General features: G+C 42.0%; 67 protein-coding genes, 1 riboswitch and 2 other annotated features (2 of these 70 only partly in view). Of the genes, 8 read left to right on the forward strand and 59 right to left on the reverse strand.

The annotated features are described in order from the left end of the window. From rpsE to ACFQ0V_RS10540, 51 genes are all read right to left on the reverse strand, one after another. Positions 1-225, reverse strand: the start of a protein-coding gene (rpsE, locus tag ACFQ0V_RS10290; protein ID WP_194562466.1) for a 30S ribosomal protein S5. The gene continues 276 nt to the left of window position 1, outside the view; the window shows 225 of its 501 coding nt (coding positions 1-225); its start codon is at positions 223-225; the stop codon falls past the left edge of the window. Positions 226-245: 20 nt separating this feature from the next. Next, positions 246-608, reverse strand: a complete 363-nt coding sequence (rplR, locus tag ACFQ0V_RS10295; protein WP_381013062.1) for a 50S ribosomal protein L18 — start codon at positions 606-608, stop codon at positions 246-248. 34 nt (positions 609-642) lie between these two features. Beyond that, positions 643-1,182, reverse strand: a complete 540-nt coding sequence (gene rplF / locus ACFQ0V_RS10300) for a 50S ribosomal protein L6 (RefSeq protein WP_381013065.1) — start codon at positions 1,180-1,182, stop codon at positions 643-645. A 30-nt stretch (positions 1,183-1,212) separates the two neighbouring features. Continuing rightward, complete coding sequence (gene rpsH, locus ACFQ0V_RS10305; protein WP_194562463.1) at positions 1,213-1,611, reverse strand: 30S ribosomal protein S8; 399 nt, start codon at positions 1,609-1,611, stop codon at positions 1,213-1,215. 31 nt (positions 1,612-1,642) lie between these two features. Beyond that, positions 1,643-1,828: a type Z 30S ribosomal protein S14 gene (locus ACFQ0V_RS10310; protein WP_381013069.1), complete on the reverse strand. Its 186-nt coding sequence runs from the start codon at positions 1,826-1,828 to the stop codon at positions 1,643-1,645. A 20-nt stretch (positions 1,829-1,848) separates the two neighbouring features. Then, on the reverse strand, positions 1,849-2,388 hold the full coding sequence (rplE, locus tag ACFQ0V_RS10315; protein ID WP_194562461.1) for a 50S ribosomal protein L5: 540 nt from the start codon (positions 2,386-2,388) through the stop codon (positions 1,849-1,851). A 29-nt stretch (positions 2,389-2,417) separates the two neighbouring features. Further along, positions 2,418-2,729 carry a 50S ribosomal protein L24 gene (gene rplX, locus ACFQ0V_RS10320; protein WP_194562460.1) on the reverse strand — a complete coding sequence of 104 codons (312 nt, stop codon included), beginning with the start codon at positions 2,727-2,729 and terminating at the stop codon, positions 2,418-2,420. A 35-nt stretch (positions 2,730-2,764) separates the two neighbouring features. Continuing rightward, positions 2,765-3,133, reverse strand: a complete 369-nt coding sequence (gene rplN / locus ACFQ0V_RS10325) for a 50S ribosomal protein L14 (protein WP_194562459.1) — start codon at positions 3,131-3,133, stop codon at positions 2,765-2,767. A gap of 41 nt (positions 3,134-3,174) precedes the next feature. Next, entirely contained in the window at positions 3,175-3,438 is a 264-nt protein-coding gene (rpsQ, locus tag ACFQ0V_RS10330) for a 30S ribosomal protein S17 (RefSeq protein ID WP_194562458.1), read from the reverse strand. Positions 3,439-3,455: 17 nt separating this feature from the next. Beyond that, a complete protein-coding gene (gene rpmC, locus ACFQ0V_RS10335; RefSeq protein ID WP_194562457.1) occupies positions 3,456-3,656 on the reverse strand; it encodes a 50S ribosomal protein L29 in 201 nt (66 codons plus the stop codon). Beyond that, positions 3,646-4,080: a 50S ribosomal protein L16 gene (rplP, locus tag ACFQ0V_RS10340; RefSeq protein ID WP_194562456.1), complete on the reverse strand. Its 435-nt coding sequence runs from the start codon at positions 4,078-4,080 to the stop codon at positions 3,646-3,648. Before rplP ends, rpmC begins: the two co-directional genes overlap by 11 nt. A 1-nt stretch (position 4,081) precedes the next feature. Further along, positions 4,082-4,738, reverse strand: a complete 657-nt coding sequence (gene rpsC, locus ACFQ0V_RS10345) for a 30S ribosomal protein S3 (RefSeq protein WP_381013074.1) — start codon at positions 4,736-4,738, stop codon at positions 4,082-4,084. Between the two features lie 3 nt (positions 4,739-4,741). Beyond that, positions 4,742-5,086: a 50S ribosomal protein L22 gene (gene rplV / locus ACFQ0V_RS10350; protein WP_381013077.1), complete on the reverse strand. Its 345-nt coding sequence runs from the start codon at positions 5,084-5,086 to the stop codon at positions 4,742-4,744. Positions 5,087-5,105: 19 nt separating this feature from the next. After that, positions 5,106-5,381 carry a 30S ribosomal protein S19 gene (gene rpsS, locus ACFQ0V_RS10355; protein WP_194562453.1) on the reverse strand — a complete coding sequence of 92 codons (276 nt, stop codon included), beginning with the start codon at positions 5,379-5,381 and terminating at the stop codon, positions 5,106-5,108. 60 nt (positions 5,382-5,441) lie between these two features. Further along, positions 5,442-6,272, reverse strand: coding sequence for a 50S ribosomal protein L2 (gene rplB, locus ACFQ0V_RS10360; RefSeq protein WP_381013080.1), 831 nt, complete (start codon positions 6,270-6,272; stop codon positions 5,442-5,444). 39 nt (positions 6,273-6,311) lie between these two features. Next, positions 6,312-6,590: a 50S ribosomal protein L23 gene (gene rplW / locus ACFQ0V_RS10365; RefSeq protein ID WP_194562451.1), complete on the reverse strand. Its 279-nt coding sequence runs from the start codon at positions 6,588-6,590 to the stop codon at positions 6,312-6,314. Next, a complete protein-coding gene (rplD, locus tag ACFQ0V_RS10370; RefSeq protein ID WP_194562450.1) occupies positions 6,590-7,213 on the reverse strand; it encodes a 50S ribosomal protein L4 in 624 nt (207 codons plus the stop codon). Before rplD ends, rplW begins: the two co-directional genes overlap by 1 nt. Positions 7,214-7,236: 23 nt before the next feature. Continuing rightward, positions 7,237-7,866: a 50S ribosomal protein L3 gene (gene rplC / locus ACFQ0V_RS10375; protein WP_194562449.1), complete on the reverse strand. Its 630-nt coding sequence runs from the start codon at positions 7,864-7,866 to the stop codon at positions 7,237-7,239. Positions 7,867-7,900: 34 nt separating this feature from the next. Continuing rightward, entirely contained in the window at positions 7,901-8,209 is a 309-nt protein-coding gene (gene rpsJ, locus ACFQ0V_RS10380; protein WP_194562448.1) for a 30S ribosomal protein S10, read from the reverse strand. Positions 8,210-8,621: 412 nt separating this feature from the next. Continuing rightward, the gene (tuf, locus tag ACFQ0V_RS10385; RefSeq protein ID WP_381013086.1) at positions 8,622-9,809 is read right to left on the reverse strand and encodes an elongation factor Tu; all 1,188 of its coding nucleotides are present in this window, start codon (positions 9,807-9,809) and stop codon (positions 8,622-8,624) included. 140 nt (positions 9,810-9,949) lie between these two features. Continuing rightward, a complete protein-coding gene (gene fusA, locus ACFQ0V_RS10390) occupies positions 9,950-12,046 on the reverse strand; it encodes an elongation factor G (RefSeq protein WP_381013088.1) in 2,097 nt (698 codons plus the stop codon). A 54-nt stretch (positions 12,047-12,100) separates the two neighbouring features. Then, the gene (rpsG, locus tag ACFQ0V_RS10395) at positions 12,101-12,571 is read right to left on the reverse strand and encodes a 30S ribosomal protein S7 (protein WP_381013090.1); all 471 of its coding nucleotides are present in this window, start codon (positions 12,569-12,571) and stop codon (positions 12,101-12,103) included. A 57-nt stretch (positions 12,572-12,628) separates the two neighbouring features. Continuing rightward, positions 12,629-13,042: a 30S ribosomal protein S12 gene (gene rpsL, locus ACFQ0V_RS10400; protein WP_194562444.1), complete on the reverse strand. Its 414-nt coding sequence runs from the start codon at positions 13,040-13,042 to the stop codon at positions 12,629-12,631. A 94-nt stretch (positions 13,043-13,136) separates the two neighbouring features. Continuing rightward, complete coding sequence (locus tag ACFQ0V_RS10405; protein WP_381013092.1) at positions 13,137-13,385, reverse strand: ribosomal L7Ae/L30e/S12e/Gadd45 family protein; 249 nt, start codon at positions 13,383-13,385, stop codon at positions 13,137-13,139. 116 nt (positions 13,386-13,501) lie between these two features. Beyond that, complete coding sequence (gene rpoC, locus ACFQ0V_RS10410; protein ID WP_381013095.1) at positions 13,502-17,119, reverse strand: DNA-directed RNA polymerase subunit beta'; 3,618 nt, start codon at positions 17,117-17,119, stop codon at positions 13,502-13,504. A 102-nt stretch (positions 17,120-17,221) separates the two neighbouring features. After that, positions 17,222-20,752, reverse strand: coding sequence for a DNA-directed RNA polymerase subunit beta (rpoB, locus tag ACFQ0V_RS10415; RefSeq protein WP_381013098.1), 3,531 nt, complete (start codon positions 20,750-20,752; stop codon positions 17,222-17,224). Between the two features lie 280 nt (positions 20,753-21,032). Further along, the gene (gene rplL / locus ACFQ0V_RS10420; RefSeq protein ID WP_194562440.1) at positions 21,033-21,395 is read right to left on the reverse strand and encodes a 50S ribosomal protein L7/L12; all 363 of its coding nucleotides are present in this window, start codon (positions 21,393-21,395) and stop codon (positions 21,033-21,035) included. 68 nt (positions 21,396-21,463) lie between these two features. After that, positions 21,464-21,967 carry a 50S ribosomal protein L10 gene (gene rplJ, locus ACFQ0V_RS10425; RefSeq protein ID WP_381013101.1) on the reverse strand — a complete coding sequence of 168 codons (504 nt, stop codon included), beginning with the start codon at positions 21,965-21,967 and terminating at the stop codon, positions 21,464-21,466. 37 nt (positions 21,968-22,004) lie between these two features. Continuing rightward, positions 22,005-22,139 (reverse strand) — a sequence feature (ribosomal protein L10 leader region). A gap of 44 nt (positions 22,140-22,183) precedes the next feature. Next, the gene (gene rplA / locus ACFQ0V_RS10430) at positions 22,184-22,888 is read right to left on the reverse strand and encodes a 50S ribosomal protein L1 (RefSeq protein WP_381013104.1); all 705 of its coding nucleotides are present in this window, start codon (positions 22,886-22,888) and stop codon (positions 22,184-22,186) included. Positions 22,889-22,996: 108 nt separating this feature from the next. Continuing rightward, on the reverse strand, positions 22,997-23,422 hold the full coding sequence (gene rplK, locus ACFQ0V_RS10435; RefSeq protein WP_194562437.1) for a 50S ribosomal protein L11: 426 nt from the start codon (positions 23,420-23,422) through the stop codon (positions 22,997-22,999). A 134-nt stretch (positions 23,423-23,556) separates the two neighbouring features. Beyond that, a complete protein-coding gene (gene nusG, locus ACFQ0V_RS10440; RefSeq protein ID WP_381013227.1) occupies positions 23,557-24,093 on the reverse strand; it encodes a transcription termination/antitermination protein NusG in 537 nt (178 codons plus the stop codon). Positions 24,094-24,217: 124 nt separating this feature from the next. Then, complete coding sequence (gene secE, locus ACFQ0V_RS10445) at positions 24,218-24,406, reverse strand: preprotein translocase subunit SecE (RefSeq protein WP_381013107.1); 189 nt, start codon at positions 24,404-24,406, stop codon at positions 24,218-24,220. A gap of 34 nt (positions 24,407-24,440) precedes the next feature. After that, a complete protein-coding gene (gene rpmG / locus ACFQ0V_RS10450; RefSeq protein WP_194562435.1) occupies positions 24,441-24,593 on the reverse strand; it encodes a 50S ribosomal protein L33 in 153 nt (50 codons plus the stop codon). A gap of 87 nt (positions 24,594-24,680) precedes the next feature. Next, the gene (sigH, locus tag ACFQ0V_RS10455; protein ID WP_381013109.1) at positions 24,681-25,277 is read right to left on the reverse strand and encodes an RNA polymerase sporulation sigma factor SigH; all 597 of its coding nucleotides are present in this window, start codon (positions 25,275-25,277) and stop codon (positions 24,681-24,683) included. Positions 25,278-25,296: 19 nt separating this feature from the next. After that, the gene (locus tag ACFQ0V_RS10460; protein WP_381013112.1) at positions 25,297-25,833 is read right to left on the reverse strand and encodes an NYN domain-containing protein; all 537 of its coding nucleotides are present in this window, start codon (positions 25,831-25,833) and stop codon (positions 25,297-25,299) included. Then, on the reverse strand, positions 25,830-26,582 hold the full coding sequence (gene rlmB, locus ACFQ0V_RS10465) for a 23S rRNA (guanosine(2251)-2'-O)-methyltransferase RlmB (protein ID WP_381013115.1): 753 nt from the start codon (positions 26,580-26,582) through the stop codon (positions 25,830-25,832). Before rlmB ends, ACFQ0V_RS10460 begins: the two co-directional genes overlap by 4 nt. Next, the gene (locus ACFQ0V_RS10470; RefSeq protein WP_381013118.1) at positions 26,582-26,995 is read right to left on the reverse strand and encodes a Mini-ribonuclease 3; all 414 of its coding nucleotides are present in this window, start codon (positions 26,993-26,995) and stop codon (positions 26,582-26,584) included. The genes rlmB and ACFQ0V_RS10470 overlap by 1 nt, the downstream gene beginning before the upstream one ends. Before the next feature lie 8 nt (positions 26,996-27,003). Next, positions 27,004-28,404, reverse strand: a complete 1,401-nt coding sequence (gene cysS / locus ACFQ0V_RS10475; protein WP_381013120.1) for a cysteine--tRNA ligase — start codon at positions 28,402-28,404, stop codon at positions 27,004-27,006. Continuing rightward, entirely contained in the window at positions 28,405-29,124 is a 720-nt protein-coding gene (gene epsC / locus ACFQ0V_RS10480; RefSeq protein WP_381013229.1) for a serine O-acetyltransferase EpsC, read from the reverse strand. 57 nt (positions 29,125-29,181) lie between these two features. Next, positions 29,182-29,406, reverse strand: a binding site (T-box leader). Beyond that, entirely contained in the window at positions 29,402-30,862 is a 1,461-nt protein-coding gene (gene gltX, locus ACFQ0V_RS10485) for a glutamate--tRNA ligase (RefSeq protein WP_381013123.1), read from the reverse strand. (Overlaps the previous feature by 5 nt.) 71 nt (positions 30,863-30,933) lie before the next feature. Next, entirely contained in the window at positions 30,934-31,410 is a 477-nt protein-coding gene (gene ispF, locus ACFQ0V_RS10490) for a 2-C-methyl-D-erythritol 2,4-cyclodiphosphate synthase (RefSeq protein ID WP_381013126.1), read from the reverse strand. Beyond that, positions 31,407-32,102 (reverse strand): 2-C-methyl-D-erythritol 4-phosphate cytidylyltransferase, encoded by a 696-nt coding sequence (ispD, locus tag ACFQ0V_RS10495; RefSeq protein WP_381013129.1) that lies wholly within the window; start codon positions 32,100-32,102, stop codon positions 31,407-31,409. The genes ispF and ispD overlap by 4 nt, the downstream gene beginning before the upstream one ends. Before the next feature lie 18 nt (positions 32,103-32,120). Next, positions 32,121-33,215: a PIN/TRAM domain-containing protein gene (locus tag ACFQ0V_RS10500; protein ID WP_381013132.1), complete on the reverse strand. Its 1,095-nt coding sequence runs from the start codon at positions 33,213-33,215 to the stop codon at positions 32,121-32,123. Positions 33,216-33,714: 499 nt separating this feature from the next. Further along, the gene (gene radA, locus ACFQ0V_RS10505) at positions 33,715-35,085 is read right to left on the reverse strand and encodes a DNA repair protein RadA (protein ID WP_381013135.1); all 1,371 of its coding nucleotides are present in this window, start codon (positions 35,083-35,085) and stop codon (positions 33,715-33,717) included. A 122-nt stretch (positions 35,086-35,207) separates the two neighbouring features. Beyond that, the gene (locus ACFQ0V_RS10510; RefSeq protein WP_381013138.1) at positions 35,208-37,655 is read right to left on the reverse strand and encodes an ATP-dependent Clp protease ATP-binding subunit; all 2,448 of its coding nucleotides are present in this window, start codon (positions 37,653-37,655) and stop codon (positions 35,208-35,210) included. A gap of 83 nt (positions 37,656-37,738) precedes the next feature. Next, positions 37,739-38,785 (reverse strand): protein arginine kinase, encoded by a 1,047-nt coding sequence (locus ACFQ0V_RS10515; protein WP_381013141.1) that lies wholly within the window; start codon positions 38,783-38,785, stop codon positions 37,739-37,741. After that, entirely contained in the window at positions 38,775-39,317 is a 543-nt protein-coding gene (locus ACFQ0V_RS10520; RefSeq protein ID WP_381013143.1) for a UvrB/UvrC motif-containing protein, read from the reverse strand. Before ACFQ0V_RS10520 ends, ACFQ0V_RS10515 begins: the two co-directional genes overlap by 11 nt. 100 nt (positions 39,318-39,417) lie before the next feature. Continuing rightward, a complete protein-coding gene (locus ACFQ0V_RS10525) occupies positions 39,418-39,876 on the reverse strand; it encodes a CtsR family transcriptional regulator (RefSeq protein ID WP_381013146.1) in 459 nt (152 codons plus the stop codon). 138 nt (positions 39,877-40,014) lie between these two features. Further along, positions 40,015-41,712, reverse strand: a complete 1,698-nt coding sequence (locus tag ACFQ0V_RS10530) for a hypothetical protein (protein ID WP_381013148.1) — start codon at positions 41,710-41,712, stop codon at positions 40,015-40,017. A 142-nt stretch (positions 41,713-41,854) separates the two neighbouring features. Further along, positions 41,855-42,847, reverse strand: coding sequence for a biotin synthase BioB (bioB, locus tag ACFQ0V_RS10535; protein WP_381013150.1), 993 nt, complete (start codon positions 42,845-42,847; stop codon positions 41,855-41,857). Positions 42,848-42,852: 5 nt separating this feature from the next. Continuing rightward, on the reverse strand, positions 42,853-43,449 hold the full coding sequence (locus tag ACFQ0V_RS10540; RefSeq protein ID WP_381013153.1) for a biotin transporter BioY: 597 nt from the start codon (positions 43,447-43,449) through the stop codon (positions 42,853-42,855). Between the two features lie 166 nt (positions 43,450-43,615). On the opposite strand from ACFQ0V_RS10540, the gene ACFQ0V_RS10545 reads away from it, so the two are divergent. Next, a complete protein-coding gene (locus ACFQ0V_RS10545; protein ID WP_381013154.1) occupies positions 43,616-44,149 on the forward strand; it encodes a sigma-70 family RNA polymerase sigma factor in 534 nt (177 codons plus the stop codon). Then, positions 44,142-45,140 (forward strand): DUF4179 domain-containing protein, encoded by a 999-nt coding sequence (locus ACFQ0V_RS10550; protein WP_381013157.1) that lies wholly within the window; start codon positions 44,142-44,144, stop codon positions 45,138-45,140. Before ACFQ0V_RS10545 ends, ACFQ0V_RS10550 begins: the two co-directional genes overlap by 8 nt. A gap of 40 nt (positions 45,141-45,180) precedes the next feature. Here ACFQ0V_RS10550 and ACFQ0V_RS10555 read toward each other — a convergent pair whose 3' ends face one another. Further along, positions 45,181-45,369: a histidine kinase gene (locus ACFQ0V_RS10555; protein ID WP_194562417.1), complete on the reverse strand. Its 189-nt coding sequence runs from the start codon at positions 45,367-45,369 to the stop codon at positions 45,181-45,183. 114 nt (positions 45,370-45,483) lie between these two features. Here ACFQ0V_RS10555 and ACFQ0V_RS10560 point away from each other — a divergent pair, with 114 nt between their 5' ends. Then, positions 45,484-45,897: a thiol-disulfide oxidoreductase DCC family protein gene (locus tag ACFQ0V_RS10560; protein WP_381013159.1), complete on the forward strand. Its 414-nt coding sequence runs from the start codon at positions 45,484-45,486 to the stop codon at positions 45,895-45,897. Here ACFQ0V_RS10560 and ACFQ0V_RS10565 read toward each other — a convergent pair. The 5 genes from ACFQ0V_RS10565 to ACFQ0V_RS10585 all read right to left on the reverse strand — a co-directional run bounded on the left by ACFQ0V_RS10565 (position 45,894) and on the right by ACFQ0V_RS10585 (position 50,706). Next, entirely contained in the window at positions 45,894-46,508 is a 615-nt protein-coding gene (locus ACFQ0V_RS10565) for an NAD(P)-dependent oxidoreductase (protein WP_381013162.1), read from the reverse strand. The two genes, ACFQ0V_RS10560 and ACFQ0V_RS10565, sit on opposite strands and share 4 nt — an antisense overlap. Before the next feature lie 104 nt (positions 46,509-46,612). Beyond that, positions 46,613-46,789 carry a hypothetical protein gene (locus ACFQ0V_RS10570; protein WP_194562414.1) on the reverse strand — a complete coding sequence of 59 codons (177 nt, stop codon included), beginning with the start codon at positions 46,787-46,789 and terminating at the stop codon, positions 46,613-46,615. A 106-nt stretch (positions 46,790-46,895) separates the two neighbouring features. After that, entirely contained in the window at positions 46,896-47,261 is a 366-nt protein-coding gene (locus ACFQ0V_RS10575; protein ID WP_381013165.1) for a DUF779 domain-containing protein, read from the reverse strand. A gap of 15 nt (positions 47,262-47,276) precedes the next feature. Next, positions 47,277-48,809, reverse strand: a complete 1,533-nt coding sequence (adh, locus tag ACFQ0V_RS10580) for an aldehyde dehydrogenase (RefSeq protein WP_381013167.1) — start codon at positions 48,807-48,809, stop codon at positions 47,277-47,279. Between the two features lie 229 nt (positions 48,810-49,038). Continuing rightward, positions 49,039-50,706 carry an SLC13 family permease gene (locus ACFQ0V_RS10585; protein WP_381013170.1) on the reverse strand — a complete coding sequence of 556 codons (1,668 nt, stop codon included), beginning with the start codon at positions 50,704-50,706 and terminating at the stop codon, positions 49,039-49,041. A 287-nt stretch (positions 50,707-50,993) separates the two neighbouring features. Between ACFQ0V_RS10585 and ACFQ0V_RS10590 the strand changes: the two genes are divergently transcribed. Further along, positions 50,994-52,232 carry a M20 family metallo-hydrolase gene (locus ACFQ0V_RS10590; RefSeq protein WP_381013172.1) on the forward strand — a complete coding sequence of 413 codons (1,239 nt, stop codon included), beginning with the start codon at positions 50,994-50,996 and terminating at the stop codon, positions 52,230-52,232. Positions 52,233-52,272: 40 nt separating this feature from the next. Here the strand turns inward: ACFQ0V_RS10590 and wrbA are convergent, their stop codons facing one another. Continuing rightward, entirely contained in the window at positions 52,273-52,881 is a 609-nt protein-coding gene (gene wrbA / locus ACFQ0V_RS10595) for an NAD(P)H:quinone oxidoreductase (protein ID WP_381013174.1), read from the reverse strand. Between the two features lie 62 nt (positions 52,882-52,943). Beyond that, the gene (locus tag ACFQ0V_RS10600; protein WP_381013176.1) at positions 52,944-53,885 is read right to left on the reverse strand and encodes a VOC family protein; all 942 of its coding nucleotides are present in this window, start codon (positions 53,883-53,885) and stop codon (positions 52,944-52,946) included. Positions 53,886-54,010: 125 nt separating this feature from the next. After that, positions 54,011-54,099: riboswitch (TPP riboswitch) on the forward strand. Positions 54,100-54,167: 68 nt separating this feature from the next. On the opposite strand from ACFQ0V_RS10600, the gene thiM reads away from it, so the two are divergent. The 4 genes in view from thiM to thiW are tightly spaced (each overlapping or abutting the next) and all read left to right on the forward strand, a layout consistent with a single transcriptional unit that may run on beyond the window. Then, positions 54,168-54,911, forward strand: coding sequence for a hydroxyethylthiazole kinase (gene thiM / locus ACFQ0V_RS10605; RefSeq protein WP_381013177.1), 744 nt, complete (start codon positions 54,168-54,170; stop codon positions 54,909-54,911). Beyond that, entirely contained in the window at positions 54,912-55,742 is an 831-nt protein-coding gene (thiD, locus tag ACFQ0V_RS10610; protein ID WP_381013179.1) for a bifunctional hydroxymethylpyrimidine kinase/phosphomethylpyrimidine kinase, read from the forward strand. It abuts the gene before it with no gap. Then, on the forward strand, positions 55,739-56,398 hold the full coding sequence (gene thiE, locus ACFQ0V_RS10615; protein WP_381013181.1) for a thiamine phosphate synthase: 660 nt from the start codon (positions 55,739-55,741) through the stop codon (positions 56,396-56,398). The genes thiD and thiE overlap by 4 nt, the downstream gene beginning before the upstream one ends. Then, a protein-coding gene (thiW, locus tag ACFQ0V_RS10620) for an energy coupling factor transporter S component ThiW (RefSeq protein WP_381013184.1) crosses the window boundary here: on the forward strand, positions 56,388-56,790 show its 5' portion. It continues 122 nt past the right edge of the window; only the first 403 of its 525 coding nucleotides appear in the window; its start codon is at positions 56,388-56,390; its stop codon lies beyond the right edge, outside the window. The genes thiE and thiW overlap by 11 nt, the downstream gene beginning before the upstream one ends.

Consider the following 56,790-nt stretch of genomic DNA (forward strand, 5'->3'; position numbering starts at 1 on the left):
TGGTACTTCGATTAAGTTCTTCTTAGCATCTTCAATCGCTTTACGGATTGCGTCAGGAACTTCTTGTGCTTTTCCTGTACCAAATCCTACACGACCGTTTTTATCACCAACTACTACGAGAGCTGTAAAGCGGAAACGACGTCCACCTTTTACAACTTTAGCAACGCGGTTAATCGTTACTACTCGCTCTTCAAACTCAGTTCTGTTCTGATCATTTTGACGCATGAATAGTGTCCCTCCCTCTTTTAAAATTGTAAACCATTTTCACGAGCTGCGTCAGCGAGAGCTTTAACGCGACCGTGGAATAAGTATCCACCGCGATCAAAGACAACTTCAGTAACGTTCTTTTCTTTAGCGCGCTCTGCGATAAGTTGTCCAACTTTTGCTGCAGCTTCTTTATTCGTTGTGTTTTCAGCATCGAATGCTTTATCTAAAGTAGATGCACTTGCAATCGTTACACCGTTAAGGTCATCGATTAGTTGTGCATAGATGTTTTTGTTTGAGCGGAATACGTTAAGACGTGGACACTCAGGTGTTCCACTAATTTTTGTACGTACACGTGCATGACGTTTTTTACGCACAGCATTTTTGTCTAACTTCGTAATCATCGTGGTCACTCCTTCCAGATACCTTTATGCGGCATTATTTACCTGTTTTACCTTCTTTACGACGTACATATTCACCAACGTAGCGAATCCCTTTACCTTTGTATGGCTCAGGTGGGCGTACTTGTCGAATGTTTGAAGCGAGAGCACCAACGCGTTCTTTGTTGTTACCGCGTACGATCACTTTCGTGTTTTCAGGTACTTCGATTTCGATTCCATCTTCTGGTGTGAATTCAACTGGGTGTGAATATCCAACGTTTAGAACTAATTTTTTGCCTTGTAATTGAGCACGGTAACCAACACCGATTAATTCTAATGATTTTTCGAACCCTTTTGAAACTCCAACTACCATGTTATCTAATACAGAACGTGTTGTTCCGTGGATTGAACGATGTTCTTTTGATTCAGAAGGACGCACAATTGTGATCGTGTTACCTTCTTGTTCAAACTTCATCTCTTCATTAAATTGGTTTGTTAATTCACCTTTAGGGCCTTTAACTGTTACGAAGTTATTATCTCCGAACGTTACTGTTACGCCTTCAGGTACTTCGATTGGACGATTTCCAATACGTGACATATCACTGCACCTCCATTCAATTGTTGCTCATTACCAAACGTAAGCGACGACTTCTCCGCCGACTTGTTTAGCACGTGCTTCTTTATCAGTCAACATTCCTTGTGGAGTTGACACAAGTGCGATTCCTAAACCGTTAAGTACTTTAGGTACCTCGTTTGATTTCGCATATACGCGAAGACCTGGTTTAGAAATACGTTTAAGGCCTGTAATAACGCGTTCGTTTTCTTGACCGTATTTTAAGAAGATACGGATGATACCTTGTTTATCATCTTCGATAAATTCTACATCGCGGACGAAACCTTCACGCTTTAAAATTTCAGCAATTTCTCTTTTCATGTTTGAAGCAGGTACTTCAAGCTTCTCGTGACGAACCGTGTTCGCATTACGGATGCGTGTAAGCATATCTGCAATCGGATCACTCATAGTCATTCTATATTAACCTCCTTCCAAAATTAGGGGATTACCAGCTAGCTTTTTTAACGCCTGGAATTTGTCCTTTGTAAGCAAGCTCACGGAAACAAATACGGCAAAGTTTGAATTTGCGATAAACTGAATGTGGACGTCCGCAACGCTCACAACGTGTGTACTCTTGTACTTTGAATTTCGCTTTACGTTTTTGCTTTGCGATCATTGACTTTTTAGCCACGTTTTCGCCTCCCTTTTATTTTACTTTTGGAATGGCATACCCATTTGTGCTAACAACTCACGAGCTTCCTCGTCAGTGTTTGCTGTCGTTACGATAACGATATCCATTCCTCGTACTTTTGATACTTTATCATAGTCAATCTCAGGGAAAATAAGTTGTTCTTTCACACCTAATGTGTAGTTTCCACGACCATCGAATGCTTTGCTAGAAACACCACGGAAGTCACGAACACGTGGGAGTGAAACAGATACGAGTTTATCTAAGAACTCATACATGCGCTCACCGCGGAGTGTAACTTTCGTTCCGATCGGCATACCTTCACGGAGACGGAATCCTGCGATTGATTTTTTCGCTTTTGTAATAACTGGTTTTTGACCAGCGATTAACGTTAATTCTTCTACAGCTGAATCAAGTACTTTTGCGTTTTGAACTGCGTCACCAACACCCATGTTGATTACGATCTTGTCAACTTTCGGTACTTGCATAACTGAGCTATATTCAAACTTGCTCATGAGAGCAGGCGTAATTTCTTTTTGAAACTTCTCTTTTAAACGGCTCATTTTTCGATGGACCTCCTTTCAATCGTTACTTATTTGTCCAAAATTTCGCCGGACTTTTTGGCAATACGAACTTTCTTGCCATTTTCAGTAGTGTAGCCTACGCGTGTAGGTTCACCTGTTTTAGGGTCAATTACCATAACGTTAGAAACATGAATCGCAGCTTCTTGGCTCAAGATTCCACCTTGTGGATTTTCTTGATTCGGCTTCGTATGTTTTTTAACGATGTTAACACCCTCAACGATTACGCGATCTTTTTTAGGAAAAGCAGCGAGGATCACTCCTGTTTTGCCTTTATCTTTTCCTGTGATGACCATTACTTTATCACCTTTTTTAACGTGCATTATATCGCACCTCCTTGACTCGCACTGTCTGTGAATTAAAGAACTTCCGGAGCTAATGAAATAATTTTCATGAAGTTGTTGTCGCGAAGTTCACGAGCAACCGGTCCGAAAATACGTGTTCCACGTGGGCTTTTGTCGTCACGGATGATGACACATGCATTTTCGTCAAATGTGATGTATGAACCGTCTTTACGACGTACACCGCTTTTCGAACGAACGATGACCGCCTTCACTACGTCACCCTTCTTAACAACGCCACCTGGTGTTGCTTTTTTCACCGTACATACTACGATGTCTCCGATGTTTGCAACTTTACGACCTGTTCCTCCAAGCACTTTGATTGTTAAAACCTCACGTGCCCCAGAGTTGTCAGCTACTTTCATACGACTCTCTTGTTGAATCATTGAGGCTACCTCCTCTCGGTTCTAAATTCCGAATGTGTTTATTAAATGATGACCGCTTTTTCTACGATATCTACGAGGCGGAAACGTTTTGTCGCTGAAAGTGGACGAGTTTCCATGATGCGAACGATGTCGCCTTCTTTTGCCGCGTTGAGTTCATCGTGGGCCTTGTACTTCTTAGAATACTTTACACGTTTTCCGTAGAGTCCGTGTTTCTTTTGTGTTTCTACAATCACAGTAATTGTCTTATCCATTTTGTCAGATACGACACGGCCTGTGTAAACTTTGCGCTGGTTACGCTCAGTCATGGCTGCAACCTCCTTCATCAGTTATTTGCACTGATTTCTCTTTGACGTATTACAGTTTTCATGCGCGCGATCGATTTGCGTACTTGCTTGATGCGTGCAGTGTTTTCTAATTGTCCTGTCGCTAATTGGAAGCGAAGGTTAAAAAGCTCTTCTTTCAGTGATTTTACGTTTTGCTCGATTTCTGCAGTTGTTAAGTCACGGATTTCACTAGCTTTCATTAGACTCACCACCAATTTCTTCTCGTTTTACGAACTTGCTCTTGATTGGCAATTTGTGAGATGCGAGGCGTAAAGCTTCACGAGCTGTCTCTTCAGGAACACCTGCGATTTCGAACATCACACGTCCTGGTTTAACGACTGCTACCCATCCTTCAACTGCACCTTTACCTGATCCCATACGGACTTCAAGAGGCTTTTTAGTATATGGTTTATGTGGGAAAATGTTGATCCACACTTTACCACCACGCTTCATATAACGTGTCATTGCAATACGTGCCGATTCAATTTGACGGCTCGTAATCCAAGCTGGTTCTAATGCTTGAAGACCATATTCACCGAATTCAACAGTAGCGCCGCCTTTTGTTTTACCGCGCATTTTACCACGGAAAACACGACGATATTTAACGCGTTTTGGCATTAACATATTATTTGCCTCCTTCCTCAGAGTTCTTCTTCACTGGAAGGACTTCTCCACGGTAGATCCATACTTTAACGCCGAGCTTACCGTAAGTTGTGTCAGCTTCAGCATGTGCGTAATCGATGTCAGCACGTAAAGTATGAAGTGGAACAGTTCCTTCGCTGTATGATTCTGCACGTGCGATATCAGCACCGCCAAGACGTCCAGAAACTTGTGTTTTAATACCGAGTGCTCCAGCACGCATAGTGCGTTGGATTGCTTGTTTCTGTGCACGACGGAATGATACACGGTTTTCTAATTGACGTGCGATTGATTCAGCTACTAATTTCGCATCCATATCAGCACGTTTTACTTCGATAATGTTGATGTGTACACGTTTGCCAGTAAGTTCGTTCAAGTTTTTGCGCAATGCTTCAACTTCTGAACCGCCTTTACCGATCACCATACCTGGTTTCGCAGTGTGTACTGTAATGTTAATACGTTTTGCAGCACGTTCGATTTCAACTTTTGAAAGTGAAGCATCTGCAAGACGTGTTTCGATGTATTCACGGATTTTTAAGTCTTCGTGTAAAAGTGTTGCATAGTCTTTTTCAGCGTACCATTTTGACTCCCAGTCACGAATGATACCAACTCGCAATCCGTTTGGATTAATTTTCTGACCCACGAATTACCCCTCCTTTTTCTCAGATACCACTAAAGTGATGTGGCTCGTACGTTTATTAATACCGCTCGCACGACCTTGTGCGCGTGGACGGAAACGCTTCATAGTTGGACCTTCATCAACGAATACTTCGCTAACGAATAAGTCTTCAGCGTTCATTTCATAGTTATGTTCAGCGTTTGCAATCGCTGATTTTAATAATTTTTCTACAACTGGTGATGCCGCGCGTGGCGTCAATTGTAAAATTGCAATAGCTTCTCCGACTTTTTTACCTCGGATAAGATCGACTACAAGGCGAACTTTACGAGGAGCGATTCGGACTGTTTGTGCAGTAGCTTTTGCTTGTTGCATCAGGATGACCTCCTCTCAATTAGCGTGTTTTCTTATCATCGGCACCATGGCCTTTGAATGTGCGTGTTGGTACGAACTCACCAAGTTTGTGTCCTACCATATCTTCAGTGATATACACCGGAACGTGTTTGCGTCCGTCATAGACAGCGATTGTTTGCTCGATGAACACTGGGAAGATTGTTGAACGACGTGACCAAGTTTTGATCACTTGTTTCTTTTGTGAGTCTGCTTGTGCTTCGACCTTTTTCATGAGATGTTCATCAACGAAAGGTCCTTTTTTCAAACTGCGGCCCATTCTGAAACCTCCCTCCGTGATAGCATTACGGTTCGTTCATTGAACCGCATTGCAATCACATTATTTTTTACGACGACGAACGATGAATTTGTTCGATTTGTTTGAACGTTTACGAGTTTTGTAACCAAGAGTTGGTTTACCCCATGGAGTTAATGGAGATGGCATACCGATTGGAGTACGTCCTTCACCACCACCGTGTGGGTGATCGTTCGGGTTCATGACAGATCCACGTACTGCTGGGCGCTTGCCTAACCAACGTGAACGACCTGCTTTACCGATGTTGATTAATTCGTGTTGTTCGTTACCAACTTGTCCGATTGTAGCGCGGCAAGTAGAGAGGATCATACGAACTTCTCCTGATTGTAAACGAACGATAGAGTATTTCTCTTCACGACCTAATAATTGTGCGCTCGTACCAGCTGAACGGACGAGTTGTCCACCTTTACCAGGTTTTAATTCGATGTTATGGATTGTAGAACCCATTGGAATGTTTTCAAGTGGTAATGTGTTACCGACACGGATGTCAGCTTCTGGTCCACTCATAACCTCCATACCAACTTTTAAGCCTTTCGGTGCGAGAATGTAGCGTTTCTCACCGTCTGCGTAGTTGATTAATGCAATGTTTGCTGAACGGTTTGGATCGTATTCGATCGTTGCAACGCGTCCTGGAATGCCATCTTTACGACGTTGGAAGTCGATGACACGGTATTGGCGTTTATGGCCTCCACCTTGGTGACGAACAGTAGTCCTACCTTGGTTGTTACGTCCGCCTTTGCGGTTTTTTGATTCGAGTAATGATTTTTCTGGTTTGTTCGTTGTAATTTCAGCGAAGTCAGAAACTGTCATATTACGTCGACCGTTTGTAGTAGGTTTGTATTTTTTGATCACCATGTTTGTTCCCACCTTTCATAATTTTTTATATTGTTCAAATTAGAAAATTTCGATGTCGTTTGAATCTTCTGTAAGAGTTACGATCGCTTTACGACGCTTGTTCGTATAGCCAGCGTAACGACCCATACGCTTTAACTTTCCTTTGTAGTTCATAATGTTAACTTTTGCTACTTTAACGTCGAAGATTTCTTCGATCGCTTGTTTCACTAAAGTTTTGTTAGCATTTACGTCTACTTCGAAAGTGTACTTTTTGTCTTCCATAAGTTCGGCAGAGCGCTCAGTAATGACTGGACGCTTAATTACGTTACGTGCTTCCATTAACCAAGCACCTCCTCTACTTTTTCGACAGCTGATTTCGTCATCACGAGGTAGTCGTGGCTAACGATATCAAGGACATTAATGCCTGTTGCTGTAACAACTGAAACACCTGGGATGTTTCGCGCTGATAATGCAACTGTTTCATCTAAGTCTGCTGTAACGATTAAAGCTTTTTTATTTACTGATAATGCTTCTAATACTTTAACGAATTCCTTCGTTTTTGGTGCGTCGAAAGCGAATTGGTCTACTACGACTAATTCTTCTGCTTGTACTTTCGATGAAAGTGCAGATAATAATGCTAAACGACGAACTTTTTTAGGGAATTGGTAGCTATAGCTGCGTTTCGTTGGACCGAATACAACTCCACCGCCAACCCATTGTGGTGAACGGATCGAACCTTGACGTGCACGACCTGTTCCTTTTTGACGCCATGGTTTGCGGCCACCGCCTGATACTTCCCCACGACCTTTTACTTTATGGTTACCTTGACGTAAGCTAGCACGTTGTTGAATGATAGCATCGTAAAGGACAGCTTCATTCGGCTCAATACCGAATACTGCTTCGTTTAATTCTAACTCTCCAACAGCTGATCCTGTTTGGCTGAGTACAGATACTTTTGGCATTTTACTTCCTCCTTTCTGTTAAATTAGTTTCCTTTGATTGCACTGCGCACTTCGATAAGTGATTTGCGTGCTCCAGGAACGTTTCCTTTAATAAGGAGTAAATTGCGTTCTGTATCAACACGGACGATTTCGAGGTTTTGAACTGTTACAGTGTCTCCACCCATACGTCCTGGCATTGTTTGACCTTTAAATACACGTTGAGCATCTACTGAACCGATTGAACCTGGTGCACGATGGAAACGTGAACCGTGGCTCATTGGCCCGATTGCGTGTCCGTAGCGTTTAATAACACCTTGGAAACCTTTACCTTTCGATACTCCTGTTACGTCGACGATATCTCCTTCTGTGAATACGTCAACTTTGACTTCCTGACCAACTTCGTAAGCAGCGACATCTAATCCGCGTACTTCGCGAATGAAGCGCTTAGGTGCCGTTTCAGCTTTTGCTACATGTCCTTTAGCAGGTTTGTTAGCATACTGTTCACGCACGTCGTCAAATCCTAATTGGATTGCTTCGTAGCCGTCCGTTTCAGCTGTTTTCTTTTGAAGAACAACGTTTGGAGCAGCTTCGATTACTGTTACTGGAATGAGATCACCGTTTTCAGCGAAAACTTGTGTCATCCCTACTTTTTTACCTAAGATTCCTTTGGCCATTTGTCACACCTCCTGATAATTTTGTTTTCTATTATTATAATTTAATTTCAATGTCTACACCTGATGGTAAATCGAGCTTCATGAGCGCGTCTACTGTTTTTGGTGTTGGGTTAACGATATCGATTAAGCGTTTATGTGTACGCATTTCGAATTGCTCACGTGAATCTTTGTAAACGTGAACTGAACGTAAGATCGTGTATACTGAACGCTCTGTCGGTAACGGAATCGGACCTGAAACTCCTGCACCTGAACGTTTTGCTGTTTCAACAATCTTCTCAGCTGACTGATCTAAAATTCTGTGATCGTAAGCTTTTAAACGGATACGAATTTTTTGTTTTGCCATTATTTTCCCTCCTTTTCGCCTATTTACTAGACATTCTCCACGAGAATTTCCTTCACATTAGCCATGGCAAAGCGGCCGGGTGTGTCAGCAACCTCTCGCTTCATCGCAGTCAACATTCAACATTATACATGAACAAAAAGAATTCCGCAAGCTCTTTTACGAAATTCATTTCACCTGTTTGATTGACCTTTATTATTATATACACCTTATGTATAAAACACAAGTAAAGTCTGCACTTTCTATGTAAATTTTATAACGAGTCTTTTTAAGTCTAGAGAAAGATCAGTATAGTATTCTATTTTTAATTTGAACTACATTTATTTTAGCTTTCATTGGCAAGTGCAAGATCAGTTTATGAAAAAGAAAAAAAGACCCCGTACGTCTACGAGGTCTTTTTAAGAAAGAGTAAAAATTACTCTTGGATTTTAGCTACAACGCCAGCTCCAACTGTACGTCCACCTTCACGGATTGAGAATTTAGTACCTTCTTCAATCGCGATTGGTGAAATAAGTTCAACTGTCATTTCGATGTTGTCGCCAGGCATTACCATTTCAACGCCTTCTGGTAAGTGGATGATTCCAGTTACGTCAGTTGTACGGAAGTAGAACTGTGGGCGGTAGTTAGAGAAGAATGGAGTGTGACGTCCACCTTCGTCTTTTGATAATACGTAAACTTCTGAAGTGAATTTCGTGTGTGGTGTGATCGTACCTGGTTTAGCAAGTACTTGTCCACGCTCGATGTCTTCACGGCCTACACCACGAAGTAAAGCACCGATGTTGTCTCCAGCTTCAGCGTAGTCTAATAATTTACGGAACATTTCAACACCTGTTACAGTAGTTGATTTTGGTGCGTCTGAAAGACCGATGATCTCTACAGTGTCACCAACTTCAACGCGTCCACGCTCAACACGACCTGTTGCAACTGTACCACGACCAGTGATTGAGAATACGTCCTCAACTGGCATCATGAATGGTTTGTCAGTGTCACGTTCTGGTGTTGGGATGTACTCGTCTACAGCTTCCATAAGCTCAACGATTTTATCTTCCCACTCTTCTTCACCTTCAAGTGCTTTAAGAGCTGAACCTCGGATTACTGGAATGTCGTCGCCTGGGAAATCGTATTCTGATAAGAGTTCACGAATTTCCATTTCAACTAATTCTAATAATTCTTCGTCGTCTACCATGTCACATTTGTTCATGAATACGACTAAGTAAGGAACACCTACTTGACGTGATAAAAGGATGTGCTCACGTGTTTGTGGCATTGGACCATCAGCAGCAGATACTACTAAGATTCCTCCGTCCATTTGTGCAGCACCAGTGATCATGTTTTTAACGTAGTCAGCGTGACCTGGGCAGTCAACGTGTGCGTAGTGACGGTTCTCAGTTTCATACTCGATGTGTGAAGTTGAGATCGTGATTCCACGTTCTTTTTCTTCTGGAGCGTTATCTACGTCTGCGTATGATTTAGCGTCTCCACCCATTTTCTTTGCAAGTACTGTTGCGATTGCAGCAGTTAATGTTGTTTTACCATGGTCAACGTGTCCGATTGTACCAACGTTAGCGTGCTCCTTCGAGCGGTCAAATTTCTCTTTAGCCATTTTGGAAAATCCTCCCTATTTGTGTATAAAGTTTTTTTATATTTTATAAGATATGGAAGGTTAAGAGCCTCTAGAAAACTCCCAACTAACCATATCTTACAAGTTATTCATTTTAGAAACAAGTGAAGAACTGTTAAAAATTATTCACCTGTGTTTTTCTTAATTACTTCGTCAGCAATTGACTTTGGAACTTCTTCGTAATGGTCGAATACCATTGAGAATACTCCACGTCCTTGCGTGTTAGAACGAAGTGAAGTTGCGTATCCGAACATTTCAGCAAGTGGAACCATTGCACGAACTACTTGTGCGTTACCACGCGCTTCCATACCTTCTACGCGACCACGACGGCTTGTTACGTCGCCCATAATGTCACCCATGTATTCTTCTGGAATGATGATCTCAACTTTCATGATCGGCTCAAGAAGTACTGGTGAACATTTTGATGCAGCGTTTTTAAGTGCCATAGATGCAGCGATTTTGAACGCCATTTCGTTCGAGTCAACATCATGGTAAGAACCATCGTATAATTTAGCGCGGACGTTAATTAATGGATATCCTGCGATAATACCGTTGTCAAGTGAGTCACGAAGACCTGCTTCAACAGCTGGGATGTATTCACGTGGAACAACCCCACCAACGATTGCGTCTTCGAACACGAAGTTTTCGCTCTCTTCGCCTTCTGCTGGCTCTTCTTGTGGACCAAATTCGATCCAAACGTGTCCGTATTGTCCACGTCCACCCGATTGACGTACGAATTTACCTTCAACTTCCGCTGTTTGACGGAATGTTTCACGGTAAGATACTTGTGGTGCACCAACGTTTGCTTCCACTTTAAACTCACGTTTTAAGCGGTCAACGATGATGTCAAGGTGAAGTTCACCCATACCAGCGATAATAACTTCTCCAGTTTCCTGGTCAGTGTGCGCACGGAATGTAGGGTCTTCTTCTTGTAACTTAGCGAGAGCTTGACCCATTTTGTCTTGGTCAGCTTTCGTTTTCGGTTCGATCGCTACAGAGATAACTGGCTCTGGGAATTCCATAGATTCTAAGATGATTGGTGCTTTTTCGTCACATAAAGTGTCTCCAGTACCAGTATCTTTTAAACCTACAGCAGCTGCGATTTCACCTGCGTGTACTTCTGAAATCTCTTCACGAGAGTTCGCGTGCATTTGAAGGATACGTCCAACACGCTCACGCTTACCTTTTGAAGAGTTGAGTACGTATGATCCAGACTCAAGAACACCTGAGTAAATACGGAAGAATGTTAACTTACCTACGAATGGGTCAGTCATAACTTTGAACGCAAGTGCTGAGAATGGTGCTTCGTCAGACGCTTCACGAACTTCTTCTTCTTCTGTATCTGGGTTGATTCCTGACATCGCTGCGATATCAAGTGGTGATGGTAAGTAATCAACTACTGCGTTAAGCACTAATTGAACACCTTTGTTTTTGAATGCTGTACCACAAACAACTGGATAGAACTCAACAGCGAGTGTCGCACGACGGATTGCCGCTTTGATCTCTTCTACTGATAATTCTTCTCCACCGAGGTATTTTTCCATGAGTTCTTCATCGACGTCTGCAAGACCTTCAATTAATTTCTCACGGTACTCTTCAGCTTGTTCTTGGTATTCAGCTGGGATTTCAACTTCCTCGATATCAGTACCGAGGTCGTTGCCGTACATTGTAGCTTTCATTTCGATTAAGTCGATAATTCCTGTGAAATCATCTTCCGCACCGATTGGTAATTGGATTGGGTGAGCGTTCGCTTGTAAACGATCATGCAATGTGCTTACCGCATAAAGGAAGTCTGCACCTGTTTTATCCATTTTGTTAACGAAAACTAAACGTGGTACGCCGTATGTTGTCGCTTGACGCCATACAGTTTCTGTTTGTGGTTCAACACCTGATTGAGCATCAAGTACTGTAACCGCACCATCAAGTACGCGAAGTGAACGTTCAACTTCAACAGTGAAGTCTACGTGACCTGGTGTATCGATGATGTTAACACGGTGACCATCCCACTGTGCTGTAGTAGCAGCAGATGTGATTGTAATTCCGCGTTCTTGCTCTTGTTCCATCCAGTCCATTTGTGAAGCACCTTCGTGCGTTTCACCTAATTTATGGATACGACCTGTGTAAAAAAGGATACGCTCTGTTGTCGTTGTCTTACCAGCGTCAATGTGAGCCATGATACCAATGTTACGAGTTTTCTCTAGTGAGAATTCTCTAGCCATATTGTATTTCTCCTTCCATTTCCTTGTAAGGTTAAATGAATGTGATGCTTTAGATTACCAACGGTAGTGAGCGAATGCTTTGTTCGCTTCCGCCATTTTGTGTAACTCTTCACGACGCTTTACAGAAGCACCTGTGTTGTTTGATGCATCAAGAATTTCATTTGCAAGTCGTTCTTCCATCGTCTTTTCACCGCGTGTACGTGAGTAGTTTACGAGGTAACGTAATCCTAATGTTGTACGGCGATCTGGACGAACTTCAACTGGTACTTGGTAGTTAGCTCCACCTACACGGCGTGCGCGAACTTCAAGTACAGGCATAACGTTGTTTAACGCTTCTTCGAATACTTCTAATGGATCTTTACCTGAACGCTCTTGAACGAGTTCGAAAGCTGCATAAAGAATATTTTGTGAAGTACCTTTTTTACCGTCTACCATCATCTTGTTGATGAGGCGAGTAACGAGTTTAGAATTGTAAATTGGATCTGGTAATACGTCGCGTTTTGCGACAGGACCTTTACGTGGCATGTTTGTTCCTCCCTTCAAACTTTTTATTCGAATCTATATTCAAATAATTGATGTCAATTATTTTTTAGGTTTTTTAACACCGTATTGTGAACGGCTTTGTTTACGATCCGTAACACCCGCAGTATCGAGCGCTCCACGAACTACGTGGTAACGAACCCCCGGTAAGTCTTTAACACGTCCTCCACGGATAAGAACAACACTGTGCTCTTGAAGGTTGTGGCCTTCACCAGGAATGTACGCGTTCACCTCTAATGTGTTCGTTAAACGAACACGTGCATATTTACGTAAAGCCGAGTTCGGTTTTTTAGGCTTCATCGTTCCTACACGTGTACACACTCCACGTTTTTGTGGTGAGTTTACAGTAGTCATCGATTTTTTGAAGCTGTTGTACATTTTACCGAGAGCTGGTGATTTAGAACCTGCTTTTTTCGATTTACGTGGCTTGCGAACTAATTGGTTAATCGTTGGCATTTTTCGTCCTCCTCTCAAAATTTCTTAATACCACACATCCAGGTGGTTCATTTTTAGGTAAAAACAAAAGCTTTTGTGAAATTTCACAAAAACATTACTCAATCAAAGTGACTATCGATGCCGCAACTTGTATACCAGCAGCTTCACCGAGAGCTTTTTTCGATTCAACATACGTTACAGGAAGCTGTCTTTTGTTGGCCTCCTCGAGGATTGGCAACAAGAGATTCGCATCCGCGTCTTGAGCGATGACGATCTCGACTGCTTTGCCTGCTCGAATCGTTTTGAATGTTTGTTTTATACCGATGATTGTTTGATTTGCCTTAGCTACCTTTTCATAAGACATGATGCTTCCTCCAAAGTAGAGACATTAACTATCAACCTTTTGTATATTATCATTTTGATTCTATACTGTCAACACTTATCAAGAAATAATTAGGGAGAAAAATCTCCCTAATTTGATTATTGCTGTTCAGTCGTCACAAGTGCTGCTTCCGCTTTTGATAAAGCTTCTTCATCACATTGCATCTCTAATTGACGGTAGCGTTGCATACCTGTTCCAGCTGGAACGAGTTTTCCGAGAATGACGTTCTCTTTCAAGCCGAGAAGCTCGTCTGTCTTTCCTTTGATTGCTGCATCTGTAAGAACGCGTGTCGTTTCTTGGAAAGATGCTGCTGAAAGGAATGATTCTGTCTCGAGCGATGCTTTCGTAATTCCGAGAATAACTGGACGGCTCGTCGCTGGGACTTTGCCGTTCATAATTGCATCGGCATTCGCCTCTGAGAATTGGTGAATGTCCAAGAGTGATCCTGGTAACAATTCTGTATCTCCAGCTTCGATGACGCGCACTTTACGAAGCATTTGGCGAACCATTACTTCAACGTGCTTATCACCGATTTCAACACCTTGCATACGGTAAACTTTTTGTACTTCTTTCAAGAGATACTCTTGAACTGTCGCTACGTCTCGAACGACGATTAATTCTTTCGGGTCAATCGAACCTTCAGTGAGCAAGTCTCCACGGTCTACTTGATCCCCTACGTCCACTTTTAAGCGAGCGTTGTAAGGAGCTAAGTATTTGCGTGTTTCCACTTCACCTTGAATAGTGACTTCTTTTTGACCTTCACGAATCTCATCGATTTCGACAATTTCACCTTTGATTTCCGAAATGACTGCTTTACCTTTCGGGTTACGCGCTTCGAAAATCTCTTGAATACGCGGAAGACCTTGTGTGATGTCGTCTCCCGCAACCCCACCTGTATGGAATGTACGCATCGTTAACTGTGTACCTGGTTCACCGATTGATTGAGCCGCAATAATACCTACTGCTTCTCCTACTTCAACCTCTTCTCCAGTCGCTAAGTTGATACCGTAACATTTTTTACAAACACCGTGCTTCGTATTACATGTGAATGCAGAGCGAATTGTAACTTCTTCAATTCCTGCTTGCACGATTTCTTGTGCGAGGTCCGCTGTAATTAAATCGTCTTTTTCAACGATCACTTTATTTGAATCTGGGTAGTAAATAGTTTTCTTCGCATGACGTCCTTCGATACGCTCTTCTAAAGTTTCGATAATTTCCGAACCTTCGCGAAGCGCACGAATTTCGAGACCACGGTCTGTACCACAATCATCTTCACGGACGATTACGTCTTGCGCAACGTCAACGAGACGACGTGTTAAGTATCCTGAGTCAGCCGTCTTAAGCGCTGTATCCGCAAGACCTTTACGCGCACCGTGAGTTGAAATGAAGTACTCAAGAACTGTTAACCCTTCACGGAATGACGATTTGATTGGAAGTTCGATAATACGTCCAGCCGGGTTGGCCATGAGACCACGCATACCCGCGAGCTGTGTAAAGTTAGATGCGTTACCACGCGCTCCTGAGTCAGCCATCATGAAGATCGGGTTCGTATCTTCGAGTGATTCCATCAATTTGTCTTGAATGATATCTTTCGCTTCACTCCAGTAAGAAATGACGCGGTCATAACGCTCTTCTTCCGTAATTAAACCACGGCGGAATTGTTTCATGACACGATCTACTTTCAACTGTGCTTCGTCCAAAATTTCACCTTTGTTCGGAAGGACGACGATATCTGAAATACCGATCGTAATTCCTGCACGTGTTGAATACTTAAATCCAAGGTCTTTCAAACGGTCAAGCATTTTTGATGTTTCTGTAATGTGGAAACGTTTGAACACTTCTGCGATGATGCTTCCTAAAATACCTTTTTTAAATGGTGCGACAAGTTCTGCATTCGCTAAATGTTCTTTCACATTTTCTGTACCATCGATAAAGTATTTATCTGGTGTTTCAACTTGCAAGTTGCTCAATGTCGGTTCGTTAATGTAAGGGAACGATTTCGGTAAAATTTCGTTGAAGATAATTTTACCAACTGTCGTCAATAACAATTTATTGTTTTCTTCTTCAGTAAATGTCGGGTTGTTCAACGATCCTGCATGAACAGCTACACGTGAGTGTAAATGAACATGACCATTTTGATACGCAATCAATGCTTCGTTCGTATTCGCAAATACGAAACCTTCACCTGCTGCACCTTTACGCTCAAGTGTTAAGTAGTAGTTTCCTAAAACCATATCTTGAGATGGTGTAACGACAGGTTTACCATCTTTCGGGTTCAAAATGTTTTGTGCTGCTAACATGAGTAAGCGTGCTTCAGCTTGCGCTTCTGCTGATAAAGGTACGTGAACAGCCATTTGGTCACCGTCGAAGTCAGCGTTATAAGCTGTACATACGAGTGGGTGAAGCGTGATGGCACGACCTTCGACTAAAACAGGTTCGAAAGCTTGAATACCTAAACGGTGAAGTGTAGGTGCACGGTTTAAAAGTACTGGGTGTTCTTGAATAACGTCTTCAAGTACGTCCCATACTTCCGCATGTTGACGTTCGATTTTACGCTTTGCACTCTTAATGTTATGTGCGAGCTTACGTTCAACTAACTCTTTCATAACGAAAGGTTTGAACAATTCAATCGCCATTTCTTTCGGAAGCCCACATTGATACATTTTCAAGTTCGGTCCGACGACGATAACAGAACGTCCTGAGTAGTCAACACGTTTACCGAGTAAGTTTTGACGGAAACGTCCTTGCTTACCTTTCAACATATGTGAAAGTGATTTTAACGGACGGTTACCTGGTCCTGTAACAGGGCGACCACGACGACCGTTATCAACGAGCGCGTCTACTGCTTCTTGCAACATACGCTTTTCGTTTTGGACGATGATGCCAGGTGCGCCAAGGTCAAGCAAACGTTTTAAACGGTTGTTACGGTTGATCACTCGACGGTAAAGGTCGTTCAAGTCACTCGTTGCGAAACGTCCACCGTCTAATTGGACCATCGGGCGCAATTCAGGTGGGATGACAGGTAACACTTCGAGAACCATCCACTCTGGACGGTTGCCTGAGTTACGGAATGACTCGACAACTTCCAAACGACGAATGGCACGTGTACGACGCTGTCCTTGTACTGTTTTTAATTCTTCTTTTAACATTTCCGTCTCTTTATCGAGATCGATGCTTGCTAAAAGTTGTTCAATCGCTTCTGCACCCATGAGCGCAACGAATTTCGAACCGTATTTTTCACGATACATACGGTATTCTTTTTCTGAAAGCAATTGTTTTTTCTCAAGTGGCGTATCTGCTGGTTCAATTACAACGTAAGATGCGAAGTAAATAACCTCTTCCAAAGCACGTGGTGTCATATCTAAAATAAGTCCCATACGGCTCGGAATTCCTTTGAAATACCAAATGTGTGTCACTGGTGCTGCAAGTTCGATATGTCCCATGCGCTCACGACGCACTTTTTGGCGTGTTACTTCAACACCACAACGGTCACAAACGACGCCTTTATAGCGAACACGTTTATACTTTCCACAATGACATTCCCAGTCTTTCGTAGGTCCGAAAATACGCTCACAGAATAAACCGTCTTTTTCTGGTTTTAATGTTCTGTAGTTAATCGTTTCTGGCTTTTTCACTTCACCGTAAGACCATGAACGAATCTTATCTGGAGAAGCGAGACCAATCTTCATATACTCAAAGTTGTTTACATCAATCAAGGAGCCTACCTCCCTATATGTTTTAATATTTTGCGTGGCTGTTCACAAAACATCTTGTCAATTGTATAGTGATGCGGGAAGCGATTGCCTCCCGCTCTTTTCTTATGATACAGGTTGATCTTCACCGACTACGTTCAATTCATCTTGATGCATATCATCTTCTTCTGAATCACGCATCTCAATTTCTTCGAAGTCTTCTGTTAACATTTTAACGTCGAGCCCTAAGCTTTGAAGTTCTTTAATGAGAACTTTAAATGATTCAGGAACTCCTGGCTGCGGTACACTTTCACCTTTAACGATCGCTTCGTATGTTTTCACACGTCCGACGACATCGTCAGATTTTACCGTTAAGATTTCTTGTAATGTGTACGCCGCACCATAAGCTTCAAGCGCCCAAACTTCCATCTCTCCGAAACGCTGTCCACCGAACTGCGCTTTACCTCCGAGTGGTTGTTGTGTGACGAGTGAGTATGGTCCAGTTGAACGAGCGTGAAGTTTGTCATCAACCATGTGCGCAAGTTTGATCAAATACATGACCCCTACAGATACACGGCTATCGAATGGTTCGCCCGTACGACCGTCATAAAGAACAGTTTTTCCGTCGCGGTCCATTCCAGCTTCTTCCATCGTCTCCCAAACGTCTTGTTCGTTCGCACCGTCGAATACAGGTGTTGCAGTATGAATGCCTAGGTTGCGTGCTGCCATACCTAAGTGCATTTCAAGAACTTGCCCGATATTCATACGTGATGGAACACCGAGTGGGTTTAACATGACATCGATCGGCGTACCGTCCGGCATAAATGGCATATCTTCCTCAGGTAAAATACGTGAGATAACCCCTTTGTTACCGTGACGTCCGGCCATTTTGTCACCGACTGAAATTTTACGTTTTTGAACGATGTAAACACGTACGAGTTGGTTTACACCTGGTGGTAATTCGTCGCCGTCTTCACGGTTGAATACTTTCACGTCTAAAATAATACCGCCTGCTCCGTGTGGTACACGCAATGAAGTATCACGTACTTCACGTGCTTTCTCACCGAAAATCGCATGTAAAAGACGTTCTTCTGCCGTTAATTCTGTAACTCCTTTTGGTGTTACTTTACCGACTAAAATATCACCGTCTCGAACTTCAGCTCCGATTCGGATAATTCCACGGTCGTCTAAGTTGCGAAGCGCATCTTCACCGACGTTCGGAATATCGCGTGTGATCTCTTCTGGTCCGAGTTTCGTATCACGAGCTTCTGATTCATACTCTTCAATATGAATCGACGTGAAGACGTCATCTTTTACGAGACGCTCACTCATGATGATCGCATCTTCGTAGTTGTATCCGTCCCAAGTCATGAACGCTGTTAATACGTTACGTCCGAGTGCAAGTTCACCTTGCTCCATTGAAGGACCATCCGCTAAAATATCGAGTGGTTTTACACGATCTCCAACTGAAACGATTGGACGTTGGTTATAACATGTTCCTTGGTTAGAACGAATGAAATTGTCTAATTTATAAGATGTTAAGTCACCTTGTACTTCTTTGCCGTCTACTTCTTCGATACGACGAACGCGAATTTCACGCGCTTCTACGTGTTCAACGATTCCGTCATATTTCGCAAGAACTGCTGCTCCTGAGTCACGTGCTGACACGTGCTCCATTCCTGTACCGACTAACGGTGATTCAGGATTTAATAAAGGAACAGCTTGACGTTGCATGTTCGCTCCCATGAGGGCACGGTTCGAGTCATCGTTTTCAAGGAATGGAATACATGCTGTCGCTGCCGAAACAACTTGTTTTGGCGAAACATCCATGTAGTCAATTTGTTCACGTTTGAATACCGTGTTATCCCCTTGGAAACGTCCGACTACTTCTTCATTTACGAATGAACCGTCTTCTGCTAAAGGTGCGTTCGCTTGTGCGACGACATAGTTATCTTCTAAATCCGCAGTTAAATAATCAATTTGTCCTGTGACGCGACCTGTTTCAGGATCGACTTTACGATATGGTGTTTCGATAAAGCCGAATTTATTCACTTTCGCAAATGTTGAAAGTGAGTTAATGAGCCCGATGTTCGGTCCCTCAGGTGTTTCAATCGGACACATACGTCCGTAGTGAGAATAGTGAACGTCACGAACTTCCATACCAGCACGCTCACGCGTTAAACCACCAGGTCCAAGTGCAGATAAACGACGCTTATGCGTAAGTTCCGCAAGCGGGTTCGTCTGGTCCATGAACTGTGATAATTGAGAGCTTCCGAAGAACTCTTTAATTGATGCGATCACTGGACGGATATTGATTAATTGTTGTGGTACGATCGATTGCGTGTCATTGATTGACATACGCTCTTTTACGACACGTTCCATACGTGAAAGTCCGATACGGAATTGGTTTTGTAATAACTCACCAACTGAACGTAAACGGCGGTTTCCTAAATGGTCGATGTCATCTGTATTTCCAACACCGTGCAATAAGTTAAAGAAGTAACTAACCGATGAAATAATATCAGCAGGTGTGATACATTTCACTTCTTCGTCTACATTCGCGTTAGAAATAACGTTAATGATCTGACCTTCTTCACCTTTAGGTGCGTAAATTTTTACAGATTGAATGACGATCGGCTCATCGAGTGCGCCACCGACTTGTGTGATCTCTTCTGTGCAAAGACCAGCTTCAAAGTGAGGTAGTAAACGATCAAGCGTACGACGATCCATCATTTCGCCTTTTTCAATTAAAATTTCTCCTGTTTCAGGATCCACTAAAGTTTCAGCGATTTTTTGATTGAATAGACGATTTTGTAAGTGGAGCTTTTTATTCATTTTATAACGACCGACATTCGCTAAATCATAACGTTTCGGATCGAAAAAGCGTGAATAAATTAAGTTTTTCGCACTGTCTAATGTTGGTGGTTCACCAGGGCGAAGACGCTCATAAATTTCAAGCAATGCTTTCTCAGAGCTTTCTGTGTTATCCTTTTCTAAAGAATTACGTAAAAATTCATTATCACCGATCAATTCGATGATTTCTGAATCAGCAGAAAATCCGAGCGCACGTAAAAGGACGGTAATCGGTAATTTACGCGTACGATCGATACGTACATGAACAATATCTTTCGCATCTGTTTCGTATTCTAACCAAGCACCACGGTTCGGAATAACTGTCGCTCCGAATCCACGTTTACCGTTTTTATCTGTTTTATCATTGAAATAAACGCTCGGTGAACGCACGAGCTGAGATACGATAACACGCTCTGCTCCGTTAATGATAAATGTTCCATTTTCAGTCATGAGCGGGAAATCACCCATGAATACTTCTTGCTCTTTCACTTCTTCTGTTTCTTTGTTGTGCAAGCGAACTTTCACGCGAAGTGGAGCCGCAAAAGTAACATCTCGCTCTTTCGATTCATCGACTGGATATTTCGGTTCTCCTAATTTGTAGTCGACAAACTCTAACGAAAGATTGCCAGTGAAGTCTTCGATTGGAGAAATATCGCGAAACATTTCACGCAATCCTTCCTCTAAGAACCATTCGTATGAAGCTGTTTGAATTTCAATTAAGTTCGGTAAATCTAAAACCTCTTGAATTCGAGCATAACTTCTACGCTGACGGTGTTGACCGTACTGTACTAAATGACCTGTCAACTCTTTCACCCCTCAAAACAATATTAGTTCTTCCGTTTCTCAAGAAAATAGTGTATGATAACGAAAAAACAAAAAGAAAACGAGTTCTTGCAAGAGCTCATTTTCGATTTAACTACGTATACATTCAGTGACTATAAGTAAAATAGGCATAATCGTGCAATATAATTTATTTTGCATTTATCAATACTAACATAACACTTGACATTCGTCAATTATATGCAACGACTATACTTAGATTAAAAAAAGCCCGTCCATGACGGGCTTTTTGAGTTCTGAAGAATTATTTAAGTTCGATTACTGCGCCAACTTCTTCAAGTTTAGCTTTCATTTCTTCAGCTTCTTCTTTAGCAACGCCTTCTTTAACTGCTTTCGGTGCGTTGTCAACTACTTCTTTCGCTTCTTTCAAGCCGAGGCCTGTGATTTCACGAACAGCTTTGATAACTTTGATTTTTTGAGCTCCTGCTTCTGCAAGGATAACGTCGAATTCTGATTGCTCAGCTCCGCCTGCTTCTCCACCTGCTGCTGCAACTGCAACTGGTGCTGCTGCTGTTACTCCAAATTCTTCTTCGATTGCTTTAACGAGATCGTTTAACTCGAGAACTGTCATTTCTTTAATAGCGTCTAAAATTTGCTCGATAGTCATTATAATTTCCTCCTATATTTTAAGGTTTCTTTTTTTACGTTTTTAAGCTACGTTAAGCCACTTGGGAATTAAGCTCCCTCTTCTTCGCCTTTTTGATCTGCAACTGCTTTCGTAGCGAGTGCAAAGTTGCGCATTGGCGCTTGAAGTACAGATAAAAGCATAGAAAGGAGTCCTTCGCGTGATGGAAGTTCTGCCAACGCTTTGATTTCATCAACTGAAACTAAGTTTCCTTCGATGATACCTGCTTTAATTTCTAATTGTTCGTTTTCTTTCGCGAAGTTGTTTAACACTTTTGCAGGTGCGATAACATCTTCAGTTGAGAAAGCGATCGCGTTCGGTCCTGTTAAGAACTCGTTTAACGCTTCGAAGCCTAAAGATTCTGCTGCGCGACGTGACATTGTATTTTTGTAAACTGTCATGTCAACTCCTGCTTCACGTAATTGCTTACGTAATTCAGTAGCTTGTGCAACTGAAAGACCACGGTAGTCAACAACGATAAACGCTGCTGATTCTTTCATTTTGTCAGTAATTTCTTGAACTACTGCTTGTTTAGCTTGTAAAATTTTGCTCATTCGTGACACCTCCTACGTTGAAAGTTCAGTCACTCATACCGATATAGAAAAGCCCTCGATATCTATCGGAAGACACGAGGGCGCTAAAGTCGTTTTAAAAACGTCTTTGTCCTCGGTAGGATTTTTATGTGTTGGACACCCCTACTGTCTTCGGTACAAATGTTTATTCAATTAACCATGGGAAATCATACCACGTACAATTTCCCATGTCAATGATTATTTTGCTTTAGAAACAGCTGATAATGGATCGATTTTAACTGCAGGACCCATTGTCGTTGTTACGTAAACGCTCTTCATGAAAGTACCTTTCGCTGAAGCTGGTTTAGCTTTTAAGATCACGTCGAAAATTGTTTCGAAGTTTTCAGCTAATTTTTCAGCGTCGAATGATGCTTTCCCGATTGGCGCGTGAACGATACCTGCTTTGTCAGCACGGTATTCAACTTTACCCGCTTTAATTTCTTCAACAGCTTTCGCTACATCAAATGTAACTGTTCCTGTTTTAGGGTTTGGCATTAAACCTTTTGGTCCGAGTACGCGACCGATTTTACCAACTTCACCCATCATGTCTGGTGTCGCAACGATAACGTCGAAGTCGAACCATCCTTGTTGGATTTTTGTAATATATTCTGCATCGCCTACGTAATCTGCTCCAGCAGCTTCTGCTTCTTTGAGCTTTTCACCTTTAGCGAATACTAATACTTTTTGTGTTTTACCAGTTCCGTTTGGAAGCACTACTGCTCCACGGATTTGCTGATCATTTTTACGAGTGTCGATTCCTAAACGGAATGCCACTTCAACTGTAGCGTCGAAGTTTGTCGTGCTCGTTTTTTTAGCGAGTTCAATCGCTTCTTTATATTCGTAAGTTTGTGTTTTGTCCACTAACTTTTGTGCTTCTACGAATTTTTTACCTCTTTTAGCCATTTTATATCCTCCTCTATTGTGGTTTTAACGGAATTTGACCTCCCACGAATAAAGGTTGCGCGTTCATAGGAACAGCCGCAACCTCCAACAACGAAACGAGAGTCGTGATTAATCTTCGACAGTGATTCCCATACTGCGAGCAGTACCTTCAACCATTGCCATTGCTGCTTCAACTGATGCAGCGTTCAAGTCTTCCATCTTAGACTCTGCGATTTCACGTACTTGATCACGTTTAACTGTAGCAACTTTTTTCTTGTTAGGCTCACCTGAACCTTTATCAATTTTAGCTGCTTTCTTTAACAACACCGCTGCTGGTGGAGTTTTTGTAATGAACGTAAATGAACGGTCTTCAAATACAGTAATTTCTACAGGGATGATTAATCCTGCTTGTTCTGCTGTACGAGCGTTGAACTCCTTACAGAATCCCATGATGTTAACACCTGCTTGACCTAAAGCCGGTCCTACTGGTGGAGCTGGGTTTGCTTTCGCTGCAGGAATTTGTAATTTTACAATTTTGCTTACTTTTTTAGCCACGAGACACACCTCCTTAAAGTCCGTGATGTGGTAAATTGGGTTGCCCCTCCCACTCATCTTGTCGCTGTCCTCCTTGGAGAACAGTGTGACCTTTAAAATGATACCATCAATCCGGAATTAATTCAAGTTCTTTTTTATAAAACTTTTTCAATTTGTTCGTAATCGAGTTCCATATTCGTTTCTCGACCGAACATGTCGACACTTACTTTAATTTTATCTTTCTCTAAATCGATTTCTTCAATTTTACCTTGGAAGCCTGCGAACGGTCCTTCGATCACTTCTACTAACTCGCCAACCTCATAATCGATATCGACGCGACGTTCATTGACACCCATCTTCTTCAAGATGAAGTCTACTTCTTCTGGCAATAACGGTGTCGGCTTCGCTCCTCCACCTGAAGAACCGATAAATCCAGTTACTCCTGGTGTGTTACGAACGACATACCAAGAATCGTCTGTCATGATCAGTTCAACGAGCACATATCCTGGGAATGTTTTGCGCATCACTGTTTTTTTCTTGCCGTCTTTAATATCTACTTCTTCCTCTTCCGGTACGATAACGCGGAAAATTTTATCTTGCATACCCATCGTTTCGACACGTTTCTCAAGGTTCGCTTTCACTTTATTTTCATACCCTGAGTAAGTGTGTACGACATACCATTGCTTTTCAATATCCATAGTTTTGAGGACTGTTCGTCCCGCCCCTCCTTCTCGTATGTTCCATACGATTGAATTAAACTGAAAAAACCCGTTCCTTGCTCGTGACGGGATTTTTTCTCAGTTATATTTTACATTTTTATAAGCTAATATACCAATCCATTAATTTCTTAATGCCAAAATCTGTTGCTGCAAAAAATAAAGCCATAAAAATAACTGTCGTAATAACGACAATTGTATACCGGACGAGTTCTTTACGTTTCGGCCAGCTTACTTTACGCATCTCAGTACCGACGCTTCTTAAAAAGCCTTCTTTATTATTGCTCATCTTCGTGCTACCTCCGAACTTTTATCCTTGATCATTACCGATTCGTCTGTTTGTGAACCGTATGAGCATTGCATTGCTTACAATGTTTTTTTAATGTGAGGCGCTCTTCTTTCCCGTTGTTGCGTGCAGGTACAGAATAGTTGCGAGAGCCACATTCCTCACAGCACAAAACTATCTTCTTCGTCATGTCTTCACCTTACTTTAGATGAGTTAACTTACTCGCACAAGAATAACATTTGTAATTTTTCATGTCAATGTAACATATGTAAAAGTTTCACAATATCGGCGGGTTCAATTTTTTCTTAATTCTTTGTAACGCATTATCGATTGACTTTACAGGTTTTTTCAAAGCTGTCGCAATTTCGTCATACGAGCTACCTTGAATATATTGAAAATAAACTTCTCGCTCTAAAGAACTCAGCTTCGTTTCGATTTGTTTTTCAAATAATTCATATTGTTCTCGATAGAGCATCATCCATTCGGGATTATAAACATCCGTCGTACTAACTTGTTGAAATAAAGGCTCTGAATCTTCTAATTCATAGTCGAGCGATAAAGATGAATTTAAAGGTTGATGTTTTTGACGCGAAGCTGTTTTGATAGCGGTTAATATTTGGCGCGTCACGCACAGTTCAGCATAATTTCTAAACGGTACATCGCGGGTTGTATCGTACGTTTGAATCGCACGGTACAATCCAATCATTCCTTCTTGCGCTAAGTCTTCTCGCTCGCCTCCGATCAAAAAATAAGAGCGAGCTTTCATTTTGACGAAATCCTCATACTTTTTAATGAGCGTACCTGCTGCACACTCTTTCCCGCTTCGCCATTCATTCACTAATTTCAAATCGGATTGTTGTTGTTCAGAATTCATCAAAACTGTCTCCTCCGCTTCACTTCAATCCCCGTCTGATTTTCTCTAAAGCTTCCATCACATCGGGTGGATAGCGATCGTTTCTAAAAGTTGTTTCTTTCTTTTGAGGACGGTGCAATACTCCGCTAATTTCTTCTTTCGATTGACCGAGTTCTAATTGTAGCTCTCTCGCTGATTTTCGCAAGGCACCTTGTCCAAAAATAACCCATTGTTCTACCGAGTCACTTGTCGCTACATAAATTGTCGTTTGACGACGTTTCAACTCTTGTACAAGTCGCTCGATTCGCTCATCTGCCGTTTCTTTCTCTCTCGTATAAACAACTTGAATGTTCGATCCTTTATGGACAGCTTCTTTTCCTTTTTGCAAATGTGCATCGAATACGAGTATAATACGCCACTTCATGTAAGCCGCATACTCTTCTAAGCGCTCTTCTAATTCCCGGCGCGCTAATTCTAAACTCATTAATTTCAATTTTTGTAATTCTGGCCAATCGCCGATGATATTATATCCATCGACGATTAACACAGTATCTCGTTTCTTTTTTCTTCTCGTCATTTTGTCGCGAGCGGATGTCGCTTACGATACACTTCATACATTAAAATTGCCGCTGCAACTGAAGCGTTTAAAGACGTCACTTCGCCTACCATCGGCATTTGGTAGAGGAAATCACAACGTTCTTTTAAAATGCGTGACATTCCTTTCCCTTCACTTCCGATAATGACAGCAAGTGGCAATGTCGCATCCATGTGGCGATAGTCTGTCTTGTTTCCCGCGTCTGTTCCTGCAATCCAAACTCCACGCTCTTTCAATTCATCAACCGTCTGCGATAAATTGTTAACGCGTACGACAGGAATATATTCAATCGCTCCTGTTGAAGCTTTCGCTACTGTTGACGTAAGTGCGACTGAACGGCGTTTCGGTATGATAATTCCATGCGCTCCGACGGCGTCTGCTGTCCGCATGATTGACCCTAAGTTGTGCGGGTCTTCCAGTTCATCTAAAATGATGAAAAACGGATCTTGCTGTCGCTCTTCTGCAATCGCAAACAAATCTTCCAACTCAGCATATTCATACGCTGCCACCGATGCTACAATCCCTTGATGATTCGATGATATCAATTGGTCGAGCTTCTTTTTCGGGACGGTTTGGACAACAATTTTCGTCGGACGAACTAGTTTCATTAACTCGTCATACGTCTTTTTTTGCGTTCCTTCCGCTACCCATATTTTATTCAACTCTCGACCTGCTCGTAACGCTTCGAACACAGGGTTTTTTCCACCGATAATTTCTTCCTCTTTGCTCATCACGCTCTTCCTCCTTTTTCTATTGTAGTAATGGCATAGTCATACCATTCTGTTAATCGATCTTCTCGTTTCAATAAATATAAATAACCAATCACCGCTTCGAATGCCGTACTTAAATTATACGTTTGAATCGATGTATGTTTCGGTACACTATGCGATTTCGCATTGCGCCCTCTTCGAAATACTGCCGCTTCTTCCTCTGTCATAAACTGCTCTTCTTGCATCTTTTGAATGATCGATGCTTGCGCTTTTGCCGACACGTAACTCGTCGCATAATGATGCAATTTATTCGGTTTCGTCATTCCTTTATGGATGAGTCTTTCACGAATGACTCGCTCATAAACCGCATCCCCCATGTACGCTAATGTGAGGGCATTTAGCTGTTTTACTTCTCCTGCTGTTAACTCTTTCACTGAATATATTAGCCTCTTTTCCATCTCGTGCCTTGCGCTGTGTCTTCTAACACGATACCTTCTGCTTGCAATAAATCACGAATTTCATCCGCTCGTGCAAAGTCGCGGTTTTTACGTGCTTCTAATCGCTCTTCGATCAATTGATCGATGCGCTCATCTAAGCTCGCTTCTTCTTGCTGACCGAGTTCAATGCCGAGAATATTCATCAATTGCTGTAATTCTTTTTCAAGACGTTCTAGTACTGCGAGATCTGTCTGCTCTTCCAATAAATAAACGTTCGCTACTTTCGCTAATTCAAAAATAGCTGCGATTCCATTTGCTGTATTAAAGTCATCGTCCATCGCACGTGTAAAAGCATCGACTTGCTCTTGAATTTTGTCCATCCAAGGTGTCACATCATCAGCTAAGTTCGTACTATGCGCCATACGATACTTCACATTTTCATACGCTGTTTCGATACGCTCCAACCCGTTCGCCGCACTTTCTACTAATTCTTGTGAGAAGTTGATCGGATGACGGTAGTGAACGGATAACATGAAGAAACGTAACACTTTCGGATCGATTTGTTTTCGAATATCCGTCACTGTAATGAAGTTACCGAGTGACTTACTCATTTTTTCATTTTCAACGTTAATGTAGCCGTTATGCATCCAGTAGTTCGCGAACGTTTTTCCTGTCATCGCTTCCGACTGTGCTATTTCATTTTCGTGGTGCGGGAATGTTAAATCTTGTCCTCCTGCGTGAATGTCGATCGTATCTCCGAGATGTTCACGAGCCATGACAGAACATTCGATATGCCATCCTGGACGACCTTTCCCCCACGGGCTATTCCAAGCAACTTCGCCGTCCTTCGCTTTTTTCCAAAGCGCAAAGTCGAGAGCGTTATCTTTTTGTTCGTTCTTTTCGATACGCGCACCGACACGTAATTCGTCGATCGATTGGTGAGATAACTTGCCGTAACCGTCAAATTTCGTCGTTCTGAAATAAACATCGCCATTGCTTTCATAAGCATAATCTTTTTCGACTAACACTTCGATAAATTTCACGATATCTTCGATGTGATCCGTAACACGTGGATGCGCATCTGCTCGCGCGCAACCGAGTGCTTCTACGTCTTCGAAATACGCATCGATAAAGCGGTCCGTCAATTCACGCACATCTTCCCCTAATTCGTTCGCCGCACGGATAATTTTGTCATCGACATCCGTGAAATTCGAAATATATTTCACATCATACCCGCGATACTGTAAATAGCGACGTACAGTGTCGAAGGCGATAACAGGGCGAGCGTTCCCGATATGGATGTAGTTGTACACAGTCGGTCCACATACGTACATCGATACTTTTCCTTCTTCAATCGGTATAAATTCTTCTTTTTTGCGTGTCAACGTATTGTAAATTTGAATCATTTAGCGTCCCTCCATTTGATCAATTCGTTCTGTTAATTCATTCACTTGTTGTTGTAATTGCGCTATATCTTTTCGTAACAATTCATTCATCGTAAGCGCGCTGTTTTGCTTTAGTTCATCAATTTGTTGTTGAAGTTGTTTCACTGCGTCTGATACAGGGTCTGGCATGTTGCCATGGTTGAAATGTTCTTCTTTCACTCGTTTTCCATCTTGCATGACGACTTTCCCCGGAATTCCAACCACTGTGGCGTTCGGTGGAACTTCTTTCAAAACGACAGAGCCCGCTCCGATCTTACTGTTTGCGCCGATTGTAATCGATCCGAGCACCTTCGCCCCAGCAGCAATTAGCACACCGTCTTCCAATGTCGGGTGACGCTTCCCTTGTTCCTTACCCGTTCCGCCTAATGTCACTCCTTGATAAATCGTCACATCATTTCCGATTTCACAAGTTTCGCCGATGACAACTCCCATTCCGTGGTCGATAAATAGACGTCGGCCTAATTTCGCTCCAGGATGAATTTCGATCCCTGACACCCAACGACTAAACTGCGAAGTCGCACGGGCGAAAAAATAAAGGCGATGGCGGAAAAACCAATGCGCGATTCGGTGGAACCAGACAGCATGCAATCCTGAATACGTAATGATTACTTCAAAAACACTTCTCGCCGCAGGATCTTGCTCCATAATACAACGAATATCTTCTTTCATACGAGCAAACATCATATAAAACCTCCTCAACTAATCTCAAAGGAACGACAAAAACGCCTCTATCCTGACGATAGAGACGCTTTTGCGCGGTTCCACTCCACTTAAAGACGCATACTCAAATAAGCATCTTTCACTTAAACTTTGTAACGGAAGTTAACCGTTCGCCTCTACTCTCATTTCGAAACGACGCTCAAAGGGGCATTCGATGATGAAGCAATCGGACTTCTTTCACCAGTGTGAAATCCTCTCTGCAGATTGATTCAATCATGTACTCTTCCTTTTCTACGCTTTACTGTGCATATTTCGCAACGCGATCAATCGCTACTTCTTTACCGATTAACGCAATCGCATTTGGTAATTCTGGTCCACGCATTTCGCCTGTCGTCACGACACGGATTGGCATGAATAAGTTTTTACCTTTATGGCCTGTTTCTTTTTGTACTGCTTTAATTGCTGCTTTAATATTTTCAGCTGTGAATTGTTCCATCGCTTCAAACTGCGCTTTTAATGCTGTCATCACTTCTGGAACTTGTTCGCCCGCTAACACTTCTTGTGCTGCTTCATCATAGTCGATTTCTTTCGTAAAGAATTGAGTCGTTAATTCTACGATTTCTGCACCGAAGCTTAATTGTTCATGATAAAGAGCGATTAAATCACGCACCCATGCCTCTTCTTCCGCTGTCATCGTCTCGCTGACACGTCCTGCTTTTTGTAGATGTGGCAATGCGAGTGCGACAACTTCGTCTAACTCTAACTGTTTAATGTATTGGTTGTTCATCCAAGTTAACTTATCTTTGTCAAACATCGATGGCGATTTTGCCAAACGTTTTTCATCAAAGATTTCGATTAACTGTTCTTTCGTGAAGATCTCTTCTTCTCCACCTGGTGACCATCCGAGTAATGCGAAGAAGTTGAACATCGCTTCTGGTAAGTAACCTAAATCTTTATATTGTGAAACGAACTGAATAATCGATTCGTCACGTTTTGATAATTTTTTACGATCTTCGTTCACGATCAATGTCATATGACCGAATGTTGGTGATTCCCAACCGAGTGCATCAAACACCATAATTTGACGTGGTGTATTCGTTAAATGCTCTTCTCCACGGAAAATATGTGTCATTTCCATGAGGTGGTCGTCAATTACAACTGCGAAGTTATACGTTGGAATGCCGTTCGCTTTCACGATGACCCAATCACCGATATCTTCTGATTCGAACGCTACATCGCCGCGTACGAGGTCTGTGAACTTATAAGTGACATTTTTAGGTACTGCGAAACGCAATGTATATGGTTTTCCTGCTGCTTCTTGTGCTTGAATTTCTTCTTCTGATAAATGACGACATTTACCTGAATACATCGGAGCTGCGATGCCTGAAGCTTTTTGCGCTTCACGTTCTGCTTCTAACTCTTCTGTCGTACAGAAACATTTATATGCTTTACCTTCCTCTAATAATTGGTTCGCATATTTCGTATACGTATCGAGACGATCTGTTTGACGGTACGGTGCATACGGTCCGCCGATATCTACAGATTCATCATATTCTAAACCTAACCATTTTAAATTATCGAGTTGTGAACGCTCTCCACCTTCGATATTACGTTCTGTATCTGTATCTTCAATACGAACGATAAATTTCCCACCGTGGTGACGTGCGTATAAATAGTTGAATAATGCTGTACGTGCTCCTCCGATATGTAAATGTCCTGTCGGACTTGGGGCATAACGTACTCGAACTTCTTTTGTCATTGTTGTCTCTCCCAACATTTAGTTGTCTACTTCATCATTTTAGCACGTTTCGACTCGCTTTGAAAAGAAGGTCACTTTTTTGTCAGTAAAATAACAGCGAGCGAAGCAATTCCTTCTTCTCGACCGACAAAACCTAATTTTTCAGTCGTCGATGCTTTAATATTCACTTGTGATTCATCCGCATGCAACAATTGTGCAATTCGTTTGCGCATTTTAGGAATGTGAGGACCCATTTTCGGGCGTTGTGCCAAAATTGTACAGTCGACATTGCCTAATTGATATCCTTCTTCTTCAACCATTTTCCAAACTTCTGCTAAAAGTACAGCAGAATCCGCATCTTTAAATGCCATATCTGTGTCGGGAAAATGTGTCCCGATATCTACTTTTCCAATCGCTCCTAATGCAGCATCTGTAATCGTATGGAGAACGACATCTGCGTCAGAATGTCCAACGAGCCCTCTTTCGTGCGGCACTTCAATTCCGCCAATAATGAGAGGACGCCCTTCTTCAAATGCATGTACGTCAAATCCTTGTCCAATTCGTATCATCGTAATTCTCCCCGTTCTTTCAATAAATAATGTCCGTATGATAAATCGGCAGTCGTCGTCATTTTTATATTGTCATATGTACTTTCAACGATATGTACAAGTGCGCCATACCGTTCGACAACCATCGATTCATCCGTCGCTTCAAATTGTTCTTCTAACGCCTCTTTTGAAGCGTTGTACAATAACTCATAACGAAAAGCTTGAGGAGTTTGAATCGCCCAAAGTTGTTCGCGAGGCAATGTTTGTTGGACGATGTCGCTCACAACTACTTTCGTCGTATCTTGCACTTTTACCGCTGCAATCGCCGCCCCTGTTTCGTTCGCTTTCATCACCAAATCATGAATTGTCGACTCGTGAATGAAAGGACGCGCTGCATCATGGACGAGAACGATGCTTTCAGACGTCCCATCATAAGCTTCTAAACAAGCGTGAACACTATGCTGACGTTCCGCGCCTCCTACGACGAATTGCGTAATTTTTGATAAATTGAATTTTTTAGCGATCGCTTCCATCAATAAACGTTCGTCTTCTTTGATCGCGACAATGATAGACTCACACCATTCATCTTCCTGAAAGCGTTGAAGCGTATGAGCTAAAATAGGACGATCGCCTAATTGTAAAAATAATTTATTTTGGGAAGCGCGCATACGCTTCCCACTTCCTGCAGCTGGAATCATTACTGTGTATCGCACTTTTCATTCACAACTTTCTTATGCTAATTTAGGCTTCGCAAAAATCATGCGACCTGCCGATGTTTGTAACACACTCGTCACGATGACATCGAGTGGTGAACCGATATATTTGCGCCCTTCTTCTACAACGATCATCGTGCCATCGTCTAAATAGGCGACACCTTGATCATGTTCTTTTCCTTCTTTAATGACGACGACATGCATTTCTTCTCCCGGGATGACGACCGGCTTCACTGCATTCGATAAATCATTAATATTTAAAACATTCACTCCGTGCAAGTCTGCTACTTTATTTAAGTTAAAATCGTTCGTTATGACACTACCTTGCATCTCTTTCGCCAAATGAACTAATTTCAAATCAACTTCTGCTACATCTTCAAAGTCAATATTCGTAATTTCAACGATAGAATTTTCATCGTTTTGTAGCTTCTTCAAAATGTCCAGGCCACGTCGACCTTTCGTACGCTTTAACGAGTCAGATGAATCTGCAATGTGTTGTAACTCTGTTAAAACGAATTGAGGAACGACGAGAACTCCTTCTAAAAAACCCGTCTGCGCAATATCAGCGATACGACCATCAATAATGACACTCGTATCCAATATTTTTTTCAAAGTAAAATTAGTCGGCTCTGACGCCTGAATATCTTTCTTCTTTTTTGCTTCAGACGATTTTGCTGTAAAGAGCGCACTCATAAACTCCTCACGTTTTTGGAAACCGACTTGAAACCCGAGATACCCGAGCAATACTGACAAAATAATCGGAACGACGGATGTAATTAATGTGATTAACGGCAAATCGATGCTCGACAAACCATAACTAAATAAAAATGCCACACTTAAACCGACGACTAACCCAATTGTACCAAAAATCAAATCTAAAATCGGTGCATTCAACAAACGATCTTCACACCATTTTATAAAATTAAAAATCGGATCCGTTAAAAATAAACTTAAAAATAAAAATACAGCAGCTCCAATCGTTGCGGCAATATAGGCATTGTTAATAATTGGACGAGAAGTAAAAACAAATAAATCGAATAAATACGGTAAAAAAATAACACCTACTGCACCACCAACGATGAAGAAAATAAAACGAATCACCTTTTTCAACATCATTTCCACCTCCTTAGTAAGATTGATTGCCAATATTATACTATTAGCGTACCTTTTCTCCAAACTTCTTCCTATCATTTAAACGAGTTTTTCTTAATTTAGTTGCATCACTCCTTCTCCTTTACAAAAGTGAAAGAGTGGAGTGATGACATTTTAACGACTTTCCGAAAGAAGTCTCCCATCCTCAAGGAGTGTGAAGGTGCGAATAGCACCAATGAGTAGGTGGGAGATGAATTTCGGTTGGCTTTAGCCAAAGAATTTGGTAAAATATAGACATAATGTTCTTTGACAACTGGATATATGGAGTTGCATACGGAAATAAGAGCGAAAACCAAGCCCCTCGTATGCGTAAAATATCCAAGGTACTAAAAACATTGCGTATCAGTAGGGTTGGAATGCCCCGAATTCACGCTCGTGGAGAACACATAAGACTTGCTTGCAAGCTATGTTCGTGGAAGCGAGAAGCCCCCACTTCAAACGAAGTTAAGTGGTGGGTAGTTCACTGAAAAGCTTGTCTTAATGCATCTTGAATCGTTTCGACACCGATTAATTGAACATTTTTCGGAGGCTCCCATCCATCGATATTCGATGCGGGTAAAAAAATACGTGTGAAGCCTAATTTAGCTGCTTCATTCACACGTTGTTCAATGCGTGACACGCGCCTTACTTCACCAGTCAAACCGACTTCTCCGATGAAACAATCTGTTAAACCGACTGCCTCTTCTTTATAACTAGAAACAATGCTCGCAATAATCGCTAAATCAATAGCTGGCTCGTCTAACTTCACACCGCCCGTCACTTTAATGTAAGCGTCTTGCGCTTGCAGCATGAGTCCCATACGCTTTTCCAATACAGCCATGAGGAGAGAAATTCGATTTTGATCGACTCCTGTCGCCATACGCTTCGGATAGTTAAAACTTGAAGGGGTAACGAGTGCTTGCACTTCAACTAAAATTGGACGCGTCCCTTCCATCGAAGCGACAACCGTAGACCCTGCACCACTTTTGGAACGTTCACTTAAAAATAGTTCAGAAGGGTTTAATACTTCTCGTAACCCTGCTTGTGCCATTTCAAAAATGGCTAACTCATGCGTCGAACCAAAGCGGTTTTTTACACTTCGCAATATACGGTACGAATGATGACGATCTCCTTCAAAATAAAGAACCGTGTCTACCATATGTTCTAACAAACGTGGCCCTGCAATTTGACCATCTTTCGTCACATGACCGACGATGAAAATTCCGATGTTTTCAGTTTTCGCAATGCGCATCAATTCCGCCGTACATTCGCGCACTTGAGATACACTTCCTGGTGCACTCGTCACTTCCGGATGATAAATCGTCTGAATGGAGTCGACGACGATAAATTTAGGCTTCACTTGGTGCACGGTTTCATGGATTTGTGAAAGGTTCGTTTCTGAATAAATGTATAACTCATTCGATTGCACCGCGAGACGTTCTGCTCTTAATTTCGTTTGACGTACAGACTCTTCTCCTGAAATATAAAGGACACGCTCTTGTTTATTCGCTAGTAAAGAAGCCACTTGCAATAATAAAGTCGACTTCCCGATTCCTGGATCTCCTCCGATTAAAATGAGAGAACCCGGAACAATTCCGCCACCTAATACGCGATTCAATTCATTTAAATCAGTCGACACTCGTGGTTCTTCTACAATCGCGACCTCATTGATTGGAACCGCTTTTTGAGATTGAACGGTCGTATGCTGAAACGCCCCTCTCGGACCTTTCGTTTTAACCTCTACTTCTTCGTCCATCGTATTCCAAGCACCACAGCCTGGACAGCGCCCCATCCATTTCGGAGACTCATAACCACAATCTTTACACATGAACTTTACTTTTCTTTTTGCCAATCCGTTAACCTCCTTGCCACTTCTTTCAATGTAGCATGTTTACGTTACACGAAAGTGAAGAAATGACTTTTTCATTAAAAAAGCTACCGAACTTGAACTCGGTAGCTTTTCATCGACGTTAATTAAACGCTCACTGTTTCATTCGTTTTGATGTAAAACTCTCCGTCTTTCACATCGATTGTTACGTCTCCACCTTCTTGAATTGTTCCTTTTAACAATTCTTCAGATAAGAGATCTTCAATATGCTTCTGAATTGCGCGACGTAACGGACGTGCTCCATAATCTGGATCATAACCAATTTCAGCTACTTTATCTTTCGCATCATCTGTAATAGTGAGCGAAATATTTTGTTCCGCTAAACGTTTCGTCAATTCATCAGACATGAGAGAAACAATTTCACGTAATTGTTCTTTATTTAATGAGTGGAAGACGATCATTTCGTCCACACGGTTTAAGAATTCTGGTCGGAATGCACGTTTCAATGCTTCTAGCATGCTTTCTTTCATTTTCTTATGATCATCTTCTGCTGAGTCTTGTAAGTTAAACCCAACATAGCGATTGTCTTTTAATGCTGTCGCTCCGACGTTTGACGTCATAATGACGACGGTGTTACGGAAGTCGACTGTGCGACCTTTCGAATCTGTGAGACGACCATCTTCTAACACTTGTAATAAAATGTTGAACACATCTGGATGTGCTTTTTCAATTTCATCGAGTAGGACGACTGAATACGGTTTACGACGTACTGCTTCCGTCAATTGTCCACCATCATCATGACCGACATATCCTGGAGGTGAACCGACGAGACGGCTCGTCGCATGTTTCTCCATGTATTCACTCATATCGATACGAATCATCGCTTCTTCGTCACCGAACATTGATTCCGCAAGTGCTCGTGCTAATTCAGTTTTACCGACACCTGTCGGACCGAGGAAGATGAATGAACCGATCGGACGTTTCGGATCTTTCAATCCGGCACGTGCTCGACGAATCGCTTTTGAAATGGCGACGACTGCTTCATCTTGACCGATGACACGCTCATGAAGCAATTCTTCCATATTTAACAGTTTGACCGTTTCAGTTTCAGCAATTTTCGAAACAGGAACGCCTGTCCACATCGCGACAACTTCTGCGATATCTTCTACTGTCACTTCTGATTCCGTCTTGCCTTGTTGCTCTTTCCATTCTTCTTTTGTCGTATTTAATTTTTGCATTAATTTCTGTTCTTCGTCACGATAAGAAGCTGCTTTTTCAAATTCTTGACTTTGAACCGCTGCATTTTTCTCTTGACGAACACGCTCTAAGTCTTCTTCTAATTGTTTTAAACTCGGCGGTGTTGTATATGAGCGTAAGCGTACTTTCGAACCTGCTTCATCGATTAAATCGATCGCTTTATCTGGTAGGAAACGGTCTGAAATGTAACGATCACTCATCGTCGCTGCTGCTTCTACTGCTTCATCTGTAATTTTCACACGGTGATGCGCTTCGTAACGATCACGCAAGCCGTAAATAATTTGAACCGTTTCTTCCACTGTCGGTTCGTCGACTTGAATCGGTTGGAAACGACGTTCTAGCGCGGCATCTTTTTCGATATATTTGCGGTACTCATCAATTGTTGTCGCACCGATACATTGAAGTTCTCCACGCGATAATGCCGGTTTTAAAATATTCGATGCGTCGATTGCTCCTTCTGCACCACCTGCACCGATTAATGTGTGCAATTCGTCGATGAATAAAATGACATTGCCGACTTGGCGAATTTCTTCCATCACTTTTTTCATACGATCTTCGAATTCACCACGATATTTTGTCCCTGCAACGACCGTTCCCATGTCGAGTACCATGACGCGTTTATCGCGTAAAATTTCTGGCACTTCATTCGCGACGATCTGTTGAGCGAGACCTTCTGCAATTGCCGTTTTCCCGACGCCAGGCTCTCCGATTAATACCGGGTTGTTTTTCATACGACGTGCTAAAATTTCAATGACACGTGTAATTTCTTTACTGCGTCCAATCACTGGATCGAGTGTCCCTTCACGTGCGATCTCTGTCAAATCACGTGCTAAGCTATCTAAAGTAGGCGTCGCTTTTGCATTGCCTGCATTGTTGTTTTGTTTACTGTTGCTCGCATCCGCACTGCCGAGTAAAGCGAGCACTTGTTGACGAGCTCTCGTTAAACTTACACCTGCATTGTTTAATACACGTGCAGCTACCCCTTCACCTTCACGAATGAGCGCGAGTAAAATGTGCTCTGTTCCGACGTAAGAATGACCGAGCTTTCTCGATTCATCGACAGATAGCTCGATGACTTTTTTCGCTCTCGGTGTGTAATGAACAATCGGGCCAACTTCCTTCTCTCCTTGACCGATTAATTGTTCAACACCTTGTTCTATTGTATTTAAATCGACATCAATCGCTTCAAGCGCTTTTGCCGCAAGTCCTTCTCCTTCACGAATGAGACCGAGTAAAATATGTTCTGTCCCGATCGCTTCATGTTTTAAGCGAATGGCCTCTTCTTGTGCCAATTGGAGTACACGTTGTGCTCTTTGCGTAAATCGGTTAAACATCATATAGATCTCTCCTTTTTATCCTTTTGACCTTCTTTGACTAATTCAATTATATGAGAAAAAGATACCTTTTACAAAATATCCGCTCACTTTTTCATTTGCAGTCTTTCTCGGAAAAGTTTTGCACGGAACATGTCGCGTTGATCTGCATTTAACTCTGCATCTGCATATTGCTGAAGAAAAGCAGGTTGCATGAACACCATCAATTCGTTCAAAATCGACATGTCGACATCTTGAATTAATCCGAGATCGATTCCGAGACGAACGTCTGATAAACATTTGGCAGCTTCAGTAGATGGTAATAATCTCGCATATGTGATCGTTCCTAACGAACGGAACAACTTATTTTCAAGTGCTATACGTGACTGTTGTAGCAACATATCACGTGAACGGCGTTCGTGAGAAATTAAACGCATAACGATATGCTTCAACTCTTGCAAAATTTCATGCTCCGTTTTGCCGAGCGTAATTTGGTTAGAAATTTGATAAATATTGCCTGGCGCTTCACTGCCTTCTCCGTAACTACCACGCACGACAATTCCTAAACGTGAAATAGCTGGAATGACGCGTTCCATTTGACGTGTAATCGTTAAAGCAGGCAAATGCATCATGACCGAAGCACGCATTCCTGTACCTGTATTAGAAGGACAACTCGTCAAATATCCAAATTCACCATCAAATGCAAATTTTAGCGGTCCTTCTAAATAATGATCTACAAGTTCTGCTTGTTCATAAGCACGCTCTAGCTGCAAACCTGGATAAATGCATTGGATGCGCAAATGGTCTTCTTCGTTAATTAAAATGCTTTGTTTTTGATCTTCACTTAATGCGACAGAGCCGATCTCTTTTTTACTCGCTAAGTCCCGACTAATAATATGTTTCTCGACGAGCACTTGACGTTCTAAAGCCGAAATTTCATTCATATCAATCCATTCGTGCACTTCTTCTCGTAAAGCTTCACGGACGCGTCTGCGCACTTCCATCGCATCTTCTTGTGTAAACATCGTCGGAAACTTAATCCCTTGAATGTTGCGCGCGAGACGAATTCTCGTTGACATGACGATATCTGATTGTTCTCCGCCACCTTGCATCCAACCTGTAGAAGCATTATCGATAAATCGTTCAATTGTCATGAGAATCACCTCCGCTACTCAATTGTGTTTCAAGTCGAATCGCTTCGTCACGCAGCATCGCCGCATCTTCAAAGCGCTCCTCTTTCACCGCTTCATTCATCTGTTCGCGCACTTCTTTAATTTTGCGCTCTAAAGCGAACGCCTCTGGATAATAAGCTGGCACCTTTCCAATATGCCGTTCATGTCCGTTGTGTAATTTGTTAAATACATTCGGTAATTGCTCGCTAAATGTTTCGTAACATTGCTCACAACCGAAACGGCCTTTTTTCAAAAACTGTTCATATGACATTTGGCAGTTCGTACAAAGAATTGACGCCTCATGATAAGGTCGCACTTTACTTACCGTTTCCGGTTGACCGAACCAATTTCCTAAAAATTGTTGCATCGTCATCGGTTGCGCTTGCATCGAATCTTGTCCTTCATTCGATTCGAAAGCACATTTTTCACATAGTTGGTATTCTTTTCGTCCGTCCATCGTTTCTTTCGTTACAAAAACAGTCGCTTCTCTCGCTTGACAGCTATCGCATAACATAAGGAAAACCACCCCTTTATTCGAATTGTCTTTCTATTTTGAAAACGTATACATTCAGTATAAAGAACTGTTCCATAAAACTTAAGCAATATGTGAAAAATCATCGATAATATAATGTTTCAATCATCGAATGAACAATTTTCGCTCGCCATTCGTCCGCATTCGGTAAAGATGAATCTAATATCGCCCGCGAAACGCCTGCTAATAACATCCTCGCTTCCCGCTCCGTCACAATCTCTTCTTTCAATAGCATATACATGACATCTTCCACTACTCCGTAAGAAGCGCTTCGTCCTAACATTTCTAAAGCGTGATCTAACACGTCTTTTTTTGAATGGAGTTGAATTTGATAAATTCGTATATATCCACCCCCACCACGCTTCGATTCCACTGCGTATCCGCGCTCAATTGTGAAACGCGTATTAATGACATAGTTAATTTGCGAAGGGACACATTGAAACTTTTCTGCAACTTCATTGCGTTTAATTTCAATCGCACCATCGTCTTCTTCCAATATCGCCTTTAAATATTGTTCGATGATGTCTGTAATGTTTTTCATTCGATCACCTTCTCTCTGCTGACTTTGACTATCTTTGACTTAATTATATTCTTTTTTACATGACGTCGCAACTCATTCGTATCGTGATTGTCAAAAAGACACGGCCTCTTCATGAGCGACCGCGTCAATGTTTATCTTTTATTCAGTTATTGAAATCGTTGTGTTTTCAAACGTTTGAACAGGTAAGAAGAAATCTCCTGTATCCGCATATTGAACGCGTAACACATCTCCTTTTTCAACGTAGACGCCGAGTGGAGCAGATTCTGTTGAAATGAGATAGTTTTGACCGTTCGTCGCTAATACACTAATGATCGTCGCTTCGTTTACTCGCTCTTTAAAAACTCGTTCGACCGTGATTGTCGCTTCTTTCACTTCTGCGTTAGAAGTTCCTTCTACTGTGCTTCCTCCACGTTGTAAAGCTGTTTTGTAAAGCTTTAACGCTTCATTTGGTGAATTCGCATAGACAGATATTTCAGGGTTCGCTGCCGACACGATGAAGTAGTTTTGCAAAAAGCCATTGGAGTCGAGGACGGGCACGAGCCAGCTCGCTTCACCGTAAAAATTGTACAAGACCGGCATTTCGCCGAGCCATTTCTTTTCGATAAATTTCTTCTCGACAATTTGAAGGGCTCCTTCAGAATCCATGTAAGACTCTTCTAAATTCCCCGTATAGTAAATCGCCTCTCCTGTTCGCGCATCCGTTAACGCATACCCGAGCATCGAATCAACTTCTTCTTTCGGACTTGTAAAATCAGTGAAGTAATACATGTGACCTGTTTCGTCAAAGACCGGGTTCACACTCGCTTCTACCCCTTCATCAGAAGGAATTTTCACATCTTTTTTACCGAATAAAGAGTTGAAAAATCCGTGTACGTATTTTCCGTAATAACTATTTTGTAAACTGACCGCTTCAGGCGATACGGCGCCGTCGATAAACTCTGGAATTTCAGACAAAGCATATTTCGTCGTTTTCCCCGTTTCCGTATCGACCATGACGATTCCTTGCACGTCAAATCCATCCCGTGCTGTAATGAACTTTCCATATGAAGCGATGTAGAACGGTTTTCCGTCATCATCGACTTCCAGTTGTGCTTTTCCGTAATAAATGAGCTCTGGGTGATCCATTCGCATATGACGTTCCACTTGTTTGCCGAAATATGCAGATGGTGTGTACGTCATTTCCGCTTTTACAAAGCGTGGATTGTCTGCCGAATCTGTCGCACTCATCGTAAAGTAGCCCGGTACTGTTTTACCGTTCCACCATTTAAAGAGTCCTGAAAATTCGACAGGTGCAATATAAACAAATTCCCCGTTCACTTTTTGAATTTGTAAATTTCCGAGTTCATAATAACTCGTATTTGGCACTTGACCGAATGCTTTTTTCATTTTATTGCGGACAAATTGCGGTGGAACGCTCGCTGGTTTTTTCGTTTCGTCAAATGGTGTAATTTCAACTTGTTCTTCCATTTCAACAGCAGCATATTTCTCGTCTGCATTCCAAACAGGCGCACTTAATATATAAACTCCGAACCCGAGTGCGAGAAGCGCGATCACGCCTTTCACTTTTTTCTCGACTTCTTGTGCGACTGTCGCTCCAAGAATCGCAAAAATTAAGACGATTAACCAAAGCGATGATAAATTACGATCTAAATTCGTCACATAGTAAAAAATAAATATAGCAATTGAATAAATTATCGCATAGCCGATGAACCATTTCACTGGTTGATGGCGTCGCACAATTTCCTCTTCATTCTTTCTTTTTTTCGGAAGAAACGGCGTCATTAAAGCAGCTAATAGGAGGCCGACAATAATTGAAAATAGAATGAGTTGTGTCATGAAAAATCCCCTCTTTCTTCTAGTATCTCTTTTACGTATGAAATACCCGATAGTTTCATTTTCAACACAAAAAAATGACCTTGGGCAAAAGGTCATTTTAAGTAAGGGGTGTATCTCTATCAAAAAGTAGCAAAGTGACTACTTATTGAGCAACTGTTAATGGTGTTCGATCGATTTCGAACCCTAAGTCTTCAAGCATTTGGAAGTCAGAATTGTTTTCTTGTCCTTCCGTCGTTAAGTAATCGCCGACAAAAATAGAGTTCGCCGCGTATAAACTCATCGGTTGCAAGCTGCGTAAATTCACTTCGCGACCGCCTGATACACGAATCTCTTTCGTCGGATTCATATAACGGAAAAGTGCGAGCACTTTTAAATTGTAGCGTGGATTCAATTCATCTAGCGCTTCCAAAGGTGTTCCAGGAATCGCATGCAAGAAGTTGACAGGAATCGAGTCCGCATCTAAATTGTACAAGCTGCGTCCCATATTGATGATATCTTCTTTCGTTTCTCCCATTCCGACGATGACGCCTGAACAAGGTGAAATTCCCGCTTCTTTTGCATAGTTAACCGTGCGTACACGATCATCATAATTGTGCGACGTCGTAATGCTTTTATGATGTTCTTCCGACGTATTAATATTGTGATTGTAACGGTCAACGCCCGCTTCTTTCAATTTCGTCGCTTGATCTTGTTTTAGTAAGCCAAGACAAGCGCACACTGTCATATCTGGAAACTTATCTTTAATGCGCTTGACGGATTCTGTGACAATCTCCAGTTCTTGATCGCGCGGACCACGACCACTCGCGACGATACAAAACGTACCAGCATTCGATGCCGCTGCACGCTCCGCTCCTTCAACGATTTCATCCGATTTCATCATCGCGTACTTTTCAACAGGTGCCTTTGAAACAATCGACTGTGCACAGTAGCCACAGTTTTCAGGACATAAACCTGATTTCGTATTCATGATCATATTTAACTTCACTTTGTTTCCATAATAATGGTGGCGAATCGTGTACGCCCCATCTAAAAGACTTAATAAATCACGGTCGGGACTATTTAAAATCGCGAGCGCTTCCTCATCTGTAATGACATGTCCGTTCAAAACTTCTTCTGCTAATGTTGCGTAATTCATTCCATTCATCTCCTTTTAATATGAGCAATGCGGTAACCGAGCAATCCACAAACGACCATCAACACAGCATCTTTCGGCATCGGTGGTACGAGAGCGAGCCATGCGATTTTGTAACTGAATACTTCTGGCGCCTCCGCCCAAAATTTCCACGCATAATACATCCACGTCGTTCCGAATACGTAATTGATCACCGTTCCGACTGTCGCTGCAATGACGAAACCGACCTTTGTCGGATACGTTTCTGAAATCTTCCCTACGACATAAGCTACGATAATGAAAGATACGACAAACCCGAAAAATGGACTAAACAATTGTGCTGGTCCACCTTTAAATCCAGCAAGTACAGGAGCACCGATCAATCCGAGTGCCATATACAATGTCGTTGCAAGCACGCCGCCACGACTACCGAGCAAAAGCCCTGCTAATATTGCGAAAAATGTTTGCAACGTAATCGGAACACCTGCTACGACGAGAAAAGGTAAAAATGTCGTAATGTTCGCGCCGATCGCCATCAATGCCGCAAACATTGCTGCATACACCATCATGACGAGTTTTTGTTGCCCTGTATTTAAACGATTCGTTTCATTTGCTATTATATTCAATACGTTCACCTTCTAATTATTTTAGTTAACTCAATTACTATCATAAAACGCTTACATCTTTTATGTCAATACTTATTTTTAAAAAGTTAACTTAAATATTTTTATTTTCTTGAGAGATATTCGATATTTCGTCCGTTATAGTTAGTGAAAAGATAGGAGGGTTTCGATGATTACAAAACGAGAGCTAAAACAATTTCAAAAACAGAAAGAAACGAGCCTTCCCATTGTCGTTCATACATATGGCGGCTTTGTTAAAGCAGTATGTCATTCCATCATCGCACCGATTGCCGGATCCGTTGCAGTCGACGAATGTGTCAATGATAGTTTTTTAAAAGCATGGAATAACGCCCGTACTTATAAGGGAGAGGTCGAACAATTTAAATATTGGCTCGGCACGATTGCGCGTCACGTCGCGATCGATCATTACCGACAATATAAGCGAAGGTTAGAAGAAGAAATTCCACTTGCCCATTTACCAGAACGAGCGACAACGGAGGAAGAAAGCGGCATTTTCCGCTATTTGAACGTTCTCGATGAGTTAGACCGGCAAATTTTTTATTTAAAATATTATGAACTTTATTCGCAACGCGAACTCGCTGAACATTTTAATTTATCGGTCTCAAGTATCGACAACAGGCTATATCGAGGACGTAAAACGATTGAACAAGCTATTCAGAAAGGAGAGGTTGACGATGACTGATCGAGAACGTAAACAATTGGACCAATTAGAGCCCTTACCATTTTCAGAAGAAGAACAACGACGAGTCATCGCACATATTCAACAACAAAAACAAACGAAAAAAACATCCTCTCTTGTAAAAGGATTACTCGCAATCGCATTATTATTTATGACTATCGTAAGTGCAAGCGTCTTATCGCCAACAATCGCTTCAACGATTCCATTTATGGAAGACATCGTGGCGCTGTTCATAAAAGAAGAACCGACAGAAAAAGAAATACACGAACGAAATAAGGAACTTTCCACTCCTTTACATTTAAAACAGCAATACGGTGAAGTGACGATTGAAGTCGAACGTGCTGTCTACGACGGGGCATTTCTCGCAGCCTATCTTTCCGTAGAAACAGAAAAACCATCCGACAAACCGTACGTCAATCTCCACGGAAATCCTTTGCAATGGAATGGGCAAGCTTTCACTGGAACGAGCAGACAAACATCATATCGAGTGTCCCCTCATAAAACGATCGTCGAACTTCGCACACAAGCAGACTTTGTAGAAGCTCCGCCCGAAACGCTTCATATTTCTTGGAATGTTGGTGGCATCACATTTTATGAACATGATTTAGGAGATCATGAAACGACGTTTGAAGGCGATTGGGCTTTCCAATTCGAAGTCGAAAAGCAACCGACGACACGGATCGAAGTTGAACAAACAATCGAGCAGAAAGAATATACGTTCACCTTGCATTCCATCGAACAATCGCCTATTACAACGACGCTTCATTACGAAATCGAAGGGTTCAATGAAGAGGCGCTCGAAGGTTTTATTCTTTCCGTAAGAGATGACAATGATTGGAACTATTACGCTTCTTACACGACAGGCGAAAAAGAGAACAACCACTACAAAGCACGCGCTTACTATGAAGTAATTCCGCTGGACACTAGAGAATTAACGATTGAAATTCTACTCCCTAATGAACAAGAAGCAGACACTTTTACTTTTACGTATTAAAAAAAGCCATCATTTATCTGAGTGATAAATGATGACTTTTTCATTTTTTCGGTGGCATTTCATTTTTAGGGAATAAGAAAAAGGCTAAAATTCCACTTAAAAACATCGCCGCAATCGACAACCACATTCTCGTCGTCGGTGGCACTTCTTGATGGTCTTTATTTAAAATGTACCAGCTGAATGATCCAACGATAAACATAATCGGCAAAATAAACATAAATACGCGCACGAGCCTCACCTACTCCTTCACTGTTTCTTCATCATATGTAGTTTACCATATGAATATGTCGACATTCTAAACTTTCCTGTTACACTGAAAGAAAATATGAAAGAAGGAATGGACATGACACAACCGATTGTTTTATTCGATGGTGTTTGTAATTTATGTAATGGTGCCGTTCAGTTTATTTTAGCTCACAATGAAGCAGAGACGATTCAATTCGCTTCTTTACAAAGCGATATTGGTCAACAGCTTCTCGCTCATTACGGAGTGTCGCCAGAAGTAGACAGCCTCGTTTTACTTAAAGATGGCGAAGCCTTTTTATATAGCGATGCTGCTTTAAAAATTGCCCAGCAATTAACATTCCCGTATCGTTTCCTCGGTACGATTGGACTTCTCGTACCGCGATCGATTCGCAATATCGTTTATCGGATCATTGCGAAATATCGTTACCGATTATTTGGTAAACGTGATGCTTGTCGCCTCGGTACTCCTGAAGAAATGGCGCGATTTATAACATCAAAACAAAATGATTAATACGCGATACCGACACGGCTCTGATTGAACTTTTGATTCATTAATTCATCGTACACAAATTGAGCGGTATCCCCGACTGAAATCATCTTCCCATCGACTGGTAAATGATCTTTTTCGACACGGTACTTTCCTGTCGCCTCTCCGTCTGGCAAGTACGTTGGACAAACAATCGTCCAATCGAGGCTTGTCGCTTTTAATTGATCGTACACACGATGATGTTCTTCCGCAGCGAATGTGAGCTTGCGATTCGAGTCTCCCGCTTCGTAACGAACTTTCGACGAATCTGTGCGGCTTTGCAAAATTCCTGCTGTCCCGACCGTCACGATACGCTTCACTCCAAATTGTTTCATCGCTGCAATAATGGATGGAATCGCCTCTGTCAACGTTGTCGTTTTATCCGTCCCGAGGGCACTAACGACGAGATCAGCTCCTTCGATCGCTTGAAAAACATCCTCTTTCACACGGACGTCTCCAATCACTTGCTTTGTCGGTTGTTGCTTTAGACGAGAAGCATCTCTTACAAAAGCAGTAACAGCATGCCCTTCATCCAATGCGCGTTGCATGACGAGGCTACCGACACGCCCAGTCGCCCCAAAAATTGTAATATTCATCTTTATCTTTCTCCTCCTATCTTCTTTCTATCTATGTTACGGGTTGACAAGACATTACACAAAAAAAGTGTACAGAGTGAATTCACCCTATACACTTTCCTACTCTATTGAGATACTTTAATGTCTTCTAATTTTTCTTCACCGTCATCGCAAACTTCTTTTTTCTCAACGTAAACCGGTCCACCTTCACCGATCATATTGAAAATTTTATCTTTTTCCTCTGGCAATTTATCTTTTACATTTTCAAATTTCGGTTCATATTGAATTTCACATTTTCTCATCTCAATCACTCCTCTTTCTTTTCTAAAGGCTTCGCGACTAGTTTACCATTAATTGTCTATTACCCTTATAAGTTAGGATTGAAACATATTATCAAGACTTGGAAATTTAAATATTTTGTTGTAACTGTGCATTTTCTTCTGGTGTAAAAATACGCGAACGTGTTAAAAATCGCTTTCCTTCTACACCTTCTAAAGAAAACACCCCTCCTCTTCCATCTACGACATCGATAATTAATTGCGTATGTTGCCAATACTCAAACTGACTTTTATGCATGTAAAACGGAGTCTCTCCGATATGACCGAGCAACACATCTTGACTGCCAATATAAAATTCTCCTGCTGGATAGCACATCGGACTCGATCCATCACAGCACCCACCCGATTGGTGAAACATGAGTGGCCCGTGTTTTTCACGCAAAAAACCGATGAGCTTCAACGCTGCTTCTGTCGCAACGACACGTTGTACGTCCATTGTTACCACCTCTTTTTAGAAAAAGCCTTGTGGTCCATCCGCATAGCTAACGAGTAAGTTTTTCGTCTGTTGATAGTGACTTAACATCATTAAATGATTTTCTCTTCCGATTCCTGATAATTTATATCCGCCGAACGCTGCGTGTGCTGGATATTGGTGATACGTATTCGTCCAAACACGTCCTGCTTGAATGCCACGTCCCATACGATACGCTGTCGTCATATCGCGCGTCCAAACACCTGCTCCTAATCCGTAAAGTGTGTCATTCGCAATTTCAAGTGCTTCTTCTTTCGTTTTGAATGTCGTTACCGAAAGAACCGGGCCGAAAATTTCTTCTTGGAAAATACGCATTTTATTATCGCCTTTAAAAATTGTAGGCTTCACGTAATAACCATCTTTTAAATCTCCGTCCAATTGATTTTGTTCGCCACCGATTAAACATTCCGCGCCTTCTTGTTTTCCGATATCGATGTACGATAAAATTTTCTCCAGTTGCTCTGTCGAAGCTTGAGCGCCCATCATGACGGTCGGATCTAGCGGGTTTCCTACTTTAATTTGTTTGACACGTTCCAATGCCCGCTCCATAAACTGATCGTAAATCGATTCATGGATGAGTGCACGCGATGGACACGTACATACTTCCCCTTGGTTTAAAGCGAACATGACGAGTCCTTCGACCGCTTTATCTAAAAAGCCGTCATCTTGTGCCATCACATCTTCGAAGAAAATATTCGGCGACTTGCCGCCAAGTTCGAGTGTGACCGGTATAATGTTTTCCGTCGCATATTGCATGATGAGGCGACCGGTCGTCGTCTCTCCTGTGAAAGCAATTTTGCCGATACGTGGATTCGTCGCAAGCGGTTTACCTGCTTCTAAACCGAATCCATTCACGATATTGACGACTCCTGCTGGTAGTAAGTCTTCGATTAACTCCATCATGACCATAATCGAAGCAGGCGTCTGTTCTGCTGGTTTTAAAACGACACAGTTTCCTGCAGCGAGCGCAGGTGCTAATTTCCACACACCCATTAAAATTGGGAAGTTCCACGGAATAATTTGACCGACGACTCCGATCGGCTCATGGAAATGATAAGCGACCGTATCGTTATTAATTTGACTAAGGCCACCTTCTTGCGCGCGTATCGCACTCGCAAAGTAGCGGAAATGGTCGATCGCGAGCGGAATATCTGCATTCAACGTTTCGCGTATAGCTTTCCCGTTATCCCAAGTTTCAGCAACAGCTAACAATTCTAAGTTATCTTCCAGTCGATCTGCGATTTTCAACAAAATGTTCGCACGTTCTTGTACCGATGTCGTTCCCCAAGCATCTTTCGCAGCATGTGCAGCATCGAGAGCGAGTTCGATGTCTTCTGACGTAGAGCGAGCGACTTTCGTAAATACTTGTCCTGTGATTGGTGTGACGTTTTCAAAATATTGTCCTTTGACCGGTGCAACCCATTTTCCTCCGATGAAGTTGTCGTATTTCTCTTTGAAATGGACGAGCGATCCTTCTTCATTCGGATTCACATATACCTTTGTTTCAGCCATTGTTCATTCCTCCTTGAGTTTACTATTCTATACACGAATTATTGTAAGCGTTTACATACATTCGTTATTTTAATAATAACAAATATTCATACTGAAAGACAATTTATTTGTTTCAACAATCTATTTTTATGTTTTAAATGTTATTTTAACTATGTTTTATTTAATTTATTATTTTATATCCAATTAAAAATGAGAACTGCAACGATTCGTTGCAGTTCTCATTTCTCAATTATTCATCTAAAAATACTTTCATTTCCTCTGGTAATGTGTGAAGGTCGATTCCCCATACGAGTGGTAATAAAATATAAATGCTCGCTGTAATGAGGAATATACAGAAAATATTAATCCAAAATCCTGCTTTCACCATGTCGTTAATTTTCAACAAGCCTGAACCGAAAACAATTGCGTTCGGTGGTGTTGCGACAGGTAACATGAACGCACATGAAGCGGCTACTCCCGCTGCGATCATTAAAGCATATGGATGCACTTCAAGCGCTACTGCTAAAGCAGCCATAATTGGGAACATCATCGTCGCTGTCGCTGTATTCGATGTCACTTCTGTTAAGAAGAGGACGAGTGTTGCGACGATAGCAATGACGATAATTAAATTGACATCTTGTAAAATCGTTAACTGTTCACCGATCCACTGAGCAAGACCTGAGTCTTTGAATCCTGTAGCAATCGCTAAACCACCACCGAATAACAGTAAAATTCCCCAAGGAACTTTCACCGCATCTTCCCAAGTGACTAAACCACCTGTACGCGTCTTTTTAGACGGTAAAATGAAGAGCAATAAAGCAGCAACAATCGCGATTGTCGTATCATTCACACGAAGTGCGAAAAATTCTCCGATGCTCGCAAATTCTACTTTTGCGATAAACGTACGCGTAATCCAGAAAAATGCAGCGAATGCGAAGACGAATAAGACAAGACGTTCTTCTTTCGACATTTTCCCTAATAAATCACGTTCTTTTACAATAACTTCTTTCCCTCCAGGAATTTCTTTTAATTTCAATGGGAAAGCTATTTTCGTTAAATAAAGCCAAACTAAAAACATTAAAACAACTGAAATCGGAACCCCGAACAACATCCATTTTGCGAATGAAATATCGATTCCGTACATTTTGTCGACAACACCTGCGAAAATCGTGTTCGGTGGTGTACCAATTAATGTACCGAGTCCACCGATCGATGCAGAATATCCGATTCCGAGCATTAAGCCTTTACCGAAGTTCGTTTCTGCCGCATTTTCTTTAATTGCCGTATCGACGTGTGCGATAATTGCCATTCCAATCGGCATCATCATCATCGCTGTCGCTGTGTTCGAAATCCACATAGAGAGGAATCCAGTCGCGACCATAAATCCTAAAATGAGGCGTTGCGTACTCGTACCGACGAATAAAATAATATTAAGGGCGATACGACGGTGTAAATTCCATTTTTCCATCGCAAGCGCGATAATAAATCCACCTAAAAATAAAAAGATCGTATTGTCTGCATATGAACTTGCAACCGAGCCTTCTACCGCTCCTGAAAGCGGAAACAAAATGAGGGGTAATAGAGATGTCGCCGGAATCGGAATCGCTTCCGTTACCCACCATGTCGCAATCCAAAGCGTACTCGCTAAAACAGCTAATGCTTCTTGAGACATTCCTTCTGGTGATAAAAATAATAACGTTAATAAAAATAAAGCCGGCCCTAACAACAATCCGATATTTTGTGTACTCGTACGTCCTCTTGGGGGTTTAGAGTGATCATTTTTGTTATCGTTTTCATTTGTCTGTTGAGCCATTTCCTGTTGTGCTTCTAAAGCGTTTTCTTTTTTCAAAGAAAACATGGAAAAGATGCGTTTCGTTTGGTCATGCCAATCCCACATTTTTGCCCATACTGTGTTCATCTCATCATCCTACCTCTTTTTTAAATTCTTTGTATTAAAACAGATTGAAAATCATCTTCTCTGTATGAATGTTTACAATATTAATATAGAAACGAGAGCTTTTCAACAAACTTTTTGTTAAGTTTTTTCTTATTTTCATATTTTCTGAATCTTTCTTTACTTTACTAAAGCGTAAGTGTCTTTAAGTCGCTTTTTTGCTCGTTCAGCACTTTGTGACAAAACTTTTCATTTTTAAAATTTCATGCTAACTTTGAAGGAGTAAGATATTTATAAGAGGAGGGCTCATTGTGCAAAGTAACCGTACGCGGGTTCAACAATGGATTCAAACATTTCAACAATTTTCAGCTACTCCGTCTGAAGGTGTGACTCGTCTCACATATTCAAACGAACATGTGCAAGCACGTAACAAAATAATACAAATTATGAAAGAGGCTCATTTAGACATAGAAGAAGATGGCTTCGGAAATATTTACGGAAAGTTAGTCGGGACAGACTCATCTCTCCCTTCTATATTAGTAGGCTCTCATTTTGATTCTGTTCCGAATGGAGGAGCTTTTGATGGCACTGCGGGAGTCATCGCTGCTTTAGAAGTGGCAACTCTCTTTGCCGAACACGACTTCCAACCGAAACAGACGATTGAATTTGTAGCACTCGTTGAAGAAGAAGGTGCTCGTTTTCCTGGAGGTCTAATCGGCTCTCGTAGCATATTAGGTGAATTACCTGTAGAACAATTCGAACAACTCGTCGGATTCGATGGCTTGACGACAGTTGAAGCGATTGAGCAAAGCGGACTAACTCTCCCTCAAAGAAAAGCACGACCTATCGATACCATCGCTCGATATATTGAACTTCATATTGAACAAGGACCTCTTTTAGAAAATAGTGAAGTCGATATCGGCATCGTCGAAAGTATCGTCGGATTAAGGCAACTCGCTATCACAGTAATAGGTGAAGCAGGACATGCCGGTACGACTCCGATGGATTTACGAGCAGATGCACTTGTCGCCGCAAGTAAAATTATCGCAAACTTACCGACACTCATTCACGACCAAACAGAAGCAGGAACGGTCATTACAGTTGGCCATTTAGAAGTGTATCCGAACGGTGCGAATGTCATTCCACATACAGTCGAATTTATGATTGATTTGCGTTCAAGCACAAATGAATCGCTGCATATTGCGACAGAGCGACTGTACGATTATTTAAAACTTCATGAAACGGAAGAAATCCAAGTAAAATTAATGGATAAATTGCAAGTCGAACCGATAAAAATGGATAAAATTATGAATGATTATTTAAAACAAAGTTGTAAAGAAAGAAAATATACATTTATGGACATGCATAGTGGAGCTGGACATGATGCGATGATCTTCGCTAAACATGTCCCTTCGACAATCCTTTTCGTTCCAAGTCATAAAGGGATTAGCCACTCTCCAAAAGAATGGACGGAGATTGAAGATTTATGTAAAGGAATCGATATTTTATTCGACCTTGTCATTCAAGAAAGTAAGTGTCAAACAAAATAATAAAAAAAGAGTCGAACGGAATTCCGTTCGACTCTTTTTATTATGCGCGGAGACTCGCTGTCGCTTTTGCTACTTCTGTCGTACGACGCGCTTGTGCTTTCACTGCTTCTTCTACTTGCTCTACAATTTCACCTTCTTGTGATACTGTCGCGCTCGTACCGTATGGGTTTCCACCTGCTGCGTATGCAGATTGATCTACAAAACCTGGTGCTGTTACGATTGCACCCCAATGGTACATCGTCGTATAGATCGAGTGAACCGTCACTTCTTGACCACCGTTTGCGTTTCCAGCGCTCGCCATCGCACTGACTACTTTATTCGCTAATTTCCCTTGGAACCATAAGCCGCCTGTCGTATCGATAAAGTTTTGGAATTGGCTCGGTACGTTACCGAAACGTGTCGGTACGCTCCAAATAATCGCATCTGCCCACTCTAAATCTTCCAATGTAACTGTCGGAATTTCTTTCGTCGCATCTACGTGAGCGCGCCATGCTGGATTTGAATCAATTGCGCCTTCTGGTGCTGTTTCTCGTAATTTTAATACACGAACATCCGATGCTCCTGCTTCTTTTGCACCTTCTGCTGCCCATTGTGCCATTTTATAGTTTGTACCTGTTGAACTGTAATAAATAATTGCTACGTTTGTCATGTTTATAATCTCCTTTTAAATAAGTTCTATTGTGTATTCAAAATAATAAAGAGTGTTACGATTTAATGAGAAGAGCGTTTTCCACTCGGACGTTGAAATGGAACGATATGAGACTCGATTACAGCACGATTTTGTTCATACTGTGTCGGCAATTGTAAAGTTGATCCTAAAGCTTCATCCGTTTCGTCGATGAAAAATCCAGGTTCATCTGTCGCAATTTCACAAACGATTCCTCCACCCTCTCGGAAGTATATCGACTCGAAATAGTCACGATCTTGAACAGGTGTTACATTGTAATGCGCTTGTAATTGCTGTTGCCACTTGAGCTGTTCTTTGGCATCTTTCGTACGCCATGCGATGTGATGTACCGTACCAATTCCAAAACTTCCACGTTCTCCATCTAAAGAATAGAGGTCGATCGTTTCTTCCGAGTTCTCCTCCAAAATGAATCGTTCCTTTTCTCCAAATGTTCCACGTGAAACATAACCGAATTGTTGTTCAAGTAATCGTTTCGTCGCTTCAATATTCCCTGTATATAAAAGAGCACCGCCGAACTTTTGAATAGCATATTCGGACGGTATTTCTGCCGTTTCCCAATCGTTCGTCACCGCGATATGTCGTTCGATTAAAGCGAGTTGTAATCCATGTTCATCTTCAAAATGAAGTTGCCTTTCATCGAAGCTTTCAACGACTTTCGTTTGAATTTGTTTTGACTGTAATCGCTCTTGCCAAAATGCGAAGCTCCCTTGCGGTATTAAAAAGTATGTAATGCCTACTTGTCCGTTGCCGCGCTTTCCTCGATAATCATTCATCCAATTAAAGAACGTCATAATCGAGCCTGGACTACCTTCACTATCGCCGAAGTACAAATGATACGTCGTCGGATCATCAAAGTTCACTGTCGTTTTCACGAGTCGCAACCCTAATACATCCCCATAAAAACGAGCCGTTTGTTCTGGATGACCGACAATCGCTGTAATGTGGTGAATCCCTTCCATTTTCATATTCTTCTCTCCTCTCTTTCATTATCTTGAATTCAAGATATATCATAACAAGGATTTTTCGTTCTGTCAAAAACTTTGTTTCTTCTTTTCACTGTATGGTATAGTAAATGTACAAACGCATACGAGTTTACCACTAGGGGCGCCCGCGGGCTGAGACGTACTCTTTGAACCTGATATGGTTGATACCATCGGAGGAAAGTGGGTATTTTTCACATGGTGTTAAATCCTTCTCCTTCTTCTACTTAGAATGAGAAGGATTTTTTTATGAAAGGGAGATTGCTTATGACAGCACTACAACACATACGAAAAAACAAACCAGTCATCCACTGTATTACGAATTATGTAACGGCAAACTTTCAAGCGAACGCTCTACTCGCATTAGGAGCTTCGCCGATCATGGCGGATTTAGCTGACGAAGTGACTGAAGTGACGAGCTTTGCAGATGCGCTCGTATTAAATTTTGGGACGCTCCAACAACACTCGGAACTCGCGATGACGCGTGCAGGACAAAAGGCGAACGAACGAGGGATTCCCGTCGTCATCGATCCTGTTGGTGTCGGTGCAATCCGTTCTCGCTTAGCGATGTGTCAACGTTTATTGCAAGTCGTTAATCCGACAGCTTTTCGCCTCAATGCAGGTGAGCTCGCTGCGATCGCCGGCGAGCAATGGGAAGCACGAGGAGTAGATGCAGGAAGTGGCGAAGCGAATGTACAAGAAATGGCACGATTTGTTGCCGAAAAATATGATGCAATCGTCGTCGTCACTGGAGCGACAGACCTCGTCGTTAGCGCACGACAGATGTTTGAAATAACAGGTGGCGACCCGTGGATGAAGCAAGTGACTGGAGCAGGATGCGTGCTCACAACGATCGTGGCAGCTTTCGCAACAGTGAATACAGACGCAGAAACGATTCAACAAGGCGTGCGTTTTTATAAAAAAGTAGCAGAACACGCACGACAAGCTGCTACTGGAATCGGTCAATTCCAAGTGGAATGCTTAAATTACTTACAAATGGAGGAATTATAAATGGTGAAAATCGCAATGACAATCGCAGGTTCAGATAGTGGCGGAGGTGCAGGGATTCAAGCGGACTTAAAAACATTCCAAGAGCTCGGAACGTTCGGTACATCTGCCATTACAGCGATCACAGCTCAAAATACGTTAGGGGTGCACGGGGTTCAACCGATCGATATCGATATGATCGAAAGCCAAATCGATGCGGTCATGACAGACTTACGCCCAGACGCGGTGAAAACTGGAATGCTATTTTCTGCTGAAATTATTCAAATCGTCGCTGAGAAGTTCAAACAATACAATGTTCAAAATATCGTCATCGACCCGGTAATGATTGCGAAAGGTGGCGCATCATTGCTTCAACAAGAAGCAGTCGATGCTTTAAAAAAGGAACTCGTACCACTCGCTACAATTATTACGCCAAACATTCCTGAAGCGGAAGTGCTCGCAAATATGGAAATTGTAACGGAAGACGATATTGCAGCGGCGGCGGAGCGCATTCTAGCTTTAGGGGCAAAAGGTGTATGGATGAAAGGCGGACATAGTAAAGACCCTGAGTTCGCGAAAGATTTCGTATTTTTACAAGATGGTACGTCATTCTCCATGACATCAAAACGTATCGATACCGATAATACGCACGGAACAGGATGTACATCTTCTGCGGCAGTTACCGCTTCTTTAGCGAAAGGAATGTCACTGAAAGATGCATTAATCGTCGGAAAATCATTCATTCAAGCAGCGATTGAAGAAGACTTACAATTAGGCAGCGGTCACGGTCCGACTAACCATGGCGCATACCGCTACGTACAAGACCGCATGGAAAAGGAGATTCATGTCGAATGAATATAAAAGAAGCGCTTCGTATCTACTTCATTATGGGAAGTAACAATTGTGGCTCTCATGAACCGCTCGACGTCTTACAGCAAGCGATCGATGGTGGTATTACGATGTTTCAATTCCGCGAAAAAGGAGATGACGCATTAACAGGCGAAGCAAAAAAACAATTTGCGCGTGACTGCTTCCGTCTATGCAAGCAAGCGAACGTTCCGTTTATCGTCAATGACGATGTCGATTTAGCGATTGAAATTGGAGCGGACGGTGTGCACGTCGGACAAGACGACCTCGATGCAGGAGTCGTGCGTCAAAAGCTTGGCTCAGACAAAATAATCGGTGTTTCGAGTCACACTTTACAAGAGTCGAAAGCAGCGATTGAAGCGGGAGCCGACTATATCGGAATGGGACCTATATACGCGACAACGACAAAATTAGATACGAATCCTGTTGCGGGTACTAAAGCAATTCAAGAAACGAGACAACATTTCGCACAATTCCCTATCGTCGCAATCGGTGGATTACAAGCAGACAATTTCGCACCAGCAATCGAAGCTGGAGCGGATGGAATTTCAATTATTTCTGCGATCGCTAGCGCACCTAATCCAAAAGAGGCGACAGAAAAACTCGCCTCTACTATGAAAGAAGTGATTAACGATGCAAAATGATAAAATTCGAAAAATGATTTTAATTTCTTTATTTGCGGCAATTGCTGTCGTCGGGTCAACGTTCGTTTCATTCCCACTCGGACCAGCGCGCGCTTTCCCTGTCCAACATGCGATTAACGTGATTGCTGCGATGATGCTCGGCACTGGACCAGGCGTATTAATCGCGTTTCTTGCAGCGCTCATCCGTGTCATTATCGGCACTGGCTCGTTACTTGCATTTCCAGGCGGTATGATCGGCGCATTTTTAGCAGGCGTTCTTTATAAAAAATTCAAAAAAAGCTGGGCTGCTGTAACGGGTGAAATAATCGGAACAGGACTCATCGCTTCTTTATTTGCCGTACCGTATGCGAAATTGTTAATGGGCACAGAGTTCGGGGCATTCTTCTTCGTCC

It is taken from the genome of Savagea faecisuis, assembly GCF_042675605.1.
Lineage (GTDB): Bacteria > Bacillota > Bacilli > Bacillales_A > Planococcaceae > Savagea > Savagea faecisuis.

Coding starts and splice junctions, on each gene's coding strand:
- rplR (WP_381013062.1), bottom strand. CDS start 608: ATGATTACGAAGTTAGACAAAAATGCTGTGCGTAAAAAACGTCATGCA.
- ACFQ0V_RS10560 (WP_381013159.1), top strand. CDS start 45,484: ATGACACAACCGATTGTTTTATTCGATGGTGTTTGTAATTTATGTAAT.
- ACFQ0V_RS10520 (WP_381013143.1), bottom strand. CDS start 39,317: ATGTTATGCGATAGCTGTCAAGCGAGAGAAGCGACTGTTTTTGTAACG.
- rplW (WP_194562451.1), bottom strand. CDS start 6,590: ATGGAAGCACGTAACGTAATTAAGCGTCCAGTCATTACTGAGCGCTCT.
- epsC (WP_381013229.1), bottom strand. CDS start 29,124: ATGTTTGCTCGTATGAAAGAAGATATTCGTTGTATTATGGAGCAAGAT.
- rpsL (WP_194562444.1), bottom strand. CDS start 13,042: ATGCCAACGATTAACCAATTAGTTCGCAAGCCACGTAAATCGAAAAAA.
- ACFQ0V_RS10460 (WP_381013112.1), bottom strand. CDS start 25,833: ATGACGAGAAGAAAAAAGAAACGAGATACTGTGTTAATCGTCGATGGA.
- ACFQ0V_RS10565 (WP_381013162.1), bottom strand. CDS start 46,508: ATGAATATTACAATTTTTGGGGCGACTGGGCGTGTCGGTAGCCTCGTC.
- ACFQ0V_RS10510 (WP_381013138.1), bottom strand. CDS start 37,655: ATGATGTTTAACCGATTTACGCAAAGAGCACAACGTGTACTCCAATTG.
- rplF (WP_381013065.1), bottom strand. CDS start 1,182: ATGTCACGTATTGGAAATCGTCCAATCGAAGTACCTGAAGGCGTAACA.
- rplX (WP_194562460.1), bottom strand. CDS start 2,729: ATGCACGTTAAAAAAGGTGATAAAGTAATGGTCATCACAGGAAAAGAT.
- ACFQ0V_RS10525 (WP_381013146.1), bottom strand. CDS start 39,876: ATGAAAAACATTACAGACATCATCGAACAATATTTAAAGGCGATATTG.
- ACFQ0V_RS10570 (WP_194562414.1), bottom strand. CDS start 46,789: ATGAGAAAATGTGAAATTCAATATGAACCGAAATTTGAAAATGTAAAA.
- rpsS (WP_194562453.1), bottom strand. CDS start 5,381: ATGGGCCGCAGTTTGAAAAAAGGACCTTTCGTTGATGAACATCTCATG.
- adh (WP_381013167.1), bottom strand. CDS start 48,809: ATGGCTGAAACAAAGGTATATGTGAATCCGAATGAAGAAGGATCGCTC.
- rpsG (WP_381013090.1), bottom strand. CDS start 12,571: ATGCCACGTAAAGGTCCTGTCGCAAAACGCGACGTATTACCAGATCCA.
- rplN (WP_194562459.1), bottom strand. CDS start 3,133: ATGATTCAACAAGAGAGTCGTATGAAAGTAGCTGACAACTCTGGGGCA.
- ACFQ0V_RS10405 (WP_381013092.1), bottom strand. CDS start 13,385: ATGTCTTATGAAAAGGTAGCTAAGGCAAATCAAACAATCATCGGTATA.
- rplB (WP_381013080.1), bottom strand. CDS start 6,272: ATGGTGATCAAAAAATACAAACCTACTACAAACGGTCGACGTAATATG.
- ACFQ0V_RS10545 (WP_381013154.1), top strand. CDS start 43,616: ATGATTACAAAACGAGAGCTAAAACAATTTCAAAAACAGAAAGAAACG.
- ACFQ0V_RS10600 (WP_381013176.1), bottom strand. CDS start 53,885: ATGAAAATGGAAGGGATTCACCACATTACAGCGATTGTCGGTCATCCA.
- ACFQ0V_RS10500 (WP_381013132.1), bottom strand. CDS start 33,215: ATGTTGAAAAAGGTGATTCGTTTTATTTTCTTCATCGTTGGTGGTGCA.
- ACFQ0V_RS10530 (WP_381013148.1), bottom strand. CDS start 41,712: ATGACACAACTCATTCTATTTTCAATTATTGTCGGCCTCCTATTAGCT.
- rlmB (WP_381013115.1), bottom strand. CDS start 26,582: ATGAGCAAAGAGGAAGAAATTATCGGTGGAAAAAACCCTGTGTTCGAA.
- gltX (WP_381013123.1), bottom strand. CDS start 30,862: ATGACAAAAGAAGTTCGAGTACGTTATGCCCCAAGTCCGACAGGACAT.
- rpsQ (WP_194562458.1), bottom strand. CDS start 3,438: ATGACTGAGCGTAACCAGCGCAAAGTTTACACAGGCCGTGTCGTATCT.
- ispF (WP_381013126.1), bottom strand. CDS start 31,410: ATGATACGAATTGGACAAGGATTTGACGTACATGCATTTGAAGAAGGG.
- ACFQ0V_RS10550 (WP_381013157.1), top strand. CDS start 44,142: ATGACTGATCGAGAACGTAAACAATTGGACCAATTAGAGCCCTTACCA.
- ACFQ0V_RS10585 (WP_381013170.1), bottom strand. CDS start 50,706: ATGAACACAGTATGGGCAAAAATGTGGGATTGGCATGACCAAACGAAA.
- bioB (WP_381013150.1), bottom strand. CDS start 42,847: ATGAATTACGCAACATTAGCAGAAGAAGTTTTGAACGGACATGTCATT.
- rplE (WP_194562461.1), bottom strand. CDS start 2,388: ATGAGCCGTTTAAAAGAGAAGTTTCAAAAAGAAATTACGCCTGCTCTC.
- thiD (WP_381013179.1), top strand. CDS start 54,912: ATGGTGAAAATCGCAATGACAATCGCAGGTTCAGATAGTGGCGGAGGT.
- rpsJ (WP_194562448.1), bottom strand. CDS start 8,209: ATGGCAAAACAAAAAATTCGTATCCGTTTAAAAGCTTACGATCACAGA.
- secE (WP_381013107.1), bottom strand. CDS start 24,406: ATGAGCAATAATAAAGAAGGCTTTTTAAGAAGCGTCGGTACTGAGATG.
- rpsH (WP_194562463.1), bottom strand. CDS start 1,611: ATGACTATGAGTGATCCGATTGCAGATATGCTTACACGCATCCGTAAT.
- wrbA (WP_381013174.1), bottom strand. CDS start 52,881: ATGACAAACGTAGCAATTATTTATTACAGTTCAACAGGTACAAACTAT.
- ACFQ0V_RS10515 (WP_381013141.1), bottom strand. CDS start 38,785: ATGACAATTGAACGATTTATCGATAATGCTTCTACAGGTTGGATGCAA.
- tuf (WP_381013086.1), bottom strand. CDS start 9,809: ATGGCTAAAGAGAAATTTGACCGCTCGAAGGAGCACGCTAACGTTGGT.
- thiE (WP_381013181.1), top strand. CDS start 55,739: ATGAATATAAAAGAAGCGCTTCGTATCTACTTCATTATGGGAAGTAAC.
- rplL (WP_194562440.1), bottom strand. CDS start 21,395: ATGACTATCGAGCAAATTTTAGACGCTATTAAAGAAATGACAGTTCTC.
- rpmG (WP_194562435.1), bottom strand. CDS start 24,593: ATGACGAAGAAGATAGTTTTGTGCTGTGAGGAATGTGGCTCTCGCAAC.
- rplJ (WP_381013101.1), bottom strand. CDS start 21,967: ATGAGCAAAATTTTACAAGCTAAACAAGCAGTAGTTCAAGAAATTACT.
- rpmC (WP_194562457.1), bottom strand. CDS start 3,656: ATGAAAGCTAGTGAAATCCGTGACTTAACAACTGCAGAAATCGAGCAA.
- rplA (WP_381013104.1), bottom strand. CDS start 22,888: ATGGCTAAAAGAGGTAAAAAATTCGTAGAAGCACAAAAGTTAGTGGAC.
- cysS (WP_381013120.1), bottom strand. CDS start 28,404: ATGATTCAAATTTACAATACGTTGACACGCAAAAAAGAAGAATTTATA.
- rplC (WP_194562449.1), bottom strand. CDS start 7,866: ATGGCCAAAGGAATCTTAGGTAAAAAAGTAGGGATGACACAAGTTTTC.
- rplV (WP_381013077.1), bottom strand. CDS start 5,086: ATGCAACAAGCAAAAGCTACTGCACAAACAGTCCGAATCGCTCCTCGT.
- ACFQ0V_RS10575 (WP_381013165.1), bottom strand. CDS start 47,261: ATGGACGTACAACGTGTCGTTGCGACAGAAGCAGCGTTGAAGCTCATC.
- rplD (WP_194562450.1), bottom strand. CDS start 7,213: ATGCCAAAAGTATCTGTACTCAGCCAAACAGGATCAGCTGTTGGAGAG.
- rplP (WP_194562456.1), bottom strand. CDS start 4,080: ATGTTAATGCCAAAACGCGTTAAATATCGTCGTGTTTTCCGTGGTAAA.
- fusA (WP_381013088.1), bottom strand. CDS start 12,046: ATGGCTAGAGAATTCTCACTAGAGAAAACTCGTAACATTGGTATCATG.
- sigH (WP_381013109.1), bottom strand. CDS start 25,277: ATGAATTCTGAACAACAACAATCCGATTTGAAATTAGTGAATGAATGG.
- thiM (WP_381013177.1), top strand. CDS start 54,168: ATGACAGCACTACAACACATACGAAAAAACAAACCAGTCATCCACTGT.